Origin of the sequence: Streptomyces sp. NPDC008139 (assembly GCF_042957025.1) — a bacterium.
In the GTDB taxonomy this organism is placed as follows: Bacteria; Actinomycetota; Actinomycetes; order Streptomycetales; family Streptomycetaceae; genus Actinacidiphila.
On sequence record NZ_JBIBHM010000010.1, the window covers coordinates 112,679 to 168,361 of the forward strand.

Genomic DNA, 55,683 nt, shown 5'->3' on the forward strand with positions numbered 1-55,683 from the left:
GACCGAGTTCGAGGCAGCGTCGGGTGACGCGTGCGCCCAGCTCGTCGGAGCTCTGCTTCGTGTCGCGGTCGACGACGAGTTCGAGTCCGGTCAGCAGGCCGCGGCCCCTGATGTCGCCGACCACGGTGTGGTGTTCGGCGATCTCCGCCAGGCCCTCACGGAGGAACGCGCCGAGCGCGCGAGCGCGTTCGTCGAGCCGGTCGGCGATCAGGACGTCGAGGACGGTGTTGCCGACGGCCGCCACGAGCGGGTCGGCGGCATGCGTGGTGAAGAACAGGAACCCGCGGTCGTACGCCTCCTGTTCGATCGCGGTGCTGGTCACGACGGCCGCCAGCGGCAGTCCCGCGCCGAGCGTCTTGGACAGGGTGAGGATGTCGGGGACGATGCCGTCGCGCTCGAACGCGTACCAGGTCCCGGTGCGGCACAGACCGGTCTGGGCCTCGTCCAGGATCAACAACATCCCGCGCTCACCGCACTTGTCGCGCAGAGCCGCGAAGTAGCCGGGCGGCGGCTCGATGACACCGCCCGAGCTGAGGATCGGCTCGACCAGACACGCGGCCAGGCTGCCGGTGGACTGCGCGTCGATCAGGTCGAAGGCGAAGTCGAGTTGGCGGCGCCAGTCGAGCGCGCCGTCGGGCGTGGTGAAGTCGGGCCGGTACGCGTTCGGTACGGGGATGGCGAAATTGCCGGGCGCGGCCGGGCCGTACCCCTTGCGGCCCGCGCTGTACGTGGCGGACGCCGCCGCCTGCGTCATGCCGTGCCAGGAGCGGGCGAAGGAGACGATCTCGTGCTTGCCGGTGACGAGTTTCGCCATCCGGATCGCGGCCTCGTTGGACTCGGCGCCGGTCGTCAGCAGCAGCACCTTGTCCAGGGGCGCGGGCAGGGTGTCGGACAGCCGCCGGGCGAGGTCGACGACCGGTCGGCTGAGCATGCCGCTGTAGAGGTGGTCGAGGTCCGCGATCTGCCGCCGGACGGTGGCGACGATCGCCGGGTGCGAGTGGCCGAGGATCGCGCTCATCTGGCCGGAGGTGAAGTCCAGGATCTTCCGGCCGTCGGCGGTGTACACGAAGCTTCCGGCGGCGCGTTCGATGATCTCGGGGGTGAACTCGGGTCCGTAGCGCACGAGATGCCGTTCGGCGTCGGCCCAGAAGCTCTCGGCGGACGGCGGGGCGGACGGGACGGTCGCGGGGCCGGTGATCACGCCGGGGGTCGTGCCCGCGGTCGTACCGGTGGAAGCGCCCGTTGAGGTGCCGGTAGTGGAGCTGGGGGTGCCAGTGCGGGAAGCAGCCATGTCCTCGACGGTAGGCGGCCCGCGAGCGACACGTCCATCACACATTTCCGGCTGTCCTGTTCGGTAGATCCGCACAAGAATGACCCCATGATGAATCCCTGGCGGCTGCGGCTGCTCACCCAGCTCGACACGCTCGGCACCATCCGGGCCGTGGCCCAGGCCGCCAGCCTGAGCCCTTCGAGCGTGTCGCAGCAGCTCGCCGTGCTGGAGACCGAGACCCGTACGCAGCTTCTGGAACGCACCGGGCGCCGGGTGCGGCTGACCTCGGCCGGGCTGATCCTCGCCCGGCGGGCGCGCGCCGTCCTCGACCACATGGACAGCGTCGAGGCGGAGCTGCACGGCTTCGGCGAGGAGCCGGCCGGACTCGTACGCCTGGGCGCGTTCCAGAGCGCGATCCACACCATGGCCGTGCCGGTCGTGACCCGGCTGGCCCGTGAACACCCGCGCCTCGACATCGAGTTGCTGCAACTGGAGCCGCACGAGAGCATGCCGGCGCTGCGGGGCGGCGATGCGGACGTCATCATCACCACCACCGACTTCGACGAGCTGCCCCTGGGCCCCGACCTCGACCTCGTCCCGCTGGCCAGGGACCCGATCCTGCTGGTCGTACCGCCGGAGCACCCCGCGGCCGGACGCGGCGCCGCGGACCTCGCGGCGTACGCGGACGAGCCGTGGTCCTTGGACATGCCGCAGTCGTACATGGCCGGGCTGGCCCTGCGGCTGTGCCGCCAGGCCCAGTTCGAACCGCGCGTGGTCTGCCGCTTCAGCAACTACATGATGACGCTCCAGCACGTCGAGGCCGGGCTCTCCATCACCCTCCTCCCCGGCCTGACCGTGGCCCACAGCCGCTACCGCGTCGCCACCCGCGAGCTCGCGACCCCCGTCTCCCGCACCATCACCGCCGCGATCCGCCGCGGCTCCCCGCCCCGCGCGGCCGTCCACGTCGTCCTCGACGCCCTGCGCCAGATCACGGACCTCCCCCTGCCCCTCCCCGGCTCCGTGGCCGGGCCGCCGGGCGGGGACCGCCCGCACAGCGGCGAGCCTCCCCGACACCGCGACCGGTAGTGCCTGTCCGGCGGATCATGGGCGGTCCATGCGGCGTCTGGCACGCACGCCCGCTGCGTTGCCGAAGGGGCCGTTCGTGATCTGCCGGACAGGCCCTAGCACCGCCGGTCACGGCACTAGCATCTGTCCCGCCCGCAGGGCCCGTCGACCGCCGCCAACCCGAGGTGTCCTCCATGACGCAGCTCGTCCGTCACGTCGTACGCGACCAGGTCGCGACGATCACTCTCGACTCGCCGCACAACCGCAACGCGCTCTCCTCCCGACTGGTCACGGAGCTGACCGAGGCCCTGGAGTCCTCGGGCGCCGACGCCGACGTGCGCGCGGTCGTCCTCACCCACACCGGGCGTACGTTCTGCGCGGGCGCCGACCTGTCGGAGGCGGGCGGCGGCTCGATGACGGCGGCGACGCAGGCGATCGTCTCGCTGCTCGGCCTGATCGTGGAGCTGCCCAAACCGGTGATCGCGCGGGTCACCGGGCATGTACGGGCCGGTGGGATGGGCATCGTCGGCGCGTGCGACATCGCGGTGGCCGACGAGGGCGCGTCCTTCGCCTTCACCGAGGCGCGGATCGGCGTCACGCCCGCGATCATCTCGCTGTGCACGCTGGACGTCATGGAACCGCGCGCGGCCGCGCACTACTACCTGACCGGCGAGACCTTCGACGCGGCGCGCGCCGCGCAGATCGGCCTGATCACGTCAGCGGCCCCGGCCGACGGGATCGACGCCGTCGTCGCCCGCTTCACCGCCGCCGTCCGCGAGACCTCGCCGCAGGGTTCCGCCGAGACGAAGAAGCTGCTGACGGCGGACCGGCGGCGGCGGATCGCCGCGGACGCGAGCGACCTCACCGCGCTGTCGGCGCGGCTGTTCGCCGGCGAGGAGGCGCAAGAGGGCATCCGCGCGTTCATGGAGCGCCGTCCGCCCCGGTGGCGCGCCGCCGGGTGACTCCACGCGGTACGGCCACGGACCGCGTGGGCGTGGCCAGTGGCCCGGTGCCGGCCTCCGCGTCCGCCGCCGACCACCGCTACACCGACACGTCACCGATCGGCGCGGGCCGCGATCGAGCGGGCGCGCAGGTGGACGGGGCGGTCGACCATGTGGCCGTCCACGAGCTTCACCTCGTCCTCCGTGGTGAGTTCGAGGACCCGCAGGGCCCAGGCCAGTTCGTCCGGGTCGGGGGCGAGGGCCTCATGGACGGCGGGTACTTGGGCGGGGTGGACGCACAGCTTGCCGGTGAAGCCGCTGTCGAGGGACGCGCGGGCTTGCGCCAACACCGTTTCCTGGTCGCGGACTTCGGTGCAGACGCCGTCCACGGGGGCGGGCAGTCCCGCGGCGGCCGAGGCGGCGACCAGGGCGAATCTGGCGGGGACGAGCCGCGCGGTGTCGTCGGGCCGCAGCCCCAACTGGGCGCAGAGGTCGAGGTGCCCGAAGACCAGGCGGACGACGCCGGGCGCTGCCGCGATCAGCCGGGCGTCGAGGACGCCGACCGCCGTCTCGATCAGCGGGAGCACGGCGGAGCCGGGCGGCAGGGCGGCCAGGACCGCCGCGACCGTGGCCGCGTCCTCGGCTTTGGGGACGACGACCGCGACGGGTGCGCCCGCCGCGCCGAGCGCCGCCAGATCCGCCGAGCCACGTTGCGTGCGGGGGTCGTTGACGCGGATCACCACGCCGGGCACCCGGCCCAGCAGCGCCGTCGCGTTGGCCAGCGCGGCCTCCTTCGCGTCGGGCGGCACCGCGTCCTCCAGGTCGACCACGACCGCGTCCGCGCCGCTGGCGAGCGCCCGGTCGAACCGTTCGGGCCGGTCGCCCGGCACGAACAGGAAGGACCGGGCGCGGCCCAGCGCGTCCGCGACACCCGTACGGTCGCCTCCGCCGTACGGGCCCGCGCTCTCGTTGTCCTCGGAAGGTGCCATGGCTGATCCGCTCTCCTTCGATGGTGCCCGGCGGCGACGGCGCGGCCGGTTCAGTCGGCGGCGGGTGCGGCGTCCCGTGCGGTCATCCGTACGCAGCAACGCCCTTGCGACCAGGCCTCGATGGACAGGGCGCCGTCGTCCCGCCCGGCCGAGCCGACGGTGATCTCCCGGCCCACGTAGGCGGTCGAGGTCAGCCGGTAGGTGAGGTGCGGCGGCGCGGCGCCGAGGCGGCGCCGGGCGTGTTCGGCGCACCAGAGGGCGAGCAGCGGGCCGTGGACGACGAGGCCGGGGTGGTGCTCGACCTCGCGGACGTACGGGGCGTCGTAGTGGATGCGGTGGAGGTTGTAGGTGAGTGCGCTGTACGCGAACAGGTAGCGCTCGTCGGGGACATGGGTGGTCGACGGGGTGACCGGAGGCACCGCGCCGCCGGTGGTGGCGATGGGCGGTCCGATGTCGGCCGCGCGGCGGTAGACGATGTCGCGCCGCTCCCTGATCCGGTCCTCGCCGGCGACCGACCACACGTGGTCCTCGGTGACCAGCAGCAGCACGCCGGAGCGGCCCTCGCGCACCCGGACGTCGGCGACGCGGCTCATGCGGGCGACGCGGTCGCCGACCCGCAGCGGCGCGACGACCTCCACCGTGCCGCCGCCGAACATCCGCCGCCGGTCGGCCAGCGGCGGCAGCAGCGCCCCGCCCTTGGGGTGTCCGTCGGCGCCGATCCGCTCGATCCCGACGGCGTCGCGCAGCAGCACCTCGTGCCAGAGCGGCGGCAGTTCGGCGCCGTCCTCGGGGGCGGGTACGTCCAGCAGCGCGGCGAGCTTGTCGGTGGTCCCCCGCTCCACCGCGCCGCTGACCTGCGCGGGTTCCGGTCGCCAGGTGGCGGCGATCTTCTCGAATTCGGCGGCGGTCAACGGCCTCTCCTGCCCACGACCGGGCCGCGCACCCGCACGCTCGACGCCATGGCCACCGACCTTTCCTATATGATTTCTCCAGATCGTACATGATGTAGGGTGAACGCCACCCCAGCAGGGGAAACCGTCGGAGAACCCGGTAGCGGATCAGCGGAGAGAGTGGGTGCGGCCGGTGACGGACGGGCGCCGGAGGTCCGACGACGTCGCCTCGTACGTACGCGATCTGATCGTCTCGGGCGGGGTCGCGCCGGGTGAGTTCCTGCGGCTCGAACCGCTGGCCCAGCGGCTGAGGCTGAGCGTCACACCGGTACGCGAGGCGATGGGTCTGCTGCGCGGCGAGGGATTCGTGGCACTGGAGCCGAACCGCGGCTTCGTCGTACTGCCGCTGTCCCGCTCGGACATCGAGGACATCTACCGGGTGCACGCGTTCGTCTCGGGTGAACTCGCCGCGCTCAGCAGCCGTCGCCTCACGGCGGAGGCGCTGGACGGGCTCGTGGCGCTCCAGGAAGAGCTCGTCGCGGCACACCGGGCAGGTGACGCCGCACGGGTGGAACAGCTCAACCACTTCTTCCACCGCGAGATCAACCGGGCCGCGGGCTCCCCGCGCCTGCTGTGGTTCCTGCGGACCGCGTCGCGTTACGCGCCCCGGATGTTCTTCTCCGGCGTCGACGGCTGGACGGAGGCGTCCGCGCACGACCACGAGGCGATCCTGACCGCACTGGCGGACCACGATCCGGACGCGGCCCGTACGGCGATGGCCGACCACGTCCGGCACGCGGGCGAACTGCTGGCCCGGCACCACGAGACCCGCTGACGCGGGCCCGACTCCGTTACGGGGAGCCGGTGTTGTCCTCCTCCCCGCCAGAGCAGCGACGTCAGGCCGTGGCCTCGCGCACGTCGACCGGTTGAGCGCGGCGGCCAGGTCGGGCGTCTCGATCAGGGCGAGCGCGGCGCCGCCGAGAGCGCCGGTCCTGGCGCCGAGGCCGAGTTCGGCCGGGACCACCTCCGGGTCGCGGACCGGGGAGAGCACGGAGCGGCGGACGGCCGTGCGCATCGGCGTCGGCAACGCCTCGCCCGCCTGGGAGAGTTCACCGCCGACGACAACGCGGACGGGGTCGAGGAGAGCGCAGAGGCGGCCGGCACGTGTCCGACGGCCGTGCCGACGTCGGCGAACACGCCCTCGCCCGCGCGGTCCCCGGCCGAGCCCCTCGTCCTCCGAGGGCTTCGACCGCCCAGCCGCACCCGAGACTGCGGCATCTCCGGCCGCTGCGGCGCCAAGCACCTGACCCTCCGCTCTGGGCGTCGCCCGGCCGGTGATCTCCGGGACAGGGGAGAGCATCGCGGGCGCTCCGCGCGTCTGGTGCCGGGGATCCTGGCTGTCCGTCAGGCGCTCTTCGCCGCGGTGGCGGGGCTGGCCATGGTCAGCGAGGACGTGCGGCGGGTCGCGCTGGGCTGGGCGGTGTTCGGCGCGCTCGCCGCGGTGCCCGCGCCGGGTCCCGACGACGCGGCGCCGCTGGCCGCGTTCACGCCCCGGGAGACCGAGGTGCTCGTCCAGGTGGCGCGCGGCGGGACGAACGCGGAGAGATCCTCACGACGTCACTGCCCGCCGCCCAGTGCCCCGGCAGGCCCCCGGCGCGGCTCCCGGACAACCGCACGGGCTCCTACGTCAACCAGTTCACCATCGACGGCGCCAAGCACCTGCCGGACCCGCGCCCCGGCTGCGGACCGCGCGCATACCGACGCTCGTCATGCGCGGCGAGTGCGACTACAAGAAGCGGGAGGTCACCTACGACCACAAGCGCACACTTCCCGACGCCGGCGCTCCTGGCCTTCCTGCTGGACCGGCCGCTTCCGTTGCGCCCCGCACCGGGACGACCCCGCCGTCGTGCGGTGCCCGTGAGATGCCCGTGAAATGCCGCCGTGAAATGCCCGTGCGGTGACAAACCCCCGGGGGGCATTTCACGCTCCCATGGAATTCACGTGCCCACGGGAAAAGGCCGCCCCGGCGAGTGCCGGGGCGGCCCCATATTTCCCTGCCGCGCACTGTGTCAGCGGTTACGGTGGCTGCCGTAGTACTCGCCCACCTGCTGGTGGTATCCGGCATCGCCGACGTGCTTGTCCTTGTCGAACTCAGGGGAGTTCTTGATCTGCTCCTTCGTCAGCTCGACGAAGATCTTCTGGTCCGCCGCGTCGATCGACCTCACGGTGCCGGCCGGGAGCAGTACGTGCTTGCCGAAAATCCACACACCCGTGTCGACCACCAGATATGCGGAGTCGACGTCATCGGAGTGCTTGTCGACCTTTCCGATGTGGCCGTCGGTCGCCTCGACCTTGTATCCGATCAGGTCGGTTCCCGCCGTGTGGCCGGAGGTCTGCTCGTAGCCCCAGATATTGTCACTCATGTCGCGGCTCCTTTATCGCAATTTCCGTCCCGATTCGCGGTGGTGACGTTGTGTCATCCGATAGTCAGTGACGCTTGCTCACACCGTCGCGTGCCCGCCCGTCCCGCACGCACACCTCATATGCCGAAGATTATTGCCGTGCAGCAAATATTCGTCTGAGCAGCGGAAATGGCGCGGTGCTCCGGCCGGACCCCCGCGTCGAGGTGTGATCGGGCTCACAACAAAAGCCCGCCGGGCCGGAGAATCGCTCTCCGCCGGCGGGCTTCGCGCGGCCCTCGGGCCCTCGGTCAGAGGCGCAGCAGGCGCTCGGTGAGTTCGCGGTAGTCGCGCAGCAGGCCCACGGCGCCCTCCGGGACGGCGTCTGCGTCCTGCCAGCGGGCGCGCAGGACGCGCAGCCGCTCGGCCAGCACCTCGGCGAGGTGACCGCTGGCCGCGTCGAGGGCCTGGTCGGCCTCGTCCAGCGCCTGGCGCGGGCTCTCGCCGAAGGAGCCCGCGGCCCGCTGGAGGAGCGCGGCGGAGTCGTCGCGCTCCTTCTGCGGCAGCAGCGGCTCGGGCCGGGACTCGCGCTTGGCCCACCGTTCGGTGAACGCCGGATTCTCCGCCCCGGTCGCGGGCTGCCGTGCGCGTTCGGCGTCATACATCATGTGGAGTGCCACTTCTCTCTGCCGTGCGGGGTCGTGATCCGGGCCGTGGTGTCGTGCCGACGCCCACCCGAACACCATGAGATCGGTGGAAGCTGAAGGCTGTGGCGTGCCGAAAGCGCGCCGCGTACCGCCCCACGCCGTACTGGCCAGTGAACTCCGGGCGTCACCGCATGTCAACGCGTCATCCGCCGACCGGGGCGCGCCCAGATCTGCGGGGAGATCATCTTGCCGAGCACAGCGCCGGAGGAGTTCGCGACCGCCCGCGAGATCAGGCAGTCCTGCTGGCAGTCGGCGAGCAGCATGGCGCACCCGCTTTTCTACGACGTCGGAGGGGACGGTTCCGCCTCACGGGAGCTCCGCCGCGTGGCGCGGGTCCTGGGGGTGGCGTAGGAGATGACGGTGCCGGGTCCTTCGAGTGCAAGGGCCAGGAGCCGGTCGACGGGGACACCCCGGATCGAGGCGTCGAGCACCTGCACGGTGTGGGCGACGGGCAGCCGCTCGCCCATGCGGGCCAACGTGGTGGCGACCTGCATCCAGCAGCCGGGGTTCGCGGTGACCATGATGTCCGCGCCGGTCGCCAGGACCGCCTTGGCCTTGCGTTCGCCGAGTTCGCGGGCGGGTTCCGCGTGCAGCAGGTTGTACGTGCCCGCGCTGCCGCAGCAGATCTCGGCCTCCGCCAACTCCCGTGTCTCCAGGCCGGGAACGGCCCGCAGCAGTCGGCGCGGCTGGTCGCGTACGGCCTGCGCGTGCGCGAGGTGGCAGGCGTCCTGGTAGGCGACGGTCATGGGGAGCGGGTGCCTGGGGGCCACCGGGCCCAATTCGTCGAGGAGTTCGGTGATGTCCATGACCTTGGCGGCCAGCGCCTCCGCGCGCCGCGCCCAGTCGGGCTCATCGCGCAACTGGTGGCCGTACTCCTTGAGGTTGGACCCGCAGCCCGCGGCGTTCACCACGACGGTCTCCACCCCGGCCGCCTCGAACGTCTCGATGACGGACTTCGCGAAGCCCTCCGCCTCGGGGGCCCGACCCGCGTGCGCGGACAGCGCGCCGCAGCAGCTCTGACGGCGCGGTACGACCACGTCGCAGCCCTCGGCGGCCAGGACGCGTACGGTCGCGGCGTTCACGTCGGGGAAGAAGGTGCCCTGGACGCAGCCGGTGAGCAGGCCGACGGTACGGCGGCGGGCGCCGACGGCGGGGGTGTGTTCCGGCAGCTTGTCGACGTGGCCGAGCTTGGGGGCAAGCGACTCCATGGCCTGGAGGGGGCGCGGCAGCCGTCGCAGCACTCCGCCGCGGGCGAGCAGCCGCCCGAGGCCGCTCGCCTGGTAGACGCGCAGCGGTCCGCGCAGGGCGCGCAGGCGGCGGGGGTAGGGGAACAGGCGGTAGATGAGGGCGCGCAACAGCCGTTCGGCGCGCGGCCGTTGGACCCGGCGTTCGAGCTGGGCGCGGGTGCTCTCGATGAGCTTGTCGTACTGCACGCCGGACGGGCAGGCCGTCACGCACGCCATGCAGCCGAGGCACTGGTCGAGGTGACGCACGCTGCCGGCGTCGAAGGCGTCGCCTTCGAGTCCGGCCTTCATGATGTCGATGCGTCCGCGCGGGCTGTCCATCTCCTCGCCCCAGAGCACGTACGTCGGGCAGGTGGGCAGGCAGAAGCCGCAGTGCACGCAGTCCCCGACGAGCGCCGCGTCCGGCGGGTGGTGGGCGTCGAAGGCGCTGCCGGGCGGTGGCGCGCTGCCCGGCATGCCGAGGGCGACGGTGGCGGCGCCCGCGCTGGGCGCGACGGACACACCGAGTACGGGCGGCACCGGGACCGGGGGCTCCCCCGAACCCCGTGGCGGGAGCGACCCGTTGGAGGCGCCCCCTGAACCCCCGTCCGGGAGCGACCCGTTGGAGGCGTCCTTGGACGTGTCCGCCGGATTCCCGTGCGGAAGGGGCCCGTTGGGGGTGTCCGCGGCCATCTAGAGTCCTCCGAGCAGTCGGCCGGGCGACAGGCGCCGCTCCGGGTCGAAGCGGTCCTTGACGCGCGTCATCAGGTCGAACGAGTCGGCGACCGGCCCCCAGTGGTCGAGCGCGTCGCGCGCGTCGTCGGCGGCGATCACCACCGCGGAGCCGTCGTACGGGGCGATCGACGCCCGCAGCGCCGCGAGGTCGGTGTCGGTGGGCACCGCCATGTACGCCACTCCCGTGCAGGCCGACGCGGTGCCCGAAGCCCCGTCCGGGAGGGCGTCGAGCACGCGGGGCAGCGCGAAGGGTTCGTGGGCAAGCCGCAGGACGAGGCCGCCGGTCGGCCGCGCGCCGAACCAGTCGGGGACCTCGTCCGCGTGCGCCCCCGCCCCCAGCAACGCGACCGCGGCGCGCGACTGGGCGCGTACGGAAGCTGCGCTGCTCTCGAAGAGCACGACCAACTCCCCCGCCCGCGAGGACCAGTTGAGTTCGACGGCGGTGGGGGTGAGCGTGGAGCGGGCGAGCAGCGCGGCGTACCTGCCCGCTTCGGCGCTGTCCTGCACGGGCACGGTGACCGCGCCGGTGACCGGTGGCAGCGGGTGGAGGCGCCAGGTCGTGGAGACCAGGACGCCGAGGCCGCCGTGCGCTCCGGTGTAGAGCTTGCCGAGGTCATATCCGGCCACGTTCTTGACGACCTTGCCGCCCGATCGCGCGAGCGTGCCGTCGGCCAGGGCGACGGTGACGCCGATGAGCAGGTCGCGGGCGGTGCCGTAGCGCAGTCGGCGCGGCCCCGAGGCGTTGGCGCTGACGATCCCGCCGAGCGTGGCGCCCGCTTCGGGCGGGTCCAGGGCGAGCGTCTGGCCGTGTTCCGCGAGCTGTCGTTGCAGGTCGGCCAGTGGCACCCCGGCCTCGGCGACGACCACGAGGTCACCGGGCACGTGCTCCACGACCCGGCCCAGTCCCGTGGTGCGCAGCAGCAGGTCGCAGGAGGTGGCAGGGGCGGCCCAGCCGGTCTTCGTACCGCCGCCGACCGGGACGACGGTGCCGGTGGTGCTCCGCAGGATCCCGGCGACCTCGGCTGCGGTGGCGGGTTCGACGGTCTCGGCGGCGGTCGGGTGTTCGGCGACCTCAGCGGCGGCCACGGTCTCGGACCGTACGGCCCTCGCCTGCGCGGTGTCCGGACGCGCGCGGTGCGGTGCGGTCATCTCAGAACACCTCGCCCAGCGCCGGGTCGTGCGTGTCGGCGGCGGTGCGGACGCCGGGGCGCTCCCCGCACAGCCGCGGGGTCGGGAACTGCTTGCCGGGGTTGGCGATGTTGTCGGGGTCGAAGGCGCAGCGGACGAGTTGCATGGTGTCCAGGTCCTCGGCCGTGAACTGCCGGGTCATCCGCGACTTCTTCTCCAGGCCGACGCCGTGTTCCCCGGTGATGGAGCCGCCCGCGTCGACGCACAGGTCGAGGATGGCGAAGCCCAGCTCCTCCGCGGCGTGCGCGGCGCCGGGGACGGTGTCGTCGAAGAGGATGAGGGGGTGCAGATTGCCGTCGCCCGCGTGGAAGACGTTGGCGACGCGGATCCCGGCGCGCTCGGCGAGGCGGCCGACCTCGGTGAGGATCTCGGGCAGCCGGGTGCGCGGGATGACGCCGTCCTGGACGTAGTAGGCGGGACTGATCCGGCCGACGGCCGCGAAGGCGGACTTGCGGCCCTTCCACATCAGGGCGCGCTCGGCGGCGTCGCGGGCGATGCGGGTCTCGAACGCGTGCCGTGCGGCGGCCAGTTGCTCGACCTGGACGAATTGTTCGTCCACCTCGACGCGGGGGCCGTCGAGTTCGATGACGAGGACGGCGACCGCGCCCTGCGGGTAACCGCAGTTGACCGCGGCCTCGGCCGCCTCGATGGCGAGGGCGTCCATCATCTCGATGGCTGCGGGCAGGATGCCCGCCGCGATGATGTCGCTGACGGCTCCGGCCGCGTCCTCCACGGTGTGGAAGCCGACGAGCATGGTCTGTACGGATTCGGGCGCCTGGATGGTGCGGACGGTGACCTCGGTGGCCACGCCGAGCGTGCCCTCGCTGCCGACGAACGCGCCGAGCAGGTCGAGGCCCGGGTGTTCGGGGGCGGTACCCCCGAGGTGCACCACCTCGCCGTCGGGCAGGACGACTTCGGCGCCCATGACGTGGTTGACGGTGAAGCCGTACTTGAGGCAGTGCGCGCCGCCCGCGTTCTCCGCGACGTTCCCGCCGATGGAGCAGACCTGCTGCGAGGACGGGTCGGGCGCGTACGCCTGGCCGTAGGGGGCGGCCTCGCGGGTGACCGACAGGTTGATCACGCCGGGCTCGACGACGACGCGGGCGTTGTCGGGGTCGACGGAGACGATCCGGCGGAGCCTGGACAGCACGATGAGGACGCCATCGGCGACGGGTACGGCGCCGCCCGACAGCCCGGTACCGGAGCCGCGGGCGACGAACGGGACTCCGGCCTCGGCGCACAGCCGTACCGCCGCCACGACGTCGTCGCGGTGCTCGGCGAGGACGACGACGGCGGGCCGTACCCGGAAGTTGGTCAGGCCGTCGCATTCGTAGGTGCGCAGTTGGGCGGGGTCGGTGAGGACCTTCTCGGCGCCGATGCGGGCGCGCAGCCGGGCCGCGAGCCCTGGCGCCTTGGGCGTGGGCCGGTCCGCGTCGGCCGGGACGGCGGTCATCGCGCACTCCTCCGCTTGATTCCACTCTTCGGTAATTGAATACCGGATGATGGAAGAATGCCGTCGCCCTCCGAGCACGTCAAGGGTGGCGGGTGGCATTCGTCACCCCCGCACGGACCGCCCCTCCCGCCCCAGACGGCCACAGGCCGCGACCGCCGCCTTCCGTCCGCGCTTGGAACAATGGGGCTCGATTCAGCAGCTAAAGTGCTGAATCATGGAACTGCGCCAGCTCGAATACTTCGTGGCGGTCGCCGAGGAACGGCACTTCACCCGAGCCGCCCAGCGCATGCTGGTCTCCCAGTCCGGGCTGTCCGCCTCGGTGCGCGCACTGGAGCGCGAGCTCGGCTCACCGCTGTTCGTCCGCACCACACGCAGCGTCGAACTCACCGGCGCCGGGCGGGCGTTGCTCGTGGAGGCGACCCGCACACTGGCCGGCGCCCGCGCAGCGCGGGAGGCCGTGGCCGCGGTGCAGGGACTGCTGCGCGGCACCCTCTCGGTCGGCATCGAGCAGTGCGTCACCATCGACATCGGCGACCTGCTGGCCCGCTTCCGCGCCCGGCACCCCAATGTCGAGGTCCGGCTGCGCCAGGCGGGCTCGACCGTGCTCGCGGACGACGTGGCCGACGGCCATCTCGACGTCGCCTTCGTGACCCTGCCGGGAGCGCCGCCCGAGGGCGTACGCCTGCTGCCGCTGACCACTGAGCCGATGGTGCTGCTCTGCGACCCCGGCCACCGGCTGGCGGGCGAGCCGCAGGTGAAGTGGGCGGACCTCGACGGCGAGACCTTCGTGGACTTCCACGCCGACTGGGGCGCCCGGCAGCTCACCGACCGGGCCTTCGCCGCCTGCGGCGCCTCCCGCCAGGTCGCCCTCGAGGTGTACGACGTGCACACGGTGATCGACCTGGTCCGCTACGGGCTCGGCATCGCGGTCGTCCCGCGCCCCATCGCCCGCAAGGAGTCGGCCGCGTCGCTGTGCGCCGTGCCGATCAGCGGCGCCGAGGACCCGGGCTGGCCGGTCTCCGTCGCCCTGCCCGACGACGACCGGCCAGGACCGGCCGCGCGGGAACTCCTGTCGTACCTGGACCGCTGACCGGAACACGCCCGTCCCCCGTCCGCGCGCCGTGCCCCCGCCATAGGGTGGACCCAACGCGACGAGGGGGGCGGCGTGATCACCGAGCCCGAGCTGACGGACGGGTCGGGCGACGACCGGCCCGTCGATGTCATCGGCGACGACGACCGGCCGCCGGAGCCGCGCGGCGGACGGCTGTCCGGCGTGCACCGACGGCGCGGGCCCTGGGTCTGGGCGCTCGCCGGGGCCGTCGTCGCGTCGGCGGTCTGGGCCGGTGCGCTGCGAGGTGCCGACTACGGCCGTACGGCCGCGCCCGACCTGCACGGATACCGCCTCGCGGATCCGTGCACCGTGGCGGCGCTCCAGCCCCTCGTGAACATGCTCGACCTGTCCACGATGCGCGAGATCCCCGGACCGATGAACGTCGGCAGGACGCTCGACCACATAGCGTGCAGCCTGGTCGGCAACACGCCGGAGAACGACGGCTGGATCACCTCGTACACCATCTCGGCCAGCGTTGACCTGCACAAGAAGACCGACCCCCGGACGGAGTTCGAGGACGGTCTGAAAGCGCGGGACGCCGACCCGGCCGAGCCGGCCGCCGACAGCGGCGTGGTCATGGTCCACGACCCGCGGACGAGCAGGCCGGTCACCGGCCTCGGCGACCGCGCCTTTCTCACCGGTGACTCCACGAGCCAGACCGTGGACGTCCTGCACGGCGGCGCCGTGTTCTCGATCGACGCCGGCGCCACCGAGGAGTGGATCGGCGCGGGCGAGCACCCGACGGACGCGGGCGGCTCACCCGAACCCCCGCCCCGCGTCGACACGAAGCGGTTCGGCGCCCAACTGCCCCGCACCGTCCGCCACTTGATGAGCGTGCTGTCGGCGCGCTGACGAACCCCGCGGCTCAGCCCCAGAACGCCTGCGCCAGCGCCGTACCGGCGAAGGCCGCGCCGAGCCCGGCCGCCACACTCGCCACCGCGTTGGTCGCGGCGAAGAAGCGGGCGCCGCTCTCGGCGAGCCGCAGCGTCTCGTAGGAGAAGGTCGAGTAGGTGGTGAGGGCGCCGCACAGGCCGGTGCCCAGCAGGACCTGGACATGGGACGTGGCGGCGCCCTCGGTGACCGCGCCGGTCACGACGCCGAGGACGAGACAGCCGACGACGTTGACGGTGAAGGTGCCCCAGGGGAAGAGGCTGTCGTGCCGGCTCTGGACCGAGCGGTCGGTGAGGTAGCGCATCGGAGCGCCGACCATGGCCCCGACGATGACCAGCAGCCAGTTCATCGCGCCTCCGCCTCGCCGGCCCGCCGTGCCCGCTCGGCCCGGTCCGCGAGCCGCCCGAGCACCACGTGCCGGGTCGCGGCTGCCGCCAGCCACACCGCGGCGAGGGCGGCGAGCAGTGTGAGCGCCAGATACGCGAGCGCGGTACGGGCCTGCCCGCCGTCGATCAGGGCCCGGATGTCGGTGGCGTAGGTGGAGAAGGTGGTGAAGCCGCCGAGCACGCCGGTGCCGAAGAAGGGCCGCACCAGACGGTGCGTGTTCCAGACGTCGGTGATCAGTACCATGAAGACACCGATGACCGCGCAGCCGACGACGTTGACGATCAGCGTCGTCCACGGAAAGGTGCCGGAGGCCGTCGGCCAGAGCAGCGCGGCCCCGTAGCGGGCGCACGCGCCGATCGCGCCGCCGACCGCGACCACGGCGACGACCGGGGCCTGGCCCTCGCGCGACTCTTCGCGCTGTGCCGGGTCGTGCAGATCGATGTCGGGGTCCACGGGTTCGTCGGGCGTCACGGGCCGGACTTCTGCCACTTTCGTCTCCTACTCACCGGGCACGCCCAAGCTTGGCGTGCGCGCGTCGCAAGTAGGGACCGTTGACGGCTGTGTCGCCGTGGTTCGGGTACGGCGGGCCCCACCGCCGCGCGGTGCTCCGGGGAGCGCCGCAGACGGCCATGCTACCCGGCGGCGTGCGAGGGGCGCGTGGGAGTCTGTCTCCTGCCGGAGCCACGCGACCGCGAGGGAGAGTCCCTGTGCCGACCTACCAGACCTCGATCACCATCGACGCTCCCGTCGAACGCGTCTGGGAGGTTCTCGTCGCCGTCGAGGACTGGCCCGGTCTCACGGCGTCCATGACCTCCGTCCGCCCGCTCGACGCGGACGGCGCGGGCCAGAGCGGGAGCGCGGACCACGTCGTCGCCGTCGGGCGCCGATTCGCGGTCGAGCAGCCCAAGTTGCGCAAGGCGGTGTGGACGGTCACGGCGCTGGACGAGGGTTCCCGGTTCTCGTGGCGGTCCGCGGGTCCCGGAGTGACCACGAGCGGCGACCACCTGGTCGAGCCGGAGGGCGACGGCACCCGCCTCACCCTGGTGCTCACCCAGCGCGGCGCGCTGTCCGGACTGGTCGGCCTGGTGGCGGGCGGTCTGTCCCGCAGGTACCTGGAGATGGAGGCCCGCGGCCTCAAGGAACGCGCCGAGTCGCCCGCCGCCGAGTAGCGGCTGCGGCGCGCCGCGACCTCATGTGACAGCCGTCACAGCAGATTCTCTCCTGTGGATGTCGACCGGACGTCCGGCCCCAGGCGTATGCGTGATGAGGCCGAAGAGAACTGGGAGTTGTTGTTGACCGCTGAGGAGTTCGAAGAGTTCTACGCCCACGCGGTCAGACGGCTCACCGGTCAGCTCTATGTGATGCTCGGCGATCTGCCGGAGGCGCAGGACGTGGTGCAGGAAGCGTTCGTCAGGGGCTGGAGCCGACGGCGGCAGCTCGCGAGGGACGGCAATCCGGAGGGCTGGATCCGTACGGTCGCCTGGCGGCTCGCGGTCAGCCGATGGCGCGGCCGTCGGCGCTCGGAGGAGGCATGGCAGCGGTACGGCGGCCCGCCGTCCGTCGAGGAACCGGGCCCCGGCACGGTCGCCCTGGTCTCCGCGCTGCGCGAACTGCCGCCAGGACAGCGGCGGAGCGTCACCCTGCACTACGTGTGCGACCTGTCCGTCGACCAGATCGCCGCGGAGACCGGTGTGTCCAGCAGCACCGTCAAGACTCACCTGGTCAGGGGCCGGGCCACGCTCGCCCACCATCTGCCGGAACCGCACGCAGAGGAGCCCCCTGGTGCCTGAGACCCACGAGGAGCGCTTGAGGTCCGCGTTCAAGGACGCCGCGGCGGACGGTCGCCGCGCGGCGACGCCCGCGCCCCCGACCGTCGTCCGTGCCCGCGGCGACCGCAAGCGGAGGCAGCGGCTCGCGACGGTCGCCGCGGTGGCCTGCGTCCTGATCGGCGGTACGACCGCGTCGCTGGTCACGCTGCTGCCCGGTGACGGCGGCGCCGTCCCGCCCGCCACGAGCCCGGGGCCCGCCACCACCGGCCCGAACGGCCTCCCGTCGTCGACCGCGACCTCCGGCTACCCGGTCCGCACCTACCCGCCGACCGGCACGGTCCACATGACGACAGCCCGCTAAACACTCCCCCCGTCGCACCCCGCCCCGGCCGCACCGGTCGGCCGGGCAGTCCGGCATGCCCGGAACCGCCACCCGTACGTCGTCGCCCACGCGGTCGTCCGATCGGTCCGTGGCAGCCCCCTCAGGAGCACGACCATGCCCAAGAGCGCCTTCTCCCCGCCCGCGACCGCGCGCCGCCTCGTACCGTCCGAGCCGCCGGACCGTACCGCCCCGCTCCCGCTCCGCCACCGGCTCCCGGGACATCTGCCGCTCCCCCGCCTCGGCCCCACCGACCGCGCCGTGCTCTGGCTGTACGCGCTCACGCGAGTCGGCGTCTGGACGACCGCGTACTGCACGGGGCGGCTGTTCACCGGCGACGGCAAGGCACAGCGGGCGCCCTCGATGATGTCCCGCTGGGAGCAGTGGGACTGGGGCTACTACCTGCACATCGCGCGCGACGGCTACTTCCCGGCCCCAGTGCCGGGAGCCGTTCTCGGCAGCGGCGCGGCCACGCCCGACAACCGTGAGGCGTTCTTCCCCGGCTTCCCGCTGCTGCTGCGCGCCGTGCACCTGCTGATACGCGACTGGACCGCCGCGGGGCTGCTGATCTCGTTCGTGGCGGGGGCCGTCGCCGTGCTGTCGCTGGCCCGGATCGCCGAGCTGGACGGCCGGTCCGCGCGTACGTCCGTAGCCGGGCGCGGCGCCACGCGGCTCCCGGACGACGGGAACGGCACCGGATCGCGCGCCGTGCTCTTCCTGCTGCTCTCCCCCTGCGCGGTCTTCCTCGCCGCCGGGTACACCGAGGCACTGTTCCTCGCCTTCGCGCTGCCCTGCTGGCTGGCCGCCAAGCGCGGGAACTGGCCGCTCGCCGCCGCGCTGGCCGCCGCCGCGACCACCGTCCGGATCAGCGGTCTGTTCCTCGGCGCCGCGCTCGTCGTCCAGCTCCTGACCTCGGGGCCACTGACCAAGCGGCTGCGGCTGCTGCACTGGCCGGCGCTCTCCGCGCTGCCCGCGCTCGTCTACGCCTGGTATCTGCACGCGCGCACCGGCGACTGGATGGCCTGGAAGCACGCGGAGGAACGCGGCTGGTACCGGACGTTCCACTCGCCGTGGCAGGCGTGGCGGCACACCTGGGACGGCGCCTTCGACCACACGCAGGCCACGCCGTACGCGCTGCTGTTCCAGTTCGAACTCGTCGCCATGGCGGTCGGTCTGGCGCTGCTCTGCCTGCTGCTCAAGCGACGCCGCTGGCCGGAGGCCGTCTACCTCGGGCTCAGTCTGTGGGCGCTGGGCACCTCGTACTGGTACATGTCCGTGCCGCGCGCCTCCCTGCTGTGGTGGCCGCTGTGGACGGGGCTGGCCGCCTGGAGCGTACGGCGTCCCTGGCTGACCACGGCGTACGTGTGCGTCGCCGCGCCACTGGCCACCGTCCTCACGGTCGCCTTCACCTCGGGACGGTGGGCGGGCTGACACCCGCGGGCGCGACGAAGGCTGAGGTGCGGACAGAGGCGCGGCGGATCAGACCCGGTCGATGTGCACGTTCGTGGACTTCACGCGGGCGGTGGCCTGCATGCCGACCTCCAGGCCCAGTTCCTCGACGGCCTCGCGGGTCAGCAGGGACACCAGCCGGTGCGGCCCGGCCTGGATCTCCACCTGGGCAGCGACGTCGCCGAGCTTCACGGCGGTGACGATGCCGGGGAAGGCGTTGCGGACCGAGGTGTACGAGGCGTCCTCGTCCGCGCTGTCGGACTGCGCGATCTCGACGGAGAACGCGGCCAGGTCGCGGCCGTCGATGAGCCTGCGGCCGTTGTCGTCGCGGTGGGTGGCGACCCGGCCGCCGTCCGCCCAGCGGCGGGCCGTGTCGGGGCTGACGCCCAGGAGCCGCGCGGCCTGGCCGATCGTGTAGGACTGCATGGGGAAGACAATAAGCGCAGCCCGCCGCCCGGCCCCGCACACCACGGGCGACGACACGGCGGAGCCCCGACGGACGGCAGTGGCGGACCGCAGAGGGACGGCGGCCGGCGGCCGGCGGCCGGCGGCGAACCGACACGACGGACGCGCCGTGCCGGTTCGCGCCCCGGCGCGCGTACGGCGCCCGGTTAGAGTGCGAGAGCCGCACCCGGCAAATCCGACATTCCATACGGCGATCGAGGCGTATCCCATGAGCCTGAGCATCCGCAACCAACTTCCCGGCACCGTCGCGTCCGTGACCCCCGGCGAGGTGATGGCGACCGTCAAGGTACGGCTGAACGGCGGCCAGGACATCACCGCCGCGATCACCCTGGAGGCGGCGGGCGAACTCGGCCTCGCCGAGGGCACGGCGGTCCGCGCCCTGGTGAAGTCCACCGAGGTCTCCCTGTCCACGGGCCCGGTCTCGGGGCTCAGCATCCGCAACCAACTACCGGGCACCGTCACGGACATCGCCACCGGCGGCGCGATGGCCGCGGTGAAGATTTCTGTCGAGGGCGGCGAGTTGACCTCCGCGATCACCAAGGACGCGGCAGTCGACCTCCGGCTCGCCCAGGGCACCGCCGTGATCGCCCTGATCAAGTCGACGGAGATCTCGCTCGCGACCGTCTGACGACCCGTCCGCCGGCGGCCGGGGCGGCACTCCTGAGGCCAGTGGTGTGCTGGTGAACTCGGTGGAGTCACCAGCCGATTCGCTGCGAGAGAGCGCTCTCTTCGTGCTTGACACCCAGTCGCGCGGCCCGCGAGGGTACGTCTCCAAGAGAGCGCTCTCAATTCCCCCCTCGCCGTCAGAAGGTGGTCGTAGCTCATGTCTTCGTTCAGGGCCGCAGACAGTGCACTTCCCGACTCGCAGCAGCCGCAGGCGCCATCGCAGTCGCAGCACACATCCGGGGAGCGCGGCGGTCTGAGCCGCCGTTCGCTGATCGCCACGGCCGCTTTCGCCGGTGTGGTGCCGTTGGCGGGTGCCGCGACCCCCGCCGCGGCGCGGTCGGCCGGCGCGCACTCCCCCGGCTCCCACTCCCCCGGCGGCCACTCGCCGTCCACGGAACCCGACTTCGGCCCGAACGTCACCGTCTTCGACCCGAGCATGCCCGCCGCCGACATCCAGGCCGCGCTGGACGCGGCCACCGCCGTACAGGTCGCCAACGAATTCGGCACGCAGCGCTACGCCTTCCTCTTCAAGCCGGGCACGTACGACGTCGACGCGCAGCTCGGCTACTACACCTCGGTCGCGGGCCTCGGGCTGTCGCCCGACGACGTGACCATCAACGGCGCGGTGCGGGTCGAGGGGCAGGCGCAGCCGGGCGGCGGCGACAGCGCGCTCACCAACTTCTGGCGCTCGGCGGAGAATCTGGCGGTCAACCCGACCGACGGCATCAACTGGTGGGCGGTGTCGCAGGCCGCGCCGCTGCGCCGGGTGCACATCCGCGGCCAGCTCTTCCTCTTCCCCCGGCAGGGCGGTTACTCCAGCGGCGGCTTCATCGCCGACTCGGTGGTGGACGGGCAGGTGATCAACGCCTCGCAGCAGCAGTGGCTGACGCGGGACAGCTCGGTCGGCTCCTGGTCCAACGGCGTGTGGAACCAGGTCTTCGCGGGTGTCGTCGGCGCCCCCGAGCAGTCCTTCCCCGACCCGCCGTACACGACGCTGGCCACCAGCCCGCTCAGCCGCGAGAAGCCCTTCCTGTACGTCGACGCGGCGGGCCGTTACCGGGTGTTCCTGCCGTCGCTGCGGCACGACGCGGTCGGCGCGTCCTGGTCCGGCGGTACGACCGAGGGCACTTCGGTCCCCATCGACCGGTTCTTCATCGCCCAGCCCACGGACTCGGTGCGCACCATCAACCGCGCGCTGGCGCAGGGCAAGCACCTGCTCCTGACTCCGGGCGTCTACCGGCTGGCGGAGTCCATCAAGGTCAAGTGGTCGGGCACGGTGGTGCTCGGCCTGGGCTTCCCCACCCTCACGCCGGTCGGCGGAGCGGTGCCGATGACGGTCGCGGACGTCAAGGGCGTCCGCGTCGCGGGGCTGCTCTTCGACGCGGGCAAGACCAACTCCCCCGCCCTGCTGGAGGTCGGCAGCAGGCGCGGCGGCCGTACGGACCCGCGCGACCCGACCTCGCTCCAGGACGTGTTCTTCCGGATCGGCGGCGCGGGCGCGGGCAAGGCCACCACGAGCCTGGTCGTCAACAGCGACAATGTGCTGCTCGACCACATCTGGGCCTGGCGTGCGGACCACGGTACGGGCGTCGGCTGGACGGTGAACACCGCGGAGACCGGCGTGGTCGTCAACGGTGACCACGTCCTGGCCACCGGCCTGTTCGTGGAGCACTACCAGAAGTACAACGTCATCTGGAACGGCGACCACGGCCGGACGGTCATGTTCCAGAACGAGTTGCCGTACGACCCGCCGAATCAGGCCGCCTACGGGCATCACGGCGTCGCGGGCTGGGCCGCCTACAAGGTGGCGGATTCGGTCCGGCACCACGAGGGCTGGGGGCTTGGCAGCTACTGCTTCTTCAACGTGGACCCGACGATCCACAACGCCCACAGCTTCGAGGTGCCCGACCGCCCGGGCGTACGGTTCCACGACCTGCTGACCGTCTCGCTCAACGGCGACGGCGTGATCGACCACGTCATCAACGACTACGGCGCGGCGGCGCAGGGCTCGGCGACGGTCCCGGTGGACGTGGTGAGCTACCCGCCGACGCACTGACGTCGCGCGCACACTCCGGTGACAGGCGGTGACACATGGTGACGGACCCCGGTGGCGCACCGCGCCACCGGGGCTGCGCGTGCGGCGGGCGGTCGGCGGCCGATACGGGCGGGACGTATGCGACGCCGTCCGGCGGGTAGCCGAGGGGTACGCAGCTCACCATCGGAGGTGACCGCAATGCTGATCCTGGGATTGCTGCTCCTGGCCGGTGCCGGTGCTTTCACCGGCCTCGCCATCGCCGACAACACGTCGGGAGGTCCCGAGTACAACGTGTCGGTGCTCGGACACTCCATCGCGACCATGAACACCCTTCAGATCTTCTGCGCCGGTCTGGCGCTCGCCCTGATCTTCTGCCTCGGCGCCGCGATGGCGATGGGCGGCGGAGTGAGCCACCGGCGCAAGTCCCGCAAGCTCACCGAGGCCCGCAGGGCCGCGAAGGACAACGCCAGGGAACGTGACGCGCTGGCGGCCCAGTTGGGCACGGCGGACACCACGGCCACACCGGCCGGGGACACCGGGACCGACTACGCGTACGGCGGCTCCACGGCGGCCGACAGCGCCGACGGTTCCGAGACGGCGGCCGCACCGCGGCACCGTCACGCGCGGCACCTGTTCGGCCACTGACCGACCGCGGTCCTCGGATGCTGTGAGGGCGGCGCCCCGTGACACGGGGGCGCCGCCCTCCGCGCGTCCGTCGCGTCCGTCGCGTCTGTCGCGTCCTGGGAGCCATACGAGCCGCACGAGCGGTACGAGCCGTTCTGCTGCCGCCCGGACTCGAACGCGGTGCGGACTGCCGCGAACAGCCTTCCTGCGGGCGAGGTGTCCGATTATGATGCGGATCACGCCGTCTCCCCTACGAGGTGGCACCCGGCAGTGCCCGGACATCCATGTCGACGACGAAGACGACACAGAAGTCGGGAAGGCCATGGCAGAGCAGGGTGCGCTCCAGCACCGCAGGACCGTACTGGAAAACGAATGGGCCCGCCGCGTACCGCAGTTGAGGTCGGCGGGGGGCTATCCGGCGGGCCCGGCGCCGCTGCGCCGTGAGGTCACCGACTCCTGGGTGCGCAGCGTCGGCACGGTGGATCCCGCACGGGACAGCGCGCCGGTCTCCGAGGACGGCGCGGTCCATCCGCGGTGGAAGGGGTCGCCGCTGCGAGCGCCGGTCGCCGACCTGTCGGAGGAACTGCACAGCATCGCCGAGGACGCGGGTTTCGTCGCGGCGGTGACCGACGAGTCCGGCACGATCCTGTGGACGTGCGGCGGCAGGCTGATGCGGCGCAGGGCGGAGCGGGTCAATTTCGCGCCGGGCGGGCGGTGGGACGAGCGCGCGATGGGCACCAACGCGCTGTCCCTGGCGCTGCGCACCGGCCGCCCGAGCACGGTCTTCTCCGCCGAGCACCTGGTCGCGGCCCTGCACGGCTGGGTCTGTTACTGCGCGCCCATCCACGCCCCCGACGGCCGGGTGCTGGGCGTCCTCGACCTCTCCACCACGTGGGACCGCTCGCACCCGCTGGCCCTGCCGACCGTACGCACCCTGGCCTCCGCCATCGAGGCGCGCCTGCTGGACGGCGCGCCGGAGCCGGAGCGCCCCGCCGGTCTCGAACTGCGCTGCCTCGGTACGGCGCAGGCCAGCAGCGACGGTGAGCCGCTGCATCTGCCGCCGCGCCAACTGGAGATCCTGACGCTGCTCGCCCTGGAGCCCGAGGGCTTCGCGCCCGACCGGCTGCGCGCGTCGCTGTACGGCGACCGCTGCGTGACCGCGTCCACGTTCAAGGCCGAACTGTCTCATCTGCGGCGCGCGCTGAACGGCGGTGTGGCTACCAGGCGGTACGCGCTGACGGTGCCGGTGAGCTGTGACGCGGCCGAGGTGCTGAGGGCGCTGGAGTGCGGTGACATCGCGGCGGCCGTCGGCCACTACCGGGGACCGCTGCTGCCGATGTCGGAGGCTCCGGGCATCGTGGCCTGGCGCGAGCATCTGGAAGTGGTGGTCCGCGAGGCGGTGCTCGCCGACACCCGCCCCGAGCACGCGCTGCGGTACGGGGAGCGGGCGCCGTACGACGCCGCCGTGCACGAGCATGCGCTGCGGCTGCTCGGTCCCGGCGACGCGCGGCGCGGGATCGCGGCGAGCCGGCTGAACGCGGCGCTGCGGAGCTGACGCGACGGTCACCGGCCGTGCGGGAATCGCCGCCCGCGCGCCCCGGCGTCTGCGGAGGCCCCGCGACGCCAACCTTTTGCCAACCTCGGGCCACCACAGTGAGTGCTGACACCGTAACCCGCACACCGGTACACCGGTACACCGAGGAGCGCCGCCATGGTCTACGCGCAGCCAGGCACCGAGGGCAGCATCGTCAGCTTCGCCCAGCGGTACGACAACTTCATCGGGGGCGACTGGGTCGCACCGGCCGAGGGACAGTACTTCGACAACCCGTCCCCGGTGACCGGTGAGACCTTCTGCCAGGTCGCGCGGTCCACCGCGCCGGACATCGAGCTGGCCCTGGACGCCGCGCACGCGGCCGCCGGACCGTGGGGCCGCACCTCGGCCACGGAGCGGGCGAACATCCTCAACAAGATCGCCGACCGGATCGAGGAGAACCTCGAACGGCTGGCGGTGGCCGAGACGTGGGAGAACGGCAAGCCGGTCCGCGAGACGCTGGCCGCCGACCTGCCGCTGGCGGTGGACCACTTCCGCTACTTCGCGGGCGCGCTGCGCGCCCAGGAGGGCAGCATCTCGGAGATCGACGCCGACACCGTCGCGTACCACTACCACGAGCCGTTGGGCGTGGTCGGCCAGATCATCCCGTGGAACTTCCCGATCCTGATGGCCACATGGAAGCTCGCGCCGGCGCTGGCGGCGGGCAACTGCGTGGTCATCAAGCCCGCCGAGCAGACCCCGGTCAGCCTGCTGGTCGTCATCGAGCTGATCGCCGACCTCCTGCCCGCCGGTGTGCTCAACGTCGTCAACGGATTCGGCGTGGAGGCGGGCAAGCCGCTCGCGTCGAGCCCGCGGGTGGCGAAGGTGGCCTTCACCGGTGAGACCACCACCGGGCGGCTGATCATGCAGTACGCCAGCGAGAACATCATCCCGGTGACGCTGGAGCTGGGCGGCAAGAGCCCGAACATCTTCCTGCCGGACGTGATGGCCGCGGACGACGACTACCTCGACAAGGCGATCGAGGGCTTCGTGATGTTCGCCCTCAACCAGGGCGAGGTCTGCACCTGCCCGTCCCGCGCGCTGATCCACTCCTCGATCTACGACGAGTTCATGGCCCGCTGCCTGGAGCGGACCCGCGCCATCGTCGGCGGCGACCCGCTGGACCCGGCCACCATGCTCGGCGCCCAGGCCAGCAACGACCAGTACGAGAAGATCCTGTCGTACTTCGACATCGGCAAGCAGGAGGGCGCCGAGGTCCTGACCGGCGGCACCAGCCGTACCGTCCCCGGCCTGGAGGGCGGCTTCTACATCGAGCCGACGATCTTCCGCGGCACCAACAACATGCGGATCTTCCAGGAGGAGATCTTCGGCCCGGTCGTCTCGGTCACCACCTTCGACTCCACCGACGAGGCCCTCAAGCTCGCCAACGACACCCTGTACGGCCTCGGCGCGGGCGTCTGGACCCGCGACGGCAACACCGCCTACCGGCTCGGCCGCGAGATCAAGGCGGGCCGCGTCTGGACCAACTGCTACCACGCCTACCCGGCCCACGCGGCCTTCGGCGGCTACAAGAATTCCGGCATCGGCCGCGAGAACCACAAGATGATGCTCGAGCACTACCAGCAGACCAAGAATCTTCTCGTGTCGTATTCGCCGAAGAAGCTGGGCTTCTTCTAGACCGACAAAAAGGGGTGCCTGACCTGGCCTTTTACCGGGCCAGGCACCGCTTTGGGCTCCTCAGCGCCGTCGAGGCGCGGCGCCCGGTATTCTCCCGATATCTCCCACTGGTCTCCCACCCCTGACCAGCTGTTCCGGTCTATTTCCGGACCAGGCCGCCTGAGAAGCTGTTGCTGTATCGATCACGGTGAGCGTGGGTTCGAGGTTGGCTTCCCGGCCGGGTGATCTTCGGCGGTGGCACGCATGAGGACAGGGCCTCCGGTGCATCTCGGGGCTGTCGAGACCAACGAGTTTGCCAGGAGGCCCTGTTGTCGCTGTTGTACGCCCTCGCGCCGACCGGGTCCAACCCGTTCACCCCGTCGTGTGACTGCCTCGCGCACCGTTTCGGGAATGCGGGCAACCGCCCGGACCGGGAACCGCGATACCCGTCGGACATGACCGACGCGGAGTGGGCTGCGGTGCGGGATCTGCTGCCGGTGCCCGGCTGGATGGAGGGCAGGGGCGGGCAGCCGGAGGGCTATTGCCACCGGCAGATGGTGGATGCGGTGCGTTACCTGGTCGCGGGCGGTATCACCTGGCGGGCGATGCCCGCGGACTTTCCCGCGTGGGACCGCGTCTACGCGTTCTGGCGGCGCTGGCGCGACCAGGGCTTGATCGGCGAATTGCACGACCGGCTGCGTGACCGGGTCCGCCAGGCGGCCGGCCGGGATACGGAACCGACCGCGGGCATCATCGACGCGCAGTCGGTGAAAGGGGCCACTTCGGTGCCGGCCGCCACCAGAGGCTTCGACGGCGGCAAGAAGGTCAACGGACGCAAGCGGCATATGGTGGTGGACACGCTCGGGCTGCTGCTGACCGTGATGGTCACGGCGGCATCGGTCACCGACCGCGAGGCCGGGCGGACGCTGCTGGCCCGGCTGCGGCATCGGCACCGGCGGATCGGGCGGGTGTGGGCGGACGGCGGCTACACCGGACAACTGGTCGACTTCGCCCGCGACATGCTGCGGATCGCGCTGGCAGTCGTCAAACGCAGCGACGACACCAGCGGCTTCAGCGTCCTGCCCAAGCGGTGGCTGGTGGAGCGGACGTTCGCGTGGTTGATGCGCTCACGCCGCCTGGCCCGGGACTACGAACGGCGCACCGACAGCGCGGAGGCGATGATCCTCTGGTCGATGGCCACGGTCATGAGCCGCCGCCTCGCCCGGCGACGGCACTGAACTTGCCCGGCTTGTCCTCGGCCAGCCAACCGCGGGCGACAAGACGCTTGGCCTTCACCCGCACCCCCTCGACCTTCGCCGGCACCGGCGCAAGCCCGAGAGCGGCCGCGAGCTCCCGGCAATCCATCCCCTCTCCACCCGACCGAGCCGGATCCGCCACGATGTTCATGATCCGCTGGTAGTCCCGAGCCAGTACACCTGCGTCGAGCGCGTCCCGCCACACCGGCACCACCGAGCCGGGCACCGCACCCGCGGCCGAACCCGGAACCGGAGGCCTATCGGTCACCGCAGGCGGCGCCGCCTGGCCGCAGCGCGGCTCCGCCAGGACCTGGCCGACCGTCTCACGAGCGATCACGAATCGCTCCAGCACGGCCTCCGCCTCCCGAAGTTCGGCCTGCAGTGCCTCCACCTGCCGCCGGACGGCACGCTCCCGCTCCTCCAGCAGTCCCATCACAGACGGCACCCGGCACCTCCACCGAAGAGACGACACGACACGTCATCCCTGCCGCCGAACCGCCAACATCACACCTGACCAGCGGAAACACAGCGATCACCTTCGGAAAGACAACAGCTTCTGAGATGTCCCATGATCAATATCAATCCGAAGATGCTGCCCCGCCTCGACGAGATCGAAGTCGACCTTCTGGCCGGCCGGGCTCGGGCCGAAGCAGAGGGGTGGCTCGGTGAGATCGAAGGGATCGACCTCACCCTGTCCTTCCTGCGCCAGAAAAGGGACCAGACCCGTCGGCTCGCCAGGGTCGCGCCGGTCGACCTCGGCATACCCGGCGTCGCGCCGCGATCAGCGGCCAGGCGAGAATGAGGGGATGTATTGCCTGCAGGCGGTTATCGCAGCCGAATCCGCGCTCCGCGAGTTGGCCGGCTCCACCACCGAGGCGTGCATCGTTCCTCTCGGCCAGCGCCTCTGGCTCTTGCCGATGACCGACGCGCTGTTCGATGCCGTCGCGATCGCCGGAGCATCCGAACTCAACGGGTTCTGGAAGGCACCGGCGGGCTTTGATCGCCTTCTGACCGCGTGTTCGGAGACAGGACCGGTAGCCTACGTCGAGGCCGATTACTTCGGCGGGGCGGGGACCCAGACCGCCCAGGTCTGGGATGCGGGCAAGGTGGTCCTTGGCCCATTACGTCTGGCCGAAGGGGAGCCGTCGCCGGCGACCGGCACTCCGATCTCTCAGGTGCTGCGGCGACTCGGGGCCGCCAGGGGCAGTCACGTCGACGAGTTCTCCGCAGTCGGACTCGGCCGCCACCGCGACACAGACGACTGGCTCTCGCCCATGAACCGGTCAAGGCCTGACGAGCTCACCACTTGACTGGTGAGGGGAAGGAATGCAAGTGCTACGGACCGACCAGCAGTGCGGCCACTTCGCCTCGGCTGCTCGACTGGTGCAGATCACTGACTTGGCCGTCACCGACTTCGACGACCCGCCACACCCCGTCCGAGCGAAGGGCCACGTCGGTTGTGACGAACCGGCATCCTAGGCGCCGCACAGCAGGCCCGATGTGATCAAGGTCGGGCACCAGCCCGCGCCCAAACGGGCTATCCGGATGGGGCGTCAGCAGCCTGGGTTCACCATCCAGCCACCAGACGCGAACTTCAGCCGCGACGGACTCAAGCCGCGAGAACGCCTCGAAGGCGCGGAGAACGATCCCACCGGCCAAGAACTCCTCCTGCAACTCTACAAAACGCTGCACGACCCGCGTCAGCTCCACGGCGTCGGCGAGATCGGGAATGAAGCACGCCTGCTCCCACTCGTGCTTGCGGGATTTGACGTAGTCCTTCACGATTCCCGAGCCTGGCAACAGGGGCTCAGCGAGAGCAGCCAGGTCGACGGCGGTCAGCATCTCACCGGGCTTCGTGGGACGCCACACGCTCGCGGGCGTGATGTCGACGAACATTGCATACCAGCCTGGCAGTTCGTGAGCAGTGCGGTATTGCTCCGGTGTCACGAGCAGTTCGGTGCCGCGTCGGCTCAGGGCCTCAGCCAACGCGGCGTATCGATCGCTGGGAATCATCCAGCCTCGGTACCAGGCGCTTCCCAGTCCAGCCGGAACTTGTGCAACTGCCTGCTGCGCGTGGCCCTGCAACAGGGCGTCGTGGTCGATCAGCGCTACTGCCCCGCCACAGGCGCGGACCTCCCGAGCCTCCAGCGCGAAGTGTTCGTCTACGCGTCGAGGGTTCAACGAATCACGGCAGTACAAGACGGGCATCGGCATGACCGACACGCTACGGAACCTCCAGCTCTCGGACCACGGGTTTCGCGCTGCCAGGCACGGCATCTTGCCAAGTGCAAGAAGACTGCTGTGGCTGCTCGATGTGGCCTGGGAACGAGCGACCGAGGCGGAGACGGCCGTCCTGACCGGCTGGCTACGTACGGCCCCGAACCCGCAGCGCCAGCGGCGCAACCCGCAGTCGCCGCCTCCGGGAACGGTCAATCCGCGGACCGGGAAGCCGTACCTCAGCCCCGGGTACGCACCGACGACGATCAACGACGCCCTGTCGGTAGTAAGCGGCTTCTACACGTTCCATGCGCACTACGGGCGCGGTCGGGTGGCGAACCCGGTGCCTGTCTCGTCGCAGCGGCGCCGGGCCTTGAGCCACCTGAGCCCGCTGGAGCCCACCGTCCGGCGGAGCGCCGTGCGAAGGGGATCCGATCCCGTTCCGTCCGGATCGGCCGCTCTCCGTCCCCGGCTGTCAGGGGCGAGAGCAGCCATTGGCCCGCGTCAACGCCTGAGGACACCGCAAGAGCCGAAACGTCGACACCGGGTCGCGGCTCTTGCCGTGCCGGTCAGCGGAAGCTTGCCCCCTGCGGCTCAGACAGGGTCTCCGTCGGCGACGCTCGGGGTGGGGTCATGGTCAAGGTCGACCGGCGGCAGGTCGCGTACCTCGTCCTTGGTCAAGCTGAGCCGGACGTCGCCGGTGACGCTGACGACCGCGTCGATGGGGATCGCGACGCGTCGCTTTCCCCACAAGTGGCCCTCGTCCAGAAGCACATGGCTGACGTGGTAGTCGCCGGTGTCCACGGCCAGGCCCTGGACCCGGCCGATCTCACCGTCAGTCGCGTGCACGGCATCACCCCGGCGGATCTCCACCTCGCCGGTGGGAATACGGTCCCGCGTGATGAGGCGCGGCCCCGGGACCGAGAGAACGGGCCTCATGGCGACCGCGCCTGTCCCCATACCGAGTCCGTAGTAGGGGAGAGCGAAAATCTCGCCGCCCGCATAGCCCCATTCATTGTCCGGTGCGGGCACAAAATGCTTCTCGTCAGCGCTCGACAGAGCCTCGAACTCGGCCGTGGTGCAGTGCAGTGCGATCTGCGCGGCGGACTGGTCGATCAGACCGACAGGTACGAGACGGCCGGCCGTGTGGTGGTACTTGGGCTCGATCACCAAGTGAGTGAGGGTTCTGGCGACCGGGTCGACGACCACCCGGCGCAGAACCCCAAAGGCGCCGTCCTCGTCGGAGACTTCTGCGCCGATGGTGAAGGGCCTCGTCGTGAGTGTCATGGCTTTCCCTCGTTCCGCATCGTGTGCGGACGCCCAGTGAGATCAGTGCGGGCGCCGGGGCGGTCGGTTACGTACGTCGTACGTCCGGCCCCGCTGCGCAGTGTGTCCTGCGCACCCGCGGTCTGCGCAGATGCCGAACGGCCCTTCCGGGGGCCGAAGGGCCCTGCTCGGCAGTTCTCGTCGATCCACCTTCGCGGATGGATGCGTCCGATGGGATTATCACCTCGCGCCCCATGGTCGACGTGGTCGACCGCCGCCGCCATGGCCGAAGTGCTCGCCGCACCGGACTTCGTCATCACAACGCATCGGGCGCGCTCTTCGCCTTTCCCACCTCACGTCCCCTCCATAAGGGACCGGTGCCCCGAGACGGCGTCAGTCGCGCTCGACCGGGTGGAGCTGGCCCTGATGCCGATCGGTGGCCAGAGCTGCGCTGTCGCCTCGCAGCGGCTCGGAGTCTCCGAACGCTCCGTCAGCGTCCGCCTGAACGCAGGGTCGTCGGCCCTGTTCGCCCCGTGCGACGGCGATTCGGTCCGCTCCGTACTCCATGGTCTCCCGACCGTCCCCGTCCGCCGCGATTGACCTCCCCGGCGTTGAGGTCGCAAGCGGACGAACCGGTCCCCTGACGGCGCGTCTCACCGCAGCTTTCCTGACGGCCCCGCCGCGGCGGGATTCTGCCGCACGGCGATCCTGCGACCGGTGACCCGCCTGGGCACGATGGTGATCCACAAGGTGCGCTCGCCACCGGCCCACGGCGTGGTCAAGGCGTGTTCTTCCAAGATGCGGAGGGATTCGGCGTCGGTCACCATGTGGGCCTGACCGACGATCAGGACGCTCCACCCCTGGCTCAGGGCATCGTCGATGTGATCCGCTTCGAATGCGGTATCAGTGCCCGCCGCCCGTGCGGGCAGCGCGTCCAGTGCGGTTCTGAACGACACATTGCCCTGAACGACCAGATAGTTGACCGGGACGATGGCCGGCCCCTCACCGGTGGTCACGACGACTCTGCCGACGCCGTGCGTGCCCAGCAACGACCGGCACTCATCGCCGCTCAGTTCCCGCAGTTCAGGGTGGTGGGCCGCCCGCCCCGTACCCGGGGGCAGATCGACCGTGCCACCGCTCAGCTCCGCGACCGTCGTCTCCAGCGCGTTCGCCAACCGCAGCAGGAACGTGACGCCGAGCACAGTGGCCTCCTCCTCCACATACTGGAGGTAGCTACCTGCGGAACCAGCCCGTCCGGCGACCTCCTCGCGACTCAGCCCCAACTGCTCGCGCCGCGCGGCAACTCGTCGTCCGATATCGCTCCGCGAGGGCACCGCTCCTGGGCCGGCCGAGGTCCGCGGGGTATCTGCTGGCATGTGAAGCACGTCCATTCATCGGAAGTCGAGCAGGCCGTTGCGGTAGCTGTATCCACTGTCGCCCCATCCGGAGCTCGTCCCGGCTCAGGGGTGTGGTCGCATTGTGCTGGTCGCAGGAGGTCAGCCGGCCAAGGCCGTCGCCACGGGCGCCACGCCCGGGAGTTCGCTGTGCCGGGCTGTCGTGCGGGGCTCCGGAACCGTAACGACGGGGCAATGGGATTCCTTGACGCACGCGCGGGTCACCGGACCGAGTTCGGTCGGCGAGCCGTCCCTGCACAGGCTCTGCCCGAGCGTCAGAAGCAGAGCATCGTCGCTGTAGCGCAGGAGTACCGCGACCGGCGGTCCCTCGGCCAGCGCCGCCCGCACGTCGGCGCCCGGATGGGCCATCCGGACTGCGGCCACCGCGACTTGGACCAGCCTCAGTCCGGACTCCCGGTCCTCGGCCGGTGTACGGCGCTCCGCCACGGTGGCATACGGCGCACGCCGACGGGCCGACGGCTCCCAGGCGTGCACCGTCACCAGGGGCACCTTGCGCGCCTCCGCTTCCGCCGCGGCCCATCGCAAGGCAGCGAGGGACGCACGGGAACCGTTCACCCCGACGACAATCGGCCGCGCCCCGGAAAATTCCCTCAGGTTGGTCTCTTGGATTTTCATAACTCCACGATGGTGCGGCACCAGTACCGCGGCCAAGGGGCCGACCGGCTCTCCGAAATGGATTTGCGGCCAGTCCTCAGAAGAATCCGGTGGACCTGGGGGGCCGCTGAGCCGGAGAGGAGGGACCATCCGGCCCTACCGACGACGATCTGGCGCGGCGACGATGCGGTTATGAACTACAGGGCGGCTCCAACGAGTTGGACGAACGGGAGCGTCTGAGGGCTGCTGATATGACCTCCGCCGGTCACATCCCCTCCGCCCGTCACGCACTGCCCGCGGTCCTGCCGGTCAGTATGTCCTGGACCAGGGAATCCGCCATCCTTTCTGAGGAGCAACGCAATGGCACTTCTGATTTTCCTTCTCGTCATCGTGGTCATCCTGGCCATCGTGGCCATCGCCATGGCGGTCAAGGTGATCAAGCAGTACGAGCAGGGAGTTCTGTTCCGGTTCGGGCGGCTGGTCGGCGCTCGTCCTCCGGGGCTGCGGTTCATCGTTCCGTTCGTCGATGTCCTGCACCGGGTGTCGCTGCGAACCGTCACCATGCCCATCCAGTCCCAGGGCATCATCACCCGGGACAATGTGAGCGTCGATGTGTCGGCCGTCGCCTATTTCCGAGTGGCGGACGCCGTGAAATCGGTGATCGCGATAGAGAACGTGAACACGGCGATCAATCAGATAGCGCAGACGACCTTGCGCAAGGTCGTCGGCCAGAACACCCTCGACCAGACGCTGTCGGAAACGGATCGGATCAATCTGGACATCCGCGAGATCCTCGATGTGACGACCACCGAATGGGGCGTGGAGGTCACTCTGGTCGAACTCAAGGACATCCAACCGCCTGACAGCATGAAGCGCGCGATGGCCCGCCAGGCGGAAGCCGAGCGTGAGAAGCGAGCGAAGATCATCAACGCGGAAGGCGAATCGATGGCCGCCGCCGCACTCGGCGACGCCTCGGACATCATGATGGACCACCCGCTGGCGCTCCAGCTCCGCAACCTGCAGAGCCTGGTCGAGATAGGCGTGGACAAGAACACGACCGTCGTCTTCCCCGCCCCCCTCATGAGCACCATCGGCGAGCTCGGATCCTTCCTCGCCCGTGAGACGGCAGCCGCCGCAGCCCCCGTACCGCCGACCGGCACGGTGAAGACCGTCCCCGCCCCCGTACTGAACGGCTCCAACGCCAACGCACCGGCGTGATCGACCGGTAGCGGCAGCCCGACGTGGACCGCCGGACTGCCGCTGCTGAGCCCCCAGCGTGGGCCGTCGTGAACAGAGGCGAGGAGGAACTCAGTTGAGTACGCAGGTGCATGGTGAAGCGTCCGGAGAAAAGTCGCACCCGACGAGTACGCAGAGGACGGCGAAGCAGCGGCAGTTTCGGACTGCCGACGGCCACCGCACTGGTCATCGGATCGGTGATCGGCACGGGAGTCTTCGCGTTGCCGAGTGCCTTGGCGCCGCACCGCCCGATCAGTCTGATCGCGTTCGTCCTGGTCACCGTAGGCGCTCTGGCGCTGGCGTTCACGTTCGGGTCGCTGTCGAAGAGAGTGCCGGGTTCCGGCGGCCCGTATGTCTACACCAGAGACGCCTTCGGGGACTTCGGCGGTTTCCTCAACGCGTGGTCCTGCTGGATCACCGCCTGGGCCGGCAACGCCGCGATCGTCGTCGCGTGGGTCGGATACGTCGAGGTCCTCTGGAACGCCGGGCAGCCAAGCTCCGGTCCGTCGTGATCGCGATGGTGGGTCTGTGGATACCCGCGGTCGCCAATCTCTCCGGGGTGCGGAACATCGCCATCACCCAGAACATCACGACCGTGCTGAAGTTCATTCCCCTGCTGTTCATGGCCACCGTCGGGCTGGTGTTCATCAAGGCGCACAACTTCGGGCCGCTCAACCCCACCGGCACGTCGGCGACCGCGGCGATCTCGGCCGCGGCGGCCATCGCGCTGTTCAGTTACATCGGCATCGAGACCGCTTCGGTGGTGGCCGGCCGCGTACGTGACCCACGGCGCAATGTCGGACGGGCCACGGTGCTGGGCACCATCGGCTGCGCCGTGGTGTACATCCTGGGCACGGTCACCGTGTTCGGCACGGTGCCGGACGGATCCACGGCGTGGAGGCCGTCGTCGACAAGGACTTCACCGCAGCGCTGATCGCCATCAAAGTGAACGCCGACCGGCTGCTCGTCCTCACGGACGCGCCGGGCGTGATGGAACATTTCGGCACACCCCAGGCGATGCCGCGCAGGCGGATCAATGTGGCCGATCTGAGTCGAACATCCGTCCCTGACGGCTCCATGGACCCCAAACTCACCGCCTGTCGGGTGAGACTGGACAAAGGGCATGACCCGCACAATTCGAACTTGAGATCCGAACACAAACGATCAGCAGGAGTTCCCATGAAAGATCTGCCCGTGGACCAGACCGACCGGATTGTCGTGGGAGTGGACGGCTCCGCCGGGTCCGAGGCCGCGCTGCGCTGGGCGATGGAGTATGCCCGACAGGTGGGGGCGCCGCTCTCGGCGGTCGCCGCGTGGCAATACCCCAGTATGTACGGATACTCCTGGGGCTACCTGCCGTCCATGCCTGACGGCGGAAACTTCGCCGCTTCGGCCGAGAAATGCCTGGAAGAAACCGTCGCGCGCGTCGTGAAGAACCAGACCCGCAGCATGGTCCAGGTGGCAACCCGCTCGGTGGAGGGGCATCCGGCGCAAGTCCTCACTGACGCCGCACGCGACGCCCGGCTGCTGGTGGTGGGAACCCGGGGACACGGCACCTTCGCCGGCGTCCTGCTCGGTTCCGTCAGCCAGCACTGCGTCCAGCACGCATCCTGCCCCGTTGTGGTCGTTCCGCAGCCGGTCGCGGACGGCGTCCCGGCCGACGAATGACCTCGCAGGAAGTATGTGATCTCGCCTCGATCAACCGCACACCCTCGGATTCCCCGACACCCTCTCGGTAAGGCTTCGCCGTAGTGTGACCGCTGCCCGGTTCTCGCATTGACATCGCGTGTCACGGCTCAGCCGACCGCCGCGCCGCCTCGCGCCGGGGGACAGTTGTCGCGATCCCTCGCAGGCGCTGAAGTGCGGCGACGCCGGTGAGCCGGCGGCGGAGTTCGAAACGCTCGTGCAAATCTCGGGAGCGGGGGTGCAGCACGGGCGGCGGATGAGCGGGGCGCCCCCGCCGGGGCCCGGTGGGCGTAGTCGCTGGGCAGTCTCCTGCCGGGCGCGGGCACCGTTTTAGGGAAGAGCTGTGAGCGCTAACAAGCGGCGCAACGAACCGGACTCTGCCGGGATCGACATCGCCACAACCCAATGAGATCGAAACTTTCGATGCCTTGGACGTGCTCCGAAGCCGTTTTCTTATCACCTGGACCAGCCAGAGTTTCCGAAACATCTCCGAAAGTGTTGACACGTTTCGCGGGCGTTTCCAGACTGAGTCCCCGAGGCGACGGCCCTGCCGGCTCGGTGGAGCCGGAACGGTCAACGCCTACGACGTCGCGGTGGTGCGCACTCCCGGCAATCGGGCGCGACGTCGAAAACCGCGGGCGCGTCCCGCGTGTCCCCCCACGTTCTGTGAATCGGTTACGGAGGCTCTGCGATGAGCACAAAGGCCATACCCCCACCCCCGCCCGGCACCCGACGACGGCTCAGCCGTGTCCATCGGGCCCTCGTCGCCGTCGCGACCGGCTCGGTCGTGGCCGCCACAGCGGTCCTGGTGGCGGCGGCTCCCTCGGGCGCCGCCGCGACGTCCCTCGGCGCGGCAGCCGCGCAGAGCGGGCGGTACTTCGGCACCGCCATTTCCTCGGGCAAGCTCGGCGACTCGGCCTATACGACGATCGCCGACCGCGAGTTCAACATGGTGACGGCCGAGAACGAGATGAAGATCGACGCAACCGAGCCCCAGCAGGGCCAGTTCAACTTCAACGGCGGCGATCAGGTCTACAACTGGGCCGTACAACACGGCAAGCAGGTACGCGGCCACACCTTGGCCTGGCACAGCCAGCAGCCGGGTTGGATGCAGTCCCTCAGCGGCAGCGCGCTGCGCCAGGCGATGATCAACCACATCAACGGCGTGGTAGGTCACTACAAGGGCAAACTCGCCCAGTGGGACGTGGTGAACGAGGCGTTCGCCGACGGCGGTTCCGGTGGACGTCGCGACTCCAACCTCCAGCGCACCGGCAACGACTGGATCGAGGTCGCCTTCCGGACGGCGCGGGCGGCCGATCCGAACGTGAAGCTCTGTTACAACGACTACAACATCGAGAACTGGAACGACGCCAAGACACAGGGCGTCTACAACATGGTCAAGGACTTCAAGGCCCGCGGCGTTCCGATCGACTGCGTCGGCTTCCAGTCCCACTTCAACAGCGGCAGCCCGTACAACAGCAACTTCCGTACCACTCTCCAGAGCTTCGCCGCTCTCGGCGTCGACGTGGCCATCACCGAGCTGGACGTCCAGGGCGCGTCGCCGACCACGTACGCCAGCATCACCAACGACTGCCTGGCAGTCTCGCGATGCCTCGGCATGACGGTATGGGGCGTCCGGGACAGCGACTCGTGGCGCAGCCAGGACACGCCGTTGCTGTTCGACAACAGCGGCAACAAGAAGGCCGCGTACACAGCCGTCCTGAACGCTCTCAACGCGGCCGGCGGTGGCACGACCACGCCCCCCACCACTCCTCCCACCACGCCCCCGACCACTCCTCCCACGACCCCGCCGGGCGGCGGGGGCAACGGTCAGATCAAGGGGACGGGTTCGGGGCGGTGCCTGGATGTGCCCAACTCCACGACGACCGACGGCACGCAGGTCCAGTTGTGGGACTGCAGCGGCGGCAGCAACCAGAAGTGGACCTTGACGTCGGACGGCGAACTCAAATCCCTCGGCAAGTGCCTGGACGCGGCAGGCACCAGCAACGGCGTGAAGGCGCAGATCTACTCCTGCTGGGGCGGTGCCAACCAGAAGTGGCGCCTGAACTCCGACGGCTCCATCGCCAGCACTCAGTCGGGACTCTGCCTGGACGCGGTCGGCACCGGGACCGCCAACGGCACCCAGATCCAGATGTACTCCTGCTCCGGCGGCAGCAACCAGAAATGGACATGGGCCGGCAACTGACCGCGCCCCACTTCATCCGATGAGGTGAGGGACGTCTTCCGGTGCCGCGGGGCCGCGCCGGAAGACGTCCCGTCGTGTGGAGAGACCGGGGCCCGCGCGGTGCCCAGAGCGCGGTCGCCGAAGGGGCCATTCGTGATCCGCCGGACACGCCCTAGACCCGGTGGCGGCGCCTGTCGCGCGGATCCGGGCGCGATCAGGTAGTCAGGAACGGTGGACAAGGACGCGACCGACCCCTTCGTGCATGTCCGGGGCGCCAGTGAGAACAATCTGCGGAACATCGATGTCGACGTTCCGCGGGACGCGATGGTCGCCTTCACCGGCGTCTCAGGTTCGGGCAAGTCCTCGCTCGCGTTCGGCACCCTCTACGCGGAGGCCCAGAGGCGCTACTTCGAGTCCGTGGCACCGTACGCCCGAAGGCTGTTGCAGCAGGTCGGCGCTCCGCATGTGCAGGAAATCACCGGACTGCCACCGGCCGTCGCCCTGCAGCAGCGACGCGGCTCGCCCAGTTCGCGCTCGACGGTCGGCACCATCACGACGCTGTCCAATCTGCTGCGCATGCTGTACTCCCGCGCCGGCACCTACCCGCCGGGGGCCGCACGGCTGGAGGCCGAGTCGTTCTCACCCAACACCGCGGCAGGCGCCTGCCCGCAGTGCCACGGACTGGGCGTCGTGCACGACGTCGCCGAGGACCTGCTGGTCCCGGATCCCTCGCTGAGCATCCGCGAGGGGGCGATCGCCGCCTGGCCGGGCGCCTGGCAGGGCGCCAACCTGCGCAGTGTCGTGAGCGGCCTGGGGATCGACATCGACCGACCGTGGCGCAGGCTCAGGAAGAAGGACCGGGACTGGCTGCTGTACACGGACGAGCAGCCCTCCGTGTACATCCAGCCGCAGGAGGACCGCGTCGACTACGGCTATCAGGGCACGTTCTGGAGCGCCCGCAAGCACGTCATGCACGTCCTCGCCGACTCCAAGAGCGACAAGATGCGCGAACGGGCGCTCCGGTTCGTCAGGAGTGTGCCCTGCCCGGAGTGCCATGGCAGCGGGCTGCGGCCCGAGGCACTCGCGGTGACCTTCGCCGGACGTTCCATCGCCGAGATCAACGCGATGCCGCTCACCGAGGTCGTGACGCTGCTGCGGCCCGTCGCGGGGCGGTCCGAGGCCGACGCCAGCACGTCGACCGCCCGGTCCGGGGAGACGACCGAGGTCGCGGTCCGGATCTGCGGCGACCTGGTCGCGCGGATCGACGTACTGCTCGACCTGGGCCTGGGATATCTCAGCCTCGGGCGCCGTTCGACGACCCTGTCGCCCGGCGAGGCGCAGCGCCTGCGGATCGCCACCCAACTGCGCTCGGGGCTGTTCGGCGTCGTCTACGTCCTCGACGAACCCTCCGCGGGGCTGCACCCGGCCGACGCGGAACCGCTGCTGGACGTGCTGGACCGCCTCAAGGCGGCGGGCAATTCGCTGTTCGTCGTGGAGCACGACATGGACGTCGTGCGACGGGCGGACTGGGTGGTCGACATCGGCCCCGGCGCGGGCGAGGGCGGCGGACGCGTGCTGTACAGCGGCCCGGTCGCCGGTCTTGAGCGGGTCACGGAGTCGGCCACCAGCCAGTACCTGTTCGGACGCGCCCAGCCGCTCGAACACCGCCCGCGCACACCGCACGGCTGGCTGCGCCTGAGCGGCGTCTCACGCCACAATCTGCGCGATGTGTCGGTCGACGTACCGCTGTGCGTGCTGACGGCGGTGACGGGCGTGTCCGGTTCCGGGAAGTCGACGCTGGTGACGCAGGTGCTCGCCGAGGTCGTCCGCGGCCACCTCGGGCTCGTACCCGAGGAGCCCGACGAGGCGGAGCTGGAGGTCGACGTCCAGGACGCGTCGGGGGTCGAGTCGTTCGACCGGCTGGTCCGGGTCGACCAGCGGCCCATCGGCCGGACTCCCCGGTCCAACCTGGCCACGTACACGGGGATGTTCGACGCGGTGCGCAGGCTGTACGCGGGGACGGACGAGGCCAGGGCGCGCGGTTACTCGGCCGGGCGGTTCTCCTTCAACGTGCCCGAAGGGCGGTGCGAGACCTGCCAGGGCGAAGGATTCGTCGCGGTGGAACTGCTGTTCCTGCCCGGCACCTACGCGCCATGCCCGACCTGCCGGGGCGCCCGCTACAACGCCGAGACGCTGGAAGTCACCTACCGGGGCAAGAACATCGCGCAAGTGCTGGGAATGTCCGTCGACGACGCCGCCGGGTTCCTGTCCGCCGTCCCGGCCGCCTCCCGCAGTCTGGAGACGTTGCGCGAGGTGGGACTCGGGTACCTGCGACTGGGGCAGCCCGCGACGGAACTCAGCGGTGGTGAGGCGCAACGCATCAAGCTGGCCACCGAATTGCAGCGGGCCCGCCGCGGGCACGCGCTCTACCTGCTCGACGAGCCGACGGCGGGGCTGCACCCCTCGGACATCGCGCTGCTGCTACGACAGCTGCACCGGCTCGTTGACGCCGGCAACACGGTCGTCCTCGTCGAACACGACCTCGACACGATCGCCACCGCCGACTGGGTCATCGACCTCGGACCGGGCGGCGGCGACGCGGGCGGGCAGGTGGTCGCGGCGGGCCCGCCGGACAAGGTGGCGAAGGCCCGCCGCAGCGCCACCGCGCCCTACCTCGCGGCCCGGCTCGCGGCCCCTGACGCCGGCGCGAAGCGCTGACCACCGGCGCTTCAGCCGCGTCGCTCGTCGGGGCGTGCGAGCCGGGTCAGGGAGGCGACGACCAGGGCTTGCACGCCGGTGTCCAAGGTGGGCTGGAGGACCGGGGCGAAGCGGGCGCTGTGGTTGACGGGGATGTCCTGGGCGACGGTGCCGCGCAGCTCGGCCGCACGGTAGGCGTCGGGGTCGGTGCATCCGATGCCCCAGTAGGTGTACGGGGTGCCGAAGGCGTCCGGGATGCGGCTGAAGTCCTCGCTGGCGCTCTGCAACGCGCTGGTACGGGCCCGCTCGCCGAAGTAGGCGGTGAAGGCGGCGGAGACTTCCGCGGTGACGGCCTCGTCGTTGATGGTCGGCGGGAAACGGCCGCCCTCTTCGTACTGCGGGTCCCGGGTCGCGCGGGAGGCGTCGCACTCGGCTTTGACGATGCGCCGCACGGCGGCCAGGACGGCTTCACGGGTGTCTTCGTCGTAGGTGCGCACGTTGAGCTGGATCTCGGCCGTGTCCGGGATCACGTTGCCGGTCGTACCAGCGTGGACGGAACCCACGGTCAGCACGGCGGGCTCGGTCGCGGCCAGCTCTCGGGAGACGATCGTCTGAAGGCGGACCACGATCATCGATGCCATGACCACCGGGTCGATCGCGGCCTGGGGAGCGGAGCCGTGGGCGCCCCTGCCGTGGACGGTGATCTTCAGATTGTCCGCCGCCGAGAGGAACGACCCGGAGCGGGTGCCCAGAGTCCCGGCGGGATAGGGCAGTACGTGCTGGGCGAACGCCACGTCCGGGCGGGGGACGCGGTCGGCGAGACCGTCGGCGAGCATGCGGTCGGCGCCGTCCCCGGGTTCTTCCGCGGGCTGGAACAGGGCGACGAGCGTGCCCTGCCACGACGTCGGGGAGGCCGCCATCAGCCTGGCCGCGCCCAGCAGACAGGTGACGTGCATGTCGTGGCCGCAGGCGTGGGCCACGGGTACGTCCCGGCCGGACGCGTCCGTGGCGGTGGCCGTGCTGGCGTACGGAAGACCGGTGTCCTCCCGGACCGGCAGCGCGTCCATGTCGGCCCGCAGCAGGACGACCGGCCCGTCGCCGTTGGCGAGTACACCGACCACGCCGGTGCCGCCGACACCCGCGTGCACCCTGTAGCCCCACTCGGTCAGGCACTCGGCCACCCGGGCCGCGGTCCTGTGCTCCTGGTGGCCCAGCTCGGGATGGGCGTGCAGGTCCCGGTAGGCGTCCTCCAGCTCGGAACGGATTTCCGGCAGTCCGGCCAGGACGACGTCCGCGGGAGCCGCCGTACCGGTGGAATCGTCGATCGCCACAGCCGCCAGCTCCTTGCCGATGGGGGTTGCCCGGATGGTCGACCTGGTGGTTGACCAGCTCGATGACCCGACGTTAACCCGGTCCCTGCCGTGCTGCCTGACCTGGCATTCGTGATCACCGCTGCCGGGTGAGCCGGAGCCGCCCGCCGCTCGCGTACCCACACCTGCCGCCTTCCGCCTTCCGCGGGCGCACCACGACGCGCGGACGGCCGTATACGCACTCGTCGGCTCGGCGTCGATCAGCCCGTGAGCGGGCGGGAAGGGCCGTGATCGAGCGGGCGGGGCCACGACCTGCGTGCGAAAATGGCCCTGCGATCGCGCCGCGGTGCCCGAGCCCCCGCGATCCACGATGTCGCGGCATCCCTTCTGCCGACCCCATCGACGTACTGGGAGGCTCTCGGTGAGCGAACGTCGCAGTGGATGGCCGACGCTGGTCTACGAGGACATGGCGTCCATGGTCGGATACGTCAACCGGCTGGTGCAGATCGCGGGCAAGTACACCCTGGACGAGCCCTTCGAAGTCGGCTGGGGAAACGTCGTCCTCGACATCACTCCCCGCGGGCTCAGGACGCCGACGTTCCGGCGGCGGGGAGTGACCTTCGCGGTGCACTACCGCCTGCTCGACGGTGACGTGGTCGTCGAGGCCGACGCGGGCTCGCGGACGGTGCCCTTGTCGAACGGATCAGTCGCCGCGTTCTACACCGCGTTCCGCGACGCGGCGGCCGAGCTGGGCATACACCCGCCGCGTACCTCGCTGATCTGCGAGATTCCGGATTGCGAGCCGACCTTCGAGGACGATCACGTCGAACGGGCCTGGGATCCCGGCGTCGCCCGGCTGATGTGGCAAGCGTTGAACCTCGCCGCCGGCGGGCTCGAAACGTGGCAGGCGCCCTTCCTCGGGCACCGCCCCCGGGTGGGGGTGATGTGGGGCGGCTTCGACCTGTCCGCGACGCGGCATCGTGCGCAGCCCACCGAGCCGCCGCCCGACCGTCCGGCGTTCATGCAGAACGCCCAGCTCCGGGAGTACGTGGCGGTGGGATTCTCCTTCGGGGACGCCACAGCGCCCAGCGCCGGTATGTACGCCTACATCTGGCCTCAGCCGGACGGCCTCGACGGCCGGCCCTGGGGTGTCGACGGGGCGGTCTGGAATCCCGACGCCGGTCTGGTTCTCCTGCCGTGGGACAAGCTCGGGGAGACGGCCGACCCGCACCAGGCCATCGTGACGTTTGGTGACGCCGTCTACGACGCCGCCGTCGAGCTGTCGGGCTGGCCGGCCGAGCTCATCGGGCCCCGCGTCGACGGCTGGTACATGAGCCGGACGCGGCCGGACGCCGTCCGGGTCCAGCGCCCCTGAACCGAGCTGGCTCGGCCGACGCGGGCCCGGCTAGCCCTTCGCGGCGGACACGAGGGGGACACCTCAGGATTCGGGAATGATCTTGATCGCGCTGGACCACTTCAGTCCGAGCCGGTCCTGCAGGGTCATGTGCAGGAACTGGAACGCCTCCAGTTCCTGGGCGCGGCGCAGCGGTCCGGCGTCGATGGGGCGCAGGCCGCCGCTCGTGACGAATTCGGTGACGTTAGCCCGCGCGTCGTCGTCGTCCGTGGCGATGAACACGTCCAGAGGCTGCCCGGCCACTTCGCCGGCCACCAGCGTGGTCGCGAAGGTCGTGTTGAACGCCTTGACGAAGCGGGCCTGCGGCGCCTCGGCCGCGACCAGGGTCACGGCGGCCACGCCGGGCGGGGTGACGAGCGAGTCGAAGGTGGAGAAGTCGACGGGGTTGCAGATGTCCACGACGACCTTGCCCGCGAGGGCCTGGGCGTGTTCACGGGCCACCGTCTTCGCCGCCTCGAACGGCAGGGCGAGCACCGTGATGTCCGCGCCGTCCAGCGCGTCGAAGTCCGCGCCGCTCGCGTCCGCGCCGAGGTCGGCGGCAAGGGCGTCCGCCTTGGCCCGGTTACTGTCCACGAGACGGACCCGGTGGCCGCCCGCGAGGGCGCGGGTGGCGATGCCGCGGGCCATGTTGCCCGCACCGACGATCGTGATCTGCATGGCTGACTCCTTCTTCCGTCAAGGCCGGCGGGGTCGGGACCGAGCGCCCCGAGAGGGGTATACGGTCGGCGCACGGCGGCCGGCACCGCCGGCACCGGCCACGGCCAAGGAAATGCCGCGCTGCTCCGGTCCCGCCATGGGGCGTCGCCCTCCGAAAAGGCCAGTTCAGGACGGTTCCCGAGAACGTCAGCGACTCTGCCATCCTGCGGGAGGCGACGGATGCCCGCATCCGGAGCGGTGACCCGAGGCAAGCTTCCCGCGCTGCGTCCTCGCGAAGTCCGAGAGAGGTCAGGCGGTGATGCTCGCGCTGTCGCCGGCGGTGACGGCGAACGAGGCGCCGCTGACCATCCGGGCTTCTTCCGAGGCGAGGAAGACGACGACCGGTGCGACGTCAGCGGGTTCGATCCACGGCACCCCGAGCGGGCTCTTGGTAGTGAGCAGGTCCTTGGCGGTCGCCTCGTCCCGGTGGGGGTCTTCGTCCGGTTGACCCCCGGCATTGCTGATCGCTTGGGCGTAGCGGTCTTCGTGTCTGGTCAGATGCGTGTCGATCAGTCCGGGGATGAGAGCGTTGACAGTAATTCCATGCGACCCCAGTTCGAGGGCGGCGGACTTCACCAGCCCGATGAGCGCCCATTTGGAGGCCGAGTAGGCGGATCCGTTCAACGTGCCGTGCTGGCCCTGGGTCGAAGAAGTGACGATGATCCGGCCCGCGCCACGGCGCACCAGCAGGGGCGCGAAGACCCGCAGGATGTTCGCGGTGCCGTTGAGATTCACGTCGATCTGATCGTGCCAGTCTGCGTCGTTCATCTCCAGAAGGGGCTTGAACGCCTGGATCCCGGCGTTGGCGAAGACGATGTCCACGCCTCCGAACTCGTGCTCGATCTGGCTGGCGGCGGCGTGGATCGCGCCGATGTCACGCTGGTCGGCTTCGACAGCGAGCCACCTGCCGCCGGCCTGGCGCACCAAGTCGCCCGTGAGCGCGAGATCCTGGGCGGTCGCGGGAGGATAGTCCAGGATCGGGCTGACCGGCCCCGCGATGTCGATTCCCGCGACCCAATTGCCCTCGCGCGCGAGGGCAAGCGCCGCCTGTCGGCCAATGCCCCTGGCCGCGCCGGTCACCACCGCGATCCTCGGCCCGGTGTGCCCGCTCGAAGACTGGTCCGTCATAGCCACTCCTGATCTCGGGCCCGAGCCCACTTGTCCGGCGGTGGTCCCAGTCTCGTACCGTGAGCGCCCTCCGGCGAGCGCGGCACGACGGCCGTGGGCGGCGCACACCTGCGGAACCCGTCCTCGATCAGGCTCGGCCCCGGACCTGGCGCGCACAGCCACAGTGCGAACGAGTGACCGCGCCGTGCCCGGTGACAGTGGCCGAGGCAGCCCCCGCGCGCCCCCTGCCCCCGCCCGTCCCGGGCACGACCGCATACGCTCACTCGGTGGTGCCACTTTCTCCCGATCCCTTTACGGGAAATCCCCTTGGTGTCCCCTCCTGAAATCTTCAGGGCGCCTCACCCGGACAATCGTGACAGCGCATCCGGCCCGGTGCGGCGTACTGCGGGGAATCATTCTTGTGGCGCGGTGCCGTCAACCGAGCCGACGGCGGCAGACCATTTTCGCCTTTGCGCGATCGGCCGGGTCAGTGGAATATCCGGTCGCCTCGTGGAATGGTATGCGGGGCAAATCAGTGAGGACGTGATGGTGAATTCAGTGACGGCGCTGTGGAAACCTCCGAGCGGAGTCTTCGGCGACACAGTGCTCCGTGGCGGCGGGCCGGTGTTGCCACTGACCGATCCGACTCACGGGGGCCGTCTTCCCGGTAGGAACGCCGCCAGCGCCCTCAGGCGGCTGCACGCGCCGCATCCTGAAGACGTCACGACCCCGGAGGCCAACCCGCGGTCGGTGTCGCACCACTGGGACAGCTTGGCCCCCAGCAACGCCGGAACACGATGACCGCGCCGGAGAAGGGCACGCAAGTGCCCCGTCCGAACTGCGCGCACCCCGCCCGTACCTTGAGCGAACGCTGGGCCCGTCGCCGGGCGTCGGCCTACCGCGACTGACTCGCGGGGAGTCGCGCAATGGCCGGGTTCTGGATCGCGGTGGGCATCGTGGTGCTCGGGGTGGGGCTGGTCGACCTGTTCCTGACGTCGTTGAACTACGACGAGGCCGGGTTTCTCGCGACCCCGCTGTGTGCCCTGCAGTGGCGGGTCATGCGGCAGGCCACCCGCCGGATGCCGCGCCGGTGGCGGCCCGCCGCGCTGCGGCAGGCCACCGGGCTGCAGATCGCGGTGTGCCTGCTGACCTGGCTGGTGTGCGTCGTGCTCGGGTTCGGATTCATCTACTACGGCCTGACCCCGGGCAACGGCTTCAGCTACGACGGACGGGGGCTGGGATCGGGCATTTTCAGCGCCCTCTACCTCTCCGCCGCACAGCTGGCCACCGTGGGCACCTCCCAGGTCACGCCGGAGACCGACGTACTGCGCACGCTGACCGTCCTGGAGACGCTGAGCGGGCTGGTCCTGGTCACCTTGGCCCTCACCTTCCTGCTGGGCGTCTACCAGGTGGTACGTGACCTGTCGGCGCTGTCGTCGAAGCTGTACAACACATCCGACGCAGAAGACCCGGCCGCCGGCCTGGCCCCGTACTTCCCACAAGGGCAGGCCACCGGACTCGACGGCTGCCTGCAGGACCTGCGTGACAGCTTCGCCTCCTACACCGACGGCCTGCGCCTGCATCATGTCGCCTACTACTTCCAGAGCGGACGCGATCACTTCTCACTGCCCTACGCGCTGGACAGACTCGGCGGCATCATCGCCGCACTGCGCTGGGGCCTGCCTGCCGACCATCCGGCCACGCGGCAGCCGCTGCTCACCCCGCTGACGCTGCACTTCACCCGATTCGCCGACTACCTGCACCATCAGCTGCGCTGGCGGAGCACCGACGTGCCCGAGGTCGTGGAGTTCGACGTGTTCGCGGCCGCGTACCCCGACGGCAGGTCGGCGGACCGTTGGGTGAGCCGCTTCCTGCGGGTGGACCGCACGATGGCCGGAATCGCCGCCCTCGACGGTTCCGAGGACGCGCACCGCGCCTACCAGCGCTACCAGCAATGGCTGCCGTTCGCGTTCCGGGCACAGCAGGTGGCGGACGCGGTCGGTCACGACCTGGACTACCAACCCCTGCTACCGGCCCGGCGTGAGAAAGCACCGCCGCGGCCCGGCCACACCGACGCGGCCCGGCCGTTCCGGCACCGGCTGCGCACCGCCGCGTATCTGCGGGTGGCGGTGCCCGACCCCGGGTTGACCCGGCTGGCCGGCGGCGCCCGCGCCCTGCTCGCCGTGGCCACCGCCATCGCCACCATGTACGGCCTGCTGACCGGCGTCGGCCACGCCGCCGCGCTCCCGGTGGCGATGTTCGGCGGGATGGTCGCGATGCAATCCGCGACCATGGCGCGGGACGCCACCGTCGGCGGGCGCCGACTGACCACCAGCCTGATGGTCCTGCCCGCAGTGGCCGGCGTCGCGATCGGCGCGGCCGCCGATCCGGTACCCATGGCAGCGGGCGGCGCGCTCGTCGGCGTCGTCTTCTGCGGGGTGTGGGTCCGCCGGTTCGGTGCCCGCTTCGCCGCGCTCGGGCAGCTGGGATTCATGGCGTGCTACTTCGCGCTGCTGCTGCGGCTGTCCCTGTCGCAACTGCCGTGGCTGGCCGTGTCCGCCGCGGTCGGCACGATCTGGGCCTGCCTCGCCCGCTTCGTGCTGATCCCCGAGCGTCCGGCACGGGTGCTGCGCCGCGGGCTGGACGCCTTCTCGGCCCGGTTGCTCGGCGTGCTCGACCCGCTCATCGACGCGGTGTCGGCAGCCCGCTGGGATCCCGACATCACCCGCCAGGTAGCCACCCGCCTTCGCCAGCTGCACAGGTGCGGGAGATTCCTGGAGGGCCAGTTGCGCGTCGCCGAGACCGTCGATGCGGCGCGGCAGCCCGGCGAACTGCGGCTGCGGCTGTTCGACGTCGAACTCGCCGCCGGACACCTCGCCCAGCAGGCCGGACGCTTCGCCCGGACCGGCACCGCGGTGCCCATCGTGATCCGGGCCCGCATGGCCGGCATGCTCACCGAGACACAACAACACCTGCGCAAGGTCGCTCACCGCCACCGTGTGCCCGGGCGCGCGTCGGGAACCGGTGTCCCCGACGTCGGCGGCACACCGATGTCCGCCCGATCGAGCCTGCCGACGGACGCCCGCCGTCTCCAGGACGCCGTCGAGGAACTGCTCGCGGCCTTCACCCGCGCCGGTGACCTGCGGACCGCCGTGTTGGCCGACCCCAGCGCGACCCGCGAGGAGGTGACCACCGACTCCGCCGCCGCCCCCGAGCCGTCGCCCGCCAATCCGGCCGACCGCCCCCGGTGGAGTCTCACCACGCGCCAGGCCATCCAGGCGGCCGTGGCAACCGGTCTGGCCCTACTGGCCGGCGCGGCCCTCTCCTCCGCTCGCCAATACTGGGCGGCCATCGCCGCATTCGTCGTCTTCGGCGGCACCGACACCTCCGGCCACGCCATCGTCAAGGGCCTGCAACGTATCGCCGGAACCCTGCTCGGCGCGATCGTGGGGTTCGGCATCGCCCAGCTCACCGGTGCGGCCCCGGCCGTGGTGCTGCCCCTGGTCGCGGTGTGCCTCTTCGCCGCCATGTTCACCGCGGCCATTTCCTACACCCAGATGGTCTTCTGGATGACCATGCTCCTCGCGCTGCTCTACGAATACCTCGGCACGCTCAGCACTCAGGCGATCGGACTGCGGGTCGCGGAAACCCTCGTCGGCGCCGTCATCGGGTTGGTGACCGCGACGTTCCTCCTGCCCACCCGGACCCGGGAAAGACTCACCGCCGACCTGCTGGCCCTGCTGCACACCATCGGCGGCATCACCCAGACCGCGCTCACCGAGACACCCGACCAGCACGCCCTCCACCACCAGACCGACACCATGAACCAGAATCTGCGCAGCCTCCACCGGACCGCCGCACCACTCCGCCAGGCCGCCGGCGCCCTGCACCGCGACGGCATCGAACGTCAACTCACCGCCATGTCCGCACTCGCCTACTACGCCCGGCACCTCACCAGCCCCCGCACCATGCCAGCCACCACCGCGCCCCTGGACAAGCTGGCCGGCCTCACCGACGACAATGTGCACGCATTCGCCCAGGCCATCAGCGGCCGGCCACCCGCCGACACCCATGACCCGACAGCGATCCTGCCCCGAACGGACGACCCCGCCGACGCGGACCCCCTCGTGCGCGACACCGTACGCATCAACCAGATCCTCACCACCCTCACCGCCGACATCACCCCCGGCGAACCAGAAACAGACCCCCAGCAGGAGTGAAGCACTCCAACGGCGGTCACGGTCTCCGCCGCCCCACGCACGCGAGTGTCCCGTCGACGTCGCCGATGCCGATGCTGATGCTGATGCTGATGCTGAGCAGGATCCCGCGGCGCCTTAGCCGTACGGGTCCGCCTTGGCCACCAGCCCGAGGCCGGTGTCGCCGACGCGCAAGACGAGGTAGGAGGCCGGGCCGTCCGCTCCACCGGCCAGTGGACTCGCTGGCGCGCGGCGCTGGCAGCGCGGTTCGGCGATCGAGCAGGAGGAACTCTTGAAGGAGGTGCAGGCCCCCGCACGCGCTTGATGCGCACGCGGGCGGCGGACCGAAGTGTCAGTGGTGACCGTGGGCTGTGTCGGACGCTCCGCCGAACAGGCGGCCCACGGCCCGGAACGGCAGGGCCACGACCGTGGCGACAGCGCTGCCGATCTTCCCGAGTACATCTGCGATGGCCTTGAACATGGCTCACCCTCCTTCGGTACGCGGCGCGGTTGTCCGGCACCGCGTGTGGAGCCTCACCTGGTCCCCTACCCAGATAGCGGCCACCCATGGGCTCCCCCGCTTGTGCCCGTGGGAACTGTCGGCGCGACCGTGTAGAACGGCGGCCGCGGGGCATCCGGATGCGTACGCCACTGTCCCAGGTGAGGCTGTGAGTGCGTACGAGTTGTCACCGAGGGAGGCCACCACACATGCGGAGCACCACGCGGCAGGACGGGCCCGCCACCGCTCCACCGGCGACCGCTCCTGGTCCGGCGGCCCACGACACGGCGGCGGGTCTCCCCGTCGCGGCGGCGGCCCGGGAGTCGGCGGAGCGGTTCGCGGAACTGGTGGCCGCTCTGGCGTCGGGAGCGCTGGACTGCCCGTTGCCGGGCTCGGGTCGTACGGCGGAGCGCTTCGGCGTCCTCACCTCGGTGGCCGAGCGGGATCTGTGCGCGGCCCGGCTCTTCGAAGGACACGTGGACGCGGCGGCGATCCTGGCCGAACTGGACGCGCCGCCGCCCCGGCCGGGAGAGCGGTGGGGCGTGTGGGCGGCCGAACCGCCGGGCGAAGGACTGCACGCCACCCGTGACCGCGACGGCTGGGTGCTGACCGGGCTCAAGCAGTACTGCTCGGGAGCCCACAGCTGCACCCACGCCCTGGTCACCGCGGCGACGGAGCGGGGAAAGCGGCTGTTCGCGGTACGGACGGGGGTGGCCGACGGGTGCCGCCCGGTGCCGGGCACCTGGCAGGCCGTCGGGATGGCCGGGAGCGACACCCCTGACGTGCGCTTCGACCATGTGCCCGGTGTGCCGGTCGGCGACGTCGGCGGCTATCTGAAGCGGCCGGGGTTCCAGCACGGCGGTATCGGCGTGGCCGCCTGCTGGTACGGCGGGGCCCGCGCCGTCGCCGACGTTCTGCTGCGCGCCGCCGCCGATCGCGGCCCCGACCCGCACACCGACGCGCATATGGGCGCGGTCGACATGCTGCTCCATGCCGCGGCGGCCGTACTGAAGCAGGCCGCAGAGGAGATCGACGGCGATCCGTCCGATATCGGCGGCACCGCGCGGATGCGAAGCCTGCGCACCCGCGCGTTCGTCGAGTCCGTGTGCGCGGACGTCCTCACCCACGTGGGACGGGCCACCGGCGCCGGTCCGCTGTGCCATGACGAACGCCACGCCCGGAACACCGCTGACCTGACCGTGTACATCCGCCAACACCACGCCGAGCGCAACCTCGCCGAACTGGGCGGCCTCGCCGCCCGCAAGGAGCCGTCGTGAGCGAGCAACCAGGCCCGTCCCCCGCATACGCCAACCCCATCCAGGCGCCGGGCACCGACGAGGCGCTCTGGCGGGACTGGGACGGCTGGCGCGCACTTCCCGAGCTGCGGCTGCCCGAGGCGGGCAGGGTGGTCGTGGTGGCCGCGCATCCCGATGACGAAGTGCTGGGCGCCGGCGGGACGATGGCGATGCTGGCGGACGCGGGGACCGCCCTCACCGTGGTCTCCGTCACCGACGGGGAACAGTCGCACGCCGACAGCAAAGCCGTCACGCCCCGGCAGCTGACACAGCTGCGCGCCGAAGAACTCCGCCAGGCCCTCGCGGCGTTGGGCACGCGCGCGGCCCACGTCGTCCGGCTGCAAGTGCCGGACACCCGGGTGGCCTTCCACGAGGACGAGATCGTCAAGGCACTCGTCCCGGTGCTGGAGGGCGCCGCGTTGTGCCTCGCGCCGTGGATCGGCGACGTGCACGGTGACCATGAAGCCGCAGGACGGGCCGCGCTCGCCGCCGCCGCGCAGGCGTCCGTGCCCTGCCTGATGTATCCCGTGTGGATGTGGCACTGGGCCCGTCCCGGCGACCCGCGTGTCCCGTGGCCCTCCGCGCACCGGGTCACCCTGCCCGCGGACGTCCAGGCCCGCAAGCGCGCTGCCGTCGCCCGTTTCGCCACCCAGGTCGAGCCCATCGGCCCCGCGCCGGAGGACGCCGCGGTCCTGCCGCCCGACGAGGTGGCCCACCACCTCCGCGCGCACGAGGTGATGTTCCAGTGAGCCGGACGAGCGCGGCGAGTACGCCCGCCGCCTACTTCGAGACGATGTACGGCGGGGGCGAGGACCCCTGGCACCTCGCCGAACGCTGGTACGAGCAGCGCAAGTATGACATCACCGTGGCCGCGCTCCCCCTGCCGCGCTACCGCCGGGCCTTCGAACCCGCTTGCTCGGTGGGTGAGTTGACTCGCCGACTGGCGACCCGTTGCGACGAGGTACTCGCCTGCGACCGGGTCGCGTCGGCCGTGGCGACCACTCGGCAACGTACCGCCGGAGCAGAGAATGTGACGGTACGTCAGCTCACGCTGCCCGACGAGTGGCCGGACGGATCCTTCGATCTGATCGTGCTGTCCGAAGTGCTCTATTACTTCGCCGCTCGCGATCTCGACAGACTTCTGGACCGGGCACGGACGGCGTTGGAGCCCGGCGGGAGTCTCGTCACCGTGCATTGGAACCACCCGGTGCCCGAACACCTGTGGACGGGCACCGAGATCGCGGACCGCGTGACCGGCCTGCCCGGACTGTCACTGCTCGCCGAGCACCGCGAGGCCGACTTCGTCCTCCAGGTCCACGGCCGTGATCTGGCCGACGGGAGCAGCCCGCCCGGTCCCGCCGAGCGCGAGGGTCTGGTGTGAGGGTCGAGGCCATCGCAGTCGTCATCCCGGCGCACAACGAGGAGGCGCTCCTGCCCGCCGCGCTGGAGGCGCTCGCGGCTGCCGCGCGCCACCCCGCACTCGCCGCCGTGCGGATTCGCACGGTCGTCGTCGCGGACTCCTGCCGTGACGGCACGGCCCTGATCGCGCACCGGGCCGGAGCCCTCGTGGTGCCGGTCGGCTTCCGCAGTCCGGGCCGGGCGCGCGCCACGGGCGCCGAGCACGCGCTGGCGGAGATCGCCGTCCCGCACGAGCGGGTGTGGATCGCCACCACCGACGCCGACAGCGTCGTACCCCCGCACTGGCTGGCACACCACAGCGCTCTCGCCCGTGACGGGTGGGACGCGGTGGTCGGCACCGTGACCGTGCCGACGGCGACCGCCCTCACCGCCCGCCACCAGCTCAGCTACGAAGCCACCCGTCCGGCCGACGGCGCCCACTGGCACCACCCCCATATCCACGGCGCCAACCTGGGCCTGAGCGTCAGCGCCTACCGCGATGTGGGCGGGTTCCCGCCGCTCGACGTCGGCGAGGACCACGCACTGGTCGCCGCGCTGGTCGGCCGCGGTCATCGCGTCCTGCGCACCTCGGCCGCCCCTGTCATGACCTCGCCCCGTCTGCACGGCCGCGCCCGCGGCGGCTTCGCGGACTTCCTCGCCGCGCAGGCCGAACACACCGCCCGCAGCGAACCGGCGAGCTGACCCGGCGACGTATCGGCCAAGGGGTACGTGGAACCAACGACGATCGACGCCACTCGCGCCAGCGACAGCGCGGGGACCTCTGACCGCCACGCCATCGGGTGACGCGGCTCAGCCAGCCGGGTGACAGCGGCCGCCGCGGGCTGCCGCCGGGCGGGCCGGTGCTCCAGGATCGGTGCCGCCGCCGTCTCCGGCGGGCTGCGCGTCGACCGCGCGCCCGTGACGCGCGATCAGATCCACCACGGCTGTTCGAGGAGTCCCACCCCATGCGTTCACGCGTCATCGCCATCATGGCCGCCGCTGCCGCCGCCACCGCGGCACTCGCGCAACCCGCCCACGCCGCCCCGCTCGTCGACGGGGTCTACCGTTTCGCGGCCCTCAAGGACGGCATGTGCCTGACCTGGCCCAAAACGAAGGCGCGCATCGGCATGGTGGCGCTGGGCGCCTGCACGGACACCGCCTCCAGCTCGGCGAACTGGCAGGTACGGCAACGCCCCAACGGAACCATGGAAGTCTCCACACCGGACTCCGACCCGCGCACCTGCCTGGGCCTGACGACGGACTACCGCGTGAAGGTCACCGACACCTGCTCCGACAAGTACGCCGAGTGGACCGTCTCCTACGGCTCCGCAGGACCCGGCAGCGTCGTCTGGGCGGACATCGAGCACACCCCCAGCGACCACTCCAACTCGTGGGGGAAACTCGTCGACAGCCCCGACGTCACCGGCCGCATCGTCGTACGGCGAGCCCCCATCGACCCGCACTACTGGGCTTTGCAGCCGGCCGGCTGAGACCTGTCCCGCACCGGCTGTCCACCGGGGCCCGGCCAGGAAAGCGCTGTCGCGTCCTTACGGCGGGGCGCTCCTACGGCCGCAGGGCCGTCAGGCGCCGACCGGGCGGGCCGACCGGCACACGTCTCGGGCCCTTGTGCCCCACGACACCCGGCCGTGCGCGCGGGAGCGTGGACAGGGCGGGACGCCACGGCGATACGCGCCCTCGGGAGTTCCGCCCCTCCCGAGGAGCGTCCGTATGCGCATCATCGTCAGCATCGACACCGACACCTTCGCCGGCGACGACGGTCTCGATCCGGCCGCCGCGTCGCTGGCAGAACTCCTCCGGGCCGGCCACGAGGTCGTCATCGTCCACGGCGCTCCCGCCGAGACCCAGGCCGTCACCGGATCGCGCTTGGTACGCGCGCTGGACTCCGTGCTCGTCGGCCGTACCGTGGTCGCGCTCGTGACCCACGCCCAGGTCGGCGCCCACGACCCGCAGGTGAGCCTGCCGGACCGGCCCCGCGTACGCCCGCAGGCCGTTCCCGAGGCTCAGGTCGTCCGGGAACTGCTGGCCGACGGCACCGTGGTGGTCTGCGGCGGCGGCATCCCCGTCATACGGGAACGCGGCACCGCGCGCCTGCGGACCGTACCGGTGACGGTGGACCCGGATCAGACGGCGGCGCTGCTGGCCGTCGAACTGGACGCGGACATCCTGCTGTTCCTCACCGGCGCCACGCACCTGTTCGCCGCGGGAGGACACGGCCATCCCAGGCCGCTGCTGCGGCTGACCCCCGACGAACTGTCCTGCGTACGTCTGCCCGAGGCCGTGATCACCCGCGCCTCGGTCGCCGCCGACTTCGTCACCCGCACCGGCGGCGTCGCGGCGATCGGCCCGGTCGACAACGCCCTGGGCATCCTCCTCGGCACCACCGGAACCCTGATCCGCCCCGCACCCGCTACGGTCAGGGAAACCGAGCCGTCATCCGACTGATCACAGGCACTATGGGCCGTATGGACTCCCCCGCCGAAAACCGTCCGCTCCCCCATCTTCCGCCGGTCCGGCTCCGGCACGAACGGGTGGTGTACGCCAGGATGCGGGGCACGCAGGACCGCATGGCCGACGCCATCACCTCGTTCGCGGGCACGATGGGCTTCGTCTATCTGCACGCGGCATGGTTCGCGGCCTGGATCGCCTACAACCAGGGGCTGTTGGGCCGGTCGGCGGCTTTCGACGCGTATCCGTACGGGCTGCTCACCATGATCGTGAGCCTGGAGGCCATCTTCCTGTCGACCTTCGTCATGGTCAGCCAGAACCGGCAGGCGACCCGGGAGAACGTCCGCGCCGACCTGGACTTCGAGACGAATCTGCGCTCGGAGGTGTGGTCGGCGCACATAGGCAAAGCCCTCGGCCTGGACCCCGAGCAGATCGAGCGCGAGGTCCGGGCAGCCCTTGCCGACAGCCGCACCCGAATGAGCACGGGAGGACGCACCGCGGGCCCATAGGCCCCGCCGAAGCGCACCGGGCCGATAGAACCACCGGTACGGCCGCCCGGCGGCTCACCCTGCCCGAGACGAGTTCAAGATCGGTACCGGACAGCCCTCAGCCGTGGGAGATCTCGGCTACCTCGACCACTTCGGAGCCTTCGCGACGCATTCGTTCGCTCCCCCAGACGCCGGGCGGCCCGAGCGCTTGTTTGAGCGTGCGCCCGTGCTCGGACTACCGCCGCGCCATCGACAACGGACACGGCAGCGACAACTGGACCCGCATCATCGACAGCATCCGAAAGCCGCACTGACCACACACGGCACTGGTGGAGGGAGGTACTTGAGGGAGCATCAGTTCGTCAGCACGACCACCAGCATCGCCAGCCAGCCCAGTGAGACGAAGACGGGAAGCAGC

General features: G+C 71.1%; 55 protein-coding genes (2 of these 55 only partly in view). 32 read left to right on the plus strand and 23 right to left on the minus strand.

Annotated features, from left to right (window positions below; genetic code table 11):
* Nucleotides 1-1,291 carry the 5' portion of an aminotransferase class III-fold pyridoxal phosphate-dependent enzyme gene (locus ACFZBB_RS22335; protein WP_391125001.1) on the minus strand. The gene continues 140 nt to the left of window position 1, outside the view, so only the first 1,291 of its 1,431 coding nucleotides appear in the window; it begins with the start codon at nt 1,289-1,291; its stop codon lies beyond the left edge, outside the window.
* 87 nt (nt 1,292-1,378) lie between these two features.
* Here ACFZBB_RS22335 and ACFZBB_RS22340 point away from each other — a divergent pair, with 87 nt between their 5' ends.
* Together ACFZBB_RS22340 and ACFZBB_RS22345 are read left to right on the plus strand one after the other, a co-directional pair.
* A complete protein-coding gene (locus ACFZBB_RS22340) occupies nt 1,379-2,356 on the plus strand; it encodes a LysR substrate-binding domain-containing protein (RefSeq protein WP_391125004.1) in 978 nt (325 codons plus the stop codon).
* 173 nt (nt 2,357-2,529) lie between these two features.
* A complete protein-coding gene (locus tag ACFZBB_RS22345; RefSeq protein WP_391125007.1) occupies nt 2,530-3,297 on the plus strand; it encodes an enoyl-CoA hydratase family protein in 768 nt (255 codons plus the stop codon).
* 92 nt (nt 3,298-3,389) lie between these two features.
* Here ACFZBB_RS22345 and ACFZBB_RS22350 read toward each other — a convergent pair whose 3' ends face one another.
* Both ACFZBB_RS22350 and ACFZBB_RS22355 read right to left on the minus strand, forming a co-directional pair.
* Nucleotides 3,390-4,265 (minus strand): aldolase/citrate lyase family protein, encoded by an 876-nt coding sequence (locus ACFZBB_RS22350; protein WP_391125009.1) that lies wholly within the window; start codon nt 4,263-4,265, stop codon nt 3,390-3,392.
* A 50-nt stretch (nt 4,266-4,315) separates the two neighbouring features.
* A complete protein-coding gene (locus ACFZBB_RS22355; RefSeq protein WP_391125012.1) occupies nt 4,316-5,176 on the minus strand; it encodes a MaoC family dehydratase N-terminal domain-containing protein in 861 nt (286 codons plus the stop codon).
* A gap of 172 nt (nt 5,177-5,348) precedes the next feature.
* Here ACFZBB_RS22355 and ACFZBB_RS22360 point away from each other — a divergent pair, with 172 nt between their 5' ends.
* Nucleotides 5,349-5,990, plus strand: coding sequence for an FCD domain-containing protein (locus ACFZBB_RS22360; RefSeq protein ID WP_391125015.1), 642 nt, complete (start codon nt 5,349-5,351; stop codon nt 5,988-5,990).
* Between the two features lie 569 nt (nt 5,991-6,559).
* Here the strand turns inward: ACFZBB_RS22360 and ACFZBB_RS22365 are convergent.
* The 7 genes from ACFZBB_RS22365 to ACFZBB_RS22395 form a co-directional block, all read right to left on the minus strand.
* Complete coding sequence (locus tag ACFZBB_RS22365) at nt 6,560-6,703, minus strand: hypothetical protein (RefSeq protein WP_391125018.1); 144 nt, start codon at nt 6,701-6,703, stop codon at nt 6,560-6,562.
* A 521-nt stretch (nt 6,704-7,224) separates the two neighbouring features.
* On the minus strand, nt 7,225-7,578 hold the full coding sequence (locus ACFZBB_RS22370; protein ID WP_355335039.1) for a PRC-barrel domain-containing protein: 354 nt from the start codon (nt 7,576-7,578) through the stop codon (nt 7,225-7,227).
* A 287-nt stretch (nt 7,579-7,865) separates the two neighbouring features.
* The gene (locus ACFZBB_RS22375; RefSeq protein WP_391125021.1) at nt 7,866-8,222 is read right to left on the minus strand and encodes a hypothetical protein; all 357 of its coding nucleotides are present in this window, start codon (nt 8,220-8,222) and stop codon (nt 7,866-7,868) included.
* 173 nt (nt 8,223-8,395) lie between these two features.
* A complete protein-coding gene (locus tag ACFZBB_RS22380; RefSeq protein WP_391125024.1) occupies nt 8,396-8,524 on the minus strand; it encodes a hypothetical protein in 129 nt (42 codons plus the stop codon).
* A gap of 15 nt (nt 8,525-8,539) precedes the next feature.
* Nucleotides 8,540-10,177 (minus strand): heterodisulfide reductase-related iron-sulfur binding cluster, encoded by a 1,638-nt coding sequence (locus tag ACFZBB_RS22385; protein WP_391125026.1) that lies wholly within the window; start codon nt 10,175-10,177, stop codon nt 8,540-8,542.
* Entirely contained in the window at nt 10,178-11,368 is a 1,191-nt protein-coding gene (locus tag ACFZBB_RS22390) for an FAD-binding protein (RefSeq protein ID WP_391125029.1), read from the minus strand.
* Nucleotide 11,369: 1 nt separating this feature from the next.
* The gene (locus ACFZBB_RS22395; protein WP_391125032.1) at nt 11,370-12,860 is read right to left on the minus strand and encodes an FAD-linked oxidase C-terminal domain-containing protein; all 1,491 of its coding nucleotides are present in this window, start codon (nt 12,858-12,860) and stop codon (nt 11,370-11,372) included.
* A gap of 214 nt (nt 12,861-13,074) precedes the next feature.
* On the opposite strand from ACFZBB_RS22395, the gene ACFZBB_RS22400 reads away from it, so the two are divergent.
* Both ACFZBB_RS22400 and ACFZBB_RS22405 read left to right on the plus strand, forming a co-directional pair.
* Nucleotides 13,075-13,950 (plus strand): LysR substrate-binding domain-containing protein, encoded by an 876-nt coding sequence (locus ACFZBB_RS22400; protein ID WP_391125035.1) that lies wholly within the window; start codon nt 13,075-13,077, stop codon nt 13,948-13,950.
* A gap of 75 nt (nt 13,951-14,025) precedes the next feature.
* Nucleotides 14,026-14,823: a hypothetical protein gene (locus ACFZBB_RS22405; RefSeq protein WP_391125038.1), complete on the plus strand. Its 798-nt coding sequence runs from the start codon at nt 14,026-14,028 to the stop codon at nt 14,821-14,823.
* Between the two features lie 13 nt (nt 14,824-14,836).
* Here ACFZBB_RS22405 and crcB (ACFZBB_RS22410) read toward each other — a convergent pair whose 3' ends face one another.
* Together crcB (ACFZBB_RS22410) and crcB (ACFZBB_RS22415) are read right to left on the minus strand one after the other, a co-directional pair.
* Nucleotides 14,837-15,211, minus strand: coding sequence for a fluoride efflux transporter CrcB (crcB, locus tag ACFZBB_RS22410; RefSeq protein ID WP_391125041.1), 375 nt, complete (start codon nt 15,209-15,211; stop codon nt 14,837-14,839).
* The gene (crcB, locus tag ACFZBB_RS22415; protein WP_391125045.1) at nt 15,208-15,738 is read right to left on the minus strand and encodes a fluoride efflux transporter CrcB; all 531 of its coding nucleotides are present in this window, start codon (nt 15,736-15,738) and stop codon (nt 15,208-15,210) included. The genes crcB (ACFZBB_RS22410) and crcB (ACFZBB_RS22415) overlap by 4 nt, the downstream gene beginning before the upstream one ends.
* 218 nt (nt 15,739-15,956) lie before the next feature.
* Here crcB (ACFZBB_RS22415) and ACFZBB_RS22420 point away from each other — a divergent pair, with 218 nt between their 5' ends.
* The 4 genes from ACFZBB_RS22420 (at nt 15,957) to ACFZBB_RS22435 (ending at nt 18,828) form a co-directional block, all read left to right on the plus strand.
* Nucleotides 15,957-16,418, plus strand: coding sequence for an SRPBCC family protein (locus ACFZBB_RS22420; RefSeq protein WP_391125048.1), 462 nt, complete (start codon nt 15,957-15,959; stop codon nt 16,416-16,418).
* A gap of 87 nt (nt 16,419-16,505) precedes the next feature.
* Nucleotides 16,506-17,039: a SigE family RNA polymerase sigma factor gene (locus ACFZBB_RS22425; RefSeq protein ID WP_391125051.1), complete on the plus strand. Its 534-nt coding sequence runs from the start codon at nt 16,506-16,508 to the stop codon at nt 17,037-17,039.
* Nucleotides 17,032-17,379 (plus strand): hypothetical protein, encoded by a 348-nt coding sequence (locus ACFZBB_RS22430; protein WP_391125053.1) that lies wholly within the window; start codon nt 17,032-17,034, stop codon nt 17,377-17,379. The genes ACFZBB_RS22425 and ACFZBB_RS22430 overlap by 8 nt, the downstream gene beginning before the upstream one ends.
* A 135-nt stretch (nt 17,380-17,514) precedes the next feature.
* Nucleotides 17,515-18,828, plus strand: a complete 1,314-nt coding sequence (locus ACFZBB_RS22435) for a hypothetical protein (protein ID WP_391125056.1) — start codon at nt 17,515-17,517, stop codon at nt 18,826-18,828.
* 48 nt (nt 18,829-18,876) lie between these two features.
* Here the strand turns inward: ACFZBB_RS22435 and ACFZBB_RS22440 are convergent, their stop codons facing one another.
* Nucleotides 18,877-19,272: a TOBE domain-containing protein gene (locus ACFZBB_RS22440; protein WP_391125059.1), complete on the minus strand. Its 396-nt coding sequence runs from the start codon at nt 19,270-19,272 to the stop codon at nt 18,877-18,879.
* Between the two features lie 247 nt (nt 19,273-19,519).
* On the opposite strand from ACFZBB_RS22440, the gene ACFZBB_RS22445 reads away from it, so the two are divergent.
* From ACFZBB_RS22445 to ACFZBB_RS22470, 6 genes are all read left to right on the plus strand, one after another.
* The gene (locus ACFZBB_RS22445; protein ID WP_391125062.1) at nt 19,520-19,939 is read left to right on the plus strand and encodes a TOBE domain-containing protein; all 420 of its coding nucleotides are present in this window, start codon (nt 19,520-19,522) and stop codon (nt 19,937-19,939) included.
* Between the two features lie 195 nt (nt 19,940-20,134).
* On the plus strand, nt 20,135-22,033 hold the full coding sequence (locus ACFZBB_RS22450) for a coagulation factor 5/8 type domain-containing protein (protein WP_391125065.1): 1,899 nt from the start codon (nt 20,135-20,137) through the stop codon (nt 22,031-22,033).
* A 177-nt stretch (nt 22,034-22,210) separates the two neighbouring features.
* The gene (locus ACFZBB_RS22455) at nt 22,211-22,657 is read left to right on the plus strand and encodes a hypothetical protein (RefSeq protein WP_391125068.1); all 447 of its coding nucleotides are present in this window, start codon (nt 22,211-22,213) and stop codon (nt 22,655-22,657) included.
* Nucleotides 22,658-22,958: 301 nt separating this feature from the next.
* Nucleotides 22,959-24,191 (plus strand): GAF domain-containing protein, encoded by a 1,233-nt coding sequence (locus ACFZBB_RS22460; RefSeq protein ID WP_391125071.1) that lies wholly within the window; start codon nt 22,959-22,961, stop codon nt 24,189-24,191.
* A gap of 156 nt (nt 24,192-24,347) precedes the next feature.
* Nucleotides 24,348-25,865, plus strand: a complete 1,518-nt coding sequence (gene adh / locus ACFZBB_RS22465; RefSeq protein ID WP_188283206.1) for an aldehyde dehydrogenase — start codon at nt 24,348-24,350, stop codon at nt 25,863-25,865.
* A gap of 434 nt (nt 25,866-26,299) precedes the next feature.
* Complete coding sequence (locus ACFZBB_RS22470; protein ID WP_391125074.1) at nt 26,300-27,082, plus strand: IS5 family transposase; 783 nt, start codon at nt 26,300-26,302, stop codon at nt 27,080-27,082.
* Here the strand turns inward: ACFZBB_RS22470 and ACFZBB_RS22475 are convergent.
* Entirely contained in the window at nt 27,048-27,533 is a 486-nt protein-coding gene (locus ACFZBB_RS22475; RefSeq protein WP_391125077.1) for a hypothetical protein, read from the minus strand. The two genes, ACFZBB_RS22470 and ACFZBB_RS22475, sit on opposite strands and share 35 nt — an antisense overlap.
* Nucleotides 27,534-27,668: 135 nt before the next feature.
* Between ACFZBB_RS22475 and ACFZBB_RS22480 the strand changes: the two genes are divergently transcribed.
* A complete protein-coding gene (locus ACFZBB_RS22480) occupies nt 27,669-27,902 on the plus strand; it encodes a recombinase (RefSeq protein ID WP_391125080.1) in 234 nt (77 codons plus the stop codon).
* A gap of 4 nt (nt 27,903-27,906) precedes the next feature.
* Nucleotides 27,907-28,410: a hypothetical protein gene (locus ACFZBB_RS22485; RefSeq protein WP_391125083.1), complete on the plus strand. Its 504-nt coding sequence runs from the start codon at nt 27,907-27,909 to the stop codon at nt 28,408-28,410.
* Between the two features lie 25 nt (nt 28,411-28,435).
* Here the strand turns inward: ACFZBB_RS22485 and ACFZBB_RS22490 are convergent, their stop codons facing one another.
* The 4 genes from ACFZBB_RS22490 to ACFZBB_RS22505 form a co-directional block, all read right to left on the minus strand.
* Nucleotides 28,436-29,314, minus strand: coding sequence for an ATP-grasp domain-containing protein (locus tag ACFZBB_RS22490; protein ID WP_391125086.1), 879 nt, complete (start codon nt 29,312-29,314; stop codon nt 28,436-28,438).
* 597 nt (nt 29,315-29,911) lie between these two features.
* Nucleotides 29,912-30,604: a PRC-barrel domain-containing protein gene (locus ACFZBB_RS22495; protein ID WP_391125089.1), complete on the minus strand. Its 693-nt coding sequence runs from the start codon at nt 30,602-30,604 to the stop codon at nt 29,912-29,914.
* A 632-nt stretch (nt 30,605-31,236) separates the two neighbouring features.
* Nucleotides 31,237-31,959, minus strand: coding sequence for a pyridoxamine 5'-phosphate oxidase family protein (locus ACFZBB_RS22500; protein ID WP_391125092.1), 723 nt, complete (start codon nt 31,957-31,959; stop codon nt 31,237-31,239).
* A gap of 120 nt (nt 31,960-32,079) precedes the next feature.
* Nucleotides 32,080-32,613, minus strand: coding sequence for a universal stress protein (locus tag ACFZBB_RS22505; RefSeq protein ID WP_391125095.1), 534 nt, complete (start codon nt 32,611-32,613; stop codon nt 32,080-32,082).
* Between the two features lie 339 nt (nt 32,614-32,952).
* Between ACFZBB_RS22505 and ACFZBB_RS22510 the strand changes: the two genes are divergently transcribed.
* The 6 genes from ACFZBB_RS22510 to uvrA all read left to right on the plus strand — a co-directional run bounded on the left by ACFZBB_RS22510 (nt 32,953) and on the right by uvrA (nt 40,417).
* Nucleotides 32,953-33,810: an SPFH domain-containing protein gene (locus tag ACFZBB_RS22510; protein WP_391125098.1), complete on the plus strand. Its 858-nt coding sequence runs from the start codon at nt 32,953-32,955 to the stop codon at nt 33,808-33,810.
* A gap of 110 nt (nt 33,811-33,920) precedes the next feature.
* Nucleotides 33,921-34,340 (plus strand): amino acid permease, encoded by a 420-nt coding sequence (locus ACFZBB_RS22515; RefSeq protein WP_391125101.1) that lies wholly within the window; start codon nt 33,921-33,923, stop codon nt 34,338-34,340.
* A gap of 5 nt (nt 34,341-34,345) precedes the next feature.
* A complete protein-coding gene (locus ACFZBB_RS22520) occupies nt 34,346-34,762 on the plus strand; it encodes an amino acid permease (protein ID WP_391125648.1) in 417 nt (138 codons plus the stop codon).
* Nucleotides 34,723-35,496, plus strand: coding sequence for a universal stress protein (locus ACFZBB_RS22525; protein WP_391125104.1), 774 nt, complete (start codon nt 34,723-34,725; stop codon nt 35,494-35,496). Before ACFZBB_RS22520 ends, ACFZBB_RS22525 begins: the two co-directional genes overlap by 40 nt.
* Nucleotides 35,497-36,205: 709 nt before the next feature.
* Nucleotides 36,206-37,720 (plus strand): endo-1,4-beta-xylanase, encoded by a 1,515-nt coding sequence (locus ACFZBB_RS22530; RefSeq protein WP_391125107.1) that lies wholly within the window; start codon nt 36,206-36,208, stop codon nt 37,718-37,720.
* A 210-nt stretch (nt 37,721-37,930) separates the two neighbouring features.
* The gene (uvrA, locus tag ACFZBB_RS22535; RefSeq protein WP_391125110.1) at nt 37,931-40,417 is read left to right on the plus strand and encodes an excinuclease ABC subunit UvrA; all 2,487 of its coding nucleotides are present in this window, start codon (nt 37,931-37,933) and stop codon (nt 40,415-40,417) included.
* Nucleotides 40,418-40,428: 11 nt separating this feature from the next.
* On the opposite strand, the gene ACFZBB_RS22540 is transcribed toward uvrA, so the two are convergent.
* Complete coding sequence (locus tag ACFZBB_RS22540; protein WP_391125113.1) at nt 40,429-41,727, minus strand: amidohydrolase; 1,299 nt, start codon at nt 41,725-41,727, stop codon at nt 40,429-40,431.
* Nucleotides 41,728-42,127: 400 nt separating this feature from the next.
* On the opposite strand from ACFZBB_RS22540, the gene ACFZBB_RS22545 reads away from it, so the two are divergent.
* Nucleotides 42,128-43,081: a DUF5996 family protein gene (locus ACFZBB_RS22545; protein WP_391125116.1), complete on the plus strand. Its 954-nt coding sequence runs from the start codon at nt 42,128-42,130 to the stop codon at nt 43,079-43,081.
* Nucleotides 43,082-43,144: 63 nt separating this feature from the next.
* Here ACFZBB_RS22545 and ACFZBB_RS22550 read toward each other — a convergent pair whose 3' ends face one another.
* Both ACFZBB_RS22550 and ACFZBB_RS22555 read right to left on the minus strand, forming a co-directional pair.
* Nucleotides 43,145-43,777, minus strand: coding sequence for an NAD(P)-binding domain-containing protein (locus tag ACFZBB_RS22550; protein WP_391125119.1), 633 nt, complete (start codon nt 43,775-43,777; stop codon nt 43,145-43,147).
* Nucleotides 43,778-44,065: 288 nt separating this feature from the next.
* Nucleotides 44,066-44,944 (minus strand): SDR family NAD(P)-dependent oxidoreductase, encoded by an 879-nt coding sequence (locus ACFZBB_RS22555; protein ID WP_391125122.1) that lies wholly within the window; start codon nt 44,942-44,944, stop codon nt 44,066-44,068.
* A 905-nt stretch (nt 44,945-45,849) separates the two neighbouring features.
* Here ACFZBB_RS22555 and ACFZBB_RS22560 point away from each other — a divergent pair.
* On the plus strand, nt 45,850-49,143 hold the full coding sequence (locus tag ACFZBB_RS22560; protein WP_391125125.1) for an FUSC family protein: 3,294 nt from the start codon (nt 45,850-45,852) through the stop codon (nt 49,141-49,143).
* A 328-nt stretch (nt 49,144-49,471) separates the two neighbouring features.
* On the opposite strand, the gene ACFZBB_RS22565 is transcribed toward ACFZBB_RS22560, so the two are convergent.
* Nucleotides 49,472-49,600: an LPFR motif small protein gene (locus tag ACFZBB_RS22565; protein ID WP_391125128.1), complete on the minus strand. Its 129-nt coding sequence runs from the start codon at nt 49,598-49,600 to the stop codon at nt 49,472-49,474.
* Between the two features lie 227 nt (nt 49,601-49,827).
* On the opposite strand from ACFZBB_RS22565, the gene ACFZBB_RS22570 reads away from it, so the two are divergent.
* From ACFZBB_RS22570 to ACFZBB_RS22600, 7 genes are all read left to right on the plus strand, one after another.
* Complete coding sequence (locus ACFZBB_RS22570; RefSeq protein WP_391125130.1) at nt 49,828-50,895, plus strand: acyl-CoA dehydrogenase; 1,068 nt, start codon at nt 49,828-49,830, stop codon at nt 50,893-50,895.
* On the plus strand, nt 50,892-51,662 hold the full coding sequence (locus ACFZBB_RS22575; protein WP_391125133.1) for a PIG-L family deacetylase: 771 nt from the start codon (nt 50,892-50,894) through the stop codon (nt 51,660-51,662). The genes ACFZBB_RS22570 and ACFZBB_RS22575 overlap by 4 nt, the downstream gene beginning before the upstream one ends.
* A 44-nt stretch (nt 51,663-51,706) precedes the next feature.
* The gene (locus ACFZBB_RS22580) at nt 51,707-52,294 is read left to right on the plus strand and encodes a methyltransferase domain-containing protein (RefSeq protein WP_391125651.1); all 588 of its coding nucleotides are present in this window, start codon (nt 51,707-51,709) and stop codon (nt 52,292-52,294) included.
* Nucleotides 52,291-53,013 (plus strand): glycosyltransferase, encoded by a 723-nt coding sequence (locus ACFZBB_RS22585; RefSeq protein ID WP_391125136.1) that lies wholly within the window; start codon nt 52,291-52,293, stop codon nt 53,011-53,013. The genes ACFZBB_RS22580 and ACFZBB_RS22585 overlap by 4 nt, the downstream gene beginning before the upstream one ends.
* A 263-nt stretch (nt 53,014-53,276) precedes the next feature.
* On the plus strand, nt 53,277-53,801 hold the full coding sequence (locus tag ACFZBB_RS22590) for a hypothetical protein (protein ID WP_391125139.1): 525 nt from the start codon (nt 53,277-53,279) through the stop codon (nt 53,799-53,801).
* Nucleotides 53,802-54,039: 238 nt separating this feature from the next.
* Nucleotides 54,040-54,774 (plus strand): hypothetical protein, encoded by a 735-nt coding sequence (locus ACFZBB_RS22595; protein WP_391125142.1) that lies wholly within the window; start codon nt 54,040-54,042, stop codon nt 54,772-54,774.
* A 101-nt stretch (nt 54,775-54,875) separates the two neighbouring features.
* A complete protein-coding gene (locus tag ACFZBB_RS22600; protein WP_391125145.1) occupies nt 54,876-55,286 on the plus strand; it encodes a DUF1003 domain-containing protein in 411 nt (136 codons plus the stop codon).
* A gap of 333 nt (nt 55,287-55,619) precedes the next feature.
* Here ACFZBB_RS22600 and ACFZBB_RS22605 read toward each other — a convergent pair whose 3' ends face one another.
* Nucleotides 55,620-55,683, minus strand: the end of a protein-coding gene (locus ACFZBB_RS22605; protein WP_391125148.1) for a GNAT family N-acetyltransferase. It continues 1,040 nt past the right edge of the window; only the last 64 of its 1,104 coding nucleotides appear in the window; its start codon lies off the right edge, out of view; the stop codon is at nt 55,620-55,622.

Bases quoted from the DNA above. Each gene is read 5' to 3' on its own strand.
- ACFZBB_RS22580 (WP_391125651.1), top strand. From the start codon at position 51,707: ATGTACGGCGGGGGCGAGGACCCCTGGCACCTCGCCGAACGCTGGTAC.
- adh (WP_188283206.1), top strand. From the start codon at position 24,348: ATGGTCTACGCGCAGCCAGGCACCGAGGGCAGCATCGTCAGCTTCGCC.
- ACFZBB_RS22380 (WP_391125024.1), bottom strand. From the start codon at position 8,524: ATGCTGCTCGCCGACTGCCAGCAGGACTGCCTGATCTCGCGGGCGGTC.
- ACFZBB_RS22500 (WP_391125092.1), bottom strand. From the start codon at position 31,959: ATGCCAGCAGATACCCCGCGGACCTCGGCCGGCCCAGGAGCGGTGCCC.
- ACFZBB_RS22480 (WP_391125080.1), top strand. From the start codon at position 27,669: ATGATCAATATCAATCCGAAGATGCTGCCCCGCCTCGACGAGATCGAA.
- ACFZBB_RS22515 (WP_391125101.1), top strand. From the start codon at position 33,921: ATGGTGAAGCGTCCGGAGAAAAGTCGCACCCGACGAGTACGCAGAGGA.
- ACFZBB_RS22440 (WP_391125059.1), bottom strand. From the start codon at position 19,272: ATGCAGTCCTACACGATCGGCCAGGCCGCGCGGCTCCTGGGCGTCAGC.
- ACFZBB_RS22470 (WP_391125074.1), top strand. From the start codon at position 26,300: ATGACCGACGCGGAGTGGGCTGCGGTGCGGGATCTGCTGCCGGTGCCC.
- ACFZBB_RS22600 (WP_391125145.1), top strand. From the start codon at position 54,876: ATGCGGGGCACGCAGGACCGCATGGCCGACGCCATCACCTCGTTCGCG.
- ACFZBB_RS22385 (WP_391125026.1), bottom strand. From the start codon at position 10,177: ATGGCCGCGGACACCCCCAACGGGCCCCTTCCGCACGGGAATCCGGCG.
- ACFZBB_RS22510 (WP_391125098.1), top strand. From the start codon at position 32,953: ATGGCACTTCTGATTTTCCTTCTCGTCATCGTGGTCATCCTGGCCATC.
- ACFZBB_RS22570 (WP_391125130.1), top strand. From the start codon at position 49,828: ATGCGGAGCACCACGCGGCAGGACGGGCCCGCCACCGCTCCACCGGCG.
- ACFZBB_RS22370 (WP_355335039.1), bottom strand. From the start codon at position 7,578: ATGAGTGACAATATCTGGGGCTACGAGCAGACCTCCGGCCACACGGCG.
- ACFZBB_RS22490 (WP_391125086.1), bottom strand. From the start codon at position 29,314: ATGCCGATGCCCGTCTTGTACTGCCGTGATTCGTTGAACCCTCGACGC.
- ACFZBB_RS22555 (WP_391125122.1), bottom strand. From the start codon at position 44,944: ATGACGGACCAGTCTTCGAGCGGGCACACCGGGCCGAGGATCGCGGTG.
- ACFZBB_RS22350 (WP_391125009.1), bottom strand. From the start codon at position 4,265: ATGGCACCTTCCGAGGACAACGAGAGCGCGGGCCCGTACGGCGGAGGC.
- crcB (WP_391125041.1), bottom strand. From the start codon at position 15,211: ATGAACTGGCTGCTGGTCATCGTCGGGGCCATGGTCGGCGCTCCGATG.
- ACFZBB_RS22475 (WP_391125077.1), bottom strand. From the start codon at position 27,533: ATGGGACTGCTGGAGGAGCGGGAGCGTGCCGTCCGGCGGCAGGTGGAG.
- ACFZBB_RS22400 (WP_391125035.1), top strand. From the start codon at position 13,075: ATGGAACTGCGCCAGCTCGAATACTTCGTGGCGGTCGCCGAGGAACGG.
- ACFZBB_RS22560 (WP_391125125.1), top strand. From the start codon at position 45,850: ATGGCCGGGTTCTGGATCGCGGTGGGCATCGTGGTGCTCGGGGTGGGG.
- ACFZBB_RS22345 (WP_391125007.1), top strand. From the start codon at position 2,530: ATGACGCAGCTCGTCCGTCACGTCGTACGCGACCAGGTCGCGACGATC.
- ACFZBB_RS22425 (WP_391125051.1), top strand. From the start codon at position 16,506: ATGCGTGATGAGGCCGAAGAGAACTGGGAGTTGTTGTTGACCGCTGAG.
- ACFZBB_RS22340 (WP_391125004.1), top strand. From the start codon at position 1,379: ATGATGAATCCCTGGCGGCTGCGGCTGCTCACCCAGCTCGACACGCTC.
- ACFZBB_RS22395 (WP_391125032.1), bottom strand. From the start codon at position 12,860: ATGACCGCCGTCCCGGCCGACGCGGACCGGCCCACGCCCAAGGCGCCA.
- ACFZBB_RS22505 (WP_391125095.1), bottom strand. From the start codon at position 32,613: ATGAAAATCCAAGAGACCAACCTGAGGGAATTTTCCGGGGCGCGGCCG.
- ACFZBB_RS22435 (WP_391125056.1), top strand. From the start codon at position 17,515: ATGCCCAAGAGCGCCTTCTCCCCGCCCGCGACCGCGCGCCGCCTCGTA.
- ACFZBB_RS22590 (WP_391125139.1), top strand. From the start codon at position 53,277: ATGCGTTCACGCGTCATCGCCATCATGGCCGCCGCTGCCGCCGCCACC.
- ACFZBB_RS22460 (WP_391125071.1), top strand. From the start codon at position 22,959: ATGGCAGAGCAGGGTGCGCTCCAGCACCGCAGGACCGTACTGGAAAAC.
- ACFZBB_RS22565 (WP_391125128.1), bottom strand. From the start codon at position 49,600: ATGTTCAAGGCCATCGCAGATGTACTCGGGAAGATCGGCAGCGCTGTC.
- ACFZBB_RS22375 (WP_391125021.1), bottom strand. From the start codon at position 8,222: ATGATGTATGACGCCGAACGCGCACGGCAGCCCGCGACCGGGGCGGAG.
- ACFZBB_RS22495 (WP_391125089.1), bottom strand. From the start codon at position 30,604: ATGACACTCACGACGAGGCCCTTCACCATCGGCGCAGAAGTCTCCGAC.
- ACFZBB_RS22390 (WP_391125029.1), bottom strand. From the start codon at position 11,368: ATGACCGCACCGCACCGCGCGCGTCCGGACACCGCGCAGGCGAGGGCC.
- ACFZBB_RS22595 (WP_391125142.1), top strand. From the start codon at position 54,040: ATGCGCATCATCGTCAGCATCGACACCGACACCTTCGCCGGCGACGAC.
- ACFZBB_RS22450 (WP_391125065.1), top strand. From the start codon at position 20,135: ATGTCTTCGTTCAGGGCCGCAGACAGTGCACTTCCCGACTCGCAGCAG.
- ACFZBB_RS22520 (WP_391125648.1), top strand. From the start codon at position 34,346: ATGGTGGGTCTGTGGATACCCGCGGTCGCCAATCTCTCCGGGGTGCGG.
- ACFZBB_RS22530 (WP_391125107.1), top strand. From the start codon at position 36,206: ATGAGCACAAAGGCCATACCCCCACCCCCGCCCGGCACCCGACGACGG.
- ACFZBB_RS22550 (WP_391125119.1), bottom strand. From the start codon at position 43,777: ATGCAGATCACGATCGTCGGTGCGGGCAACATGGCCCGCGGCATCGCC.
- ACFZBB_RS22485 (WP_391125083.1), top strand. From the start codon at position 27,907: ATGTATTGCCTGCAGGCGGTTATCGCAGCCGAATCCGCGCTCCGCGAG.
- ACFZBB_RS22445 (WP_391125062.1), top strand. From the start codon at position 19,520: ATGAGCCTGAGCATCCGCAACCAACTTCCCGGCACCGTCGCGTCCGTG.
- ACFZBB_RS22455 (WP_391125068.1), top strand. From the start codon at position 22,211: ATGCTGATCCTGGGATTGCTGCTCCTGGCCGGTGCCGGTGCTTTCACC.